This is a genomic window from Rhizobium sp. BR 315 (assembly GCF_050577975.1).
Taxonomy (GTDB): Bacteria; Pseudomonadota; Alphaproteobacteria; order Rhizobiales; family Rhizobiaceae; genus Rhizobium; species Rhizobium miluonense.
Window position 1 is genome coordinate 1 of the sequence record NZ_JARWKZ010000051.1, and the last position, 41,706, is coordinate 41,706.

Here is a 41,706-nt window from a genome sequence, read left to right on the forward strand (position 1 = left end):
GCTCAAAGCGATATCTCAATATCTCGCGGACACGCCGCATCTCCACTCTCTCCGCAGGCATCCCGTTCCTTCCTCGTCAACGTCCAAGGAAGAAACTTCACACCGGCAGACCACCCTTGCCAGATGCCCGCCAAAGGGGGCGCAATCATCTCGGAATAAGGGGGCGACTATTTCTCGGAATTGGGGGGCGACATCATTTCGGAATCAGGGGGCGGATTGCCTCGGAATTTGCAGGTCGGCGCGACGGTTCGCCATGGTGTGCGCTTTCTCGTCAGCCAGTTAGACGGCGAGGAACGCTCCGCATGCGCACACGACGGTTTCCAACTGCTTGCAGATGGCAAGGAGGCATTGGTTTCCTTGCTGGAGAAACTAACTCGGGACAGCTCAGCACGAAAGACCGGTGATATCGGCGGTCGAGCGATCTTTGGGCGTCTTTACGAGATGTTAGCCCACGAGAACGATGACCCTGCGTACGATCCCATTCGCGAAATAATGCGAGAAGTCGGCCTGAGCAATTTAGCTTTAGGGCCGGGCGATTACCTTTTCGGACCTGTCGAAACGCGACGCATTCACTCGGTGCATTCTGCCGCCAAAGAATTCGACATTCACCCGATCAGGCTAAAGAAGATGATCGTAAAAGCAGGCTTTGTCGAAGCCGAAGTGGCCAACCTCCCCTCCGATCGAATTCTCGTTGATGCGGGAACCATGGCCGCCTTTGTAGAGAAATCGAAGACCCTGGTTTCGGCGAACGACACAAGAGAGCGACTGGGCGCATCTCGGACCGAACTTCGGGCGCTCGTGACAGCGGGATATTTGCAAAAAAACGGCGGCTATCGGGGTCGAAAGGGCGAACACCTGCCGGTGATGCCCAAATATGCAATCGAGGAAATTGATGACCTCCTAGTCCGGCTTTCGAAAGCAGTGGCCTCGACAGTCCCAAAGCCGGACTGGGTCGATTTGCCCACTTCAAGGAAACGCGCCGAATGTAGCCTTGAAGAAATCTTTGCGCTGATCTTCTCGGGTAACTTGGAAGGCGTCGCACAGGCCCCTGGTTTTATTGGCTTCAGCTCAGTTCGTCTGGATGCTGCCGAACTCAAAGAGAAGACCGCCTTGGCTGACCACGGGTGCCTGTCGATCCAGCAGGCGCGGTCTGCGCTTCCGGCCCGCGATGCCGTGGTCAAGGCACTCATCAAAAATGGGCACCTCCTCGCAACGCAACGACGAAACCCGATAAAGCGTCATCTCCAGACCGTGGTCGAGCCTTCCGAACTGGATAAATTCAAAGCAAAGTTCGCCTCGCTTTATGAGATCGCTCGTTCGCGTGGAACGAACCCAGCAAGGGCGTTGAAGCTCCTTGCGGGAATCCCGCCCGCATTCGATCCTGTAGAGATCGGCGGAGGCCACTATTATAAGCGGACGGACGTAGGCCTCTAACCCGATCCGAAATCGACGTAATCTTTGAGCCGGGATCGATCCCGGCTTTTCTCTTGTGTCTTCGATTTGCGCAGTTCTGAGGGGTACTGCGCAAAACCAACGGAGCATTGCGCAGTTCCGCAGTGCTTTCAAAGAAGATGGCTGTTGAAATTGTTGCGTTTTCCTATCGATTTGCGCAATACCTTGGTTTGATCGACAACATGTCTGATGGGTTGTTCTTTGCTTTACTAGGGCTGGGGGGCGCTATTGTTAGCGCTCTCCTTACTGCTTTTATTCAGCCAATATTGGCTCAAAAAATTGGTCCAAAATCAAAATTAGCTGTGACAGTTGAATTCTTTGAATTCAGACTGCCAGAATATATGAGAAAATCGATCGATAGTTACAACTCCCTTCGATGGGAAGCAAAATCAAATGTAAAACCAACAAAAGACACTTTCGAGAAACTTAATTTTATCCAATCATGCAAAGGATATATTAAGATAACAATTAGGAACAATAGCAACAAATCTATAAATCGAATTAGAATTAACCTAAATAACAACGGGGATATTATTGCAGACGCATACCATGACGGAACAAAAGTCCCTTCAAAATTTGGAAAATTCTATGAAATAGAATCAATATTGGCGCGATCCCAACATCAAGTTGAACTATGGACTTTCTCAAGCATAAACTCATCATACTTTACAAATATCTCGGAGGTTGTGTTCGTTAGCGCCGACGAAATAGACCACATTAGTATTATTACACCAACACCAAATTTCGTTCAAAGAAAATACTTACTTTTAAGTCGAAAACTGATTTGGAAAGCATACTGGGTCGCAGTTTTTTTTATTTTCGTTTTTAGCATTTATATTACAGCAATAAAAATCCCACCTAATTGAATATTGAATTTACAAAACATTCCAACATCAGCCTTCCACCATCATCTCCAGTTGAGCCTTCTGTGCCGTGCGCAAGCTGAAACCGGGCCAGTGCCATCTCGACCTCGGAAATCGTCGTTTTCAAGCGTAACCATGCGGAGCACGCCAAGGAACTGGCCGAAGAGATCGCAGAGGAATCGGGAACCGGAACCGCCGACACCGCCCTCTTCACCAACCAGGCGGCACATCACGCGGCGCGAATTTGCGACAGATAGGCGAGCCTCTCTCGCATGAAGGTACCCGAATTTGTTGGCTCAAGTGCTCCGCGCGGAAATGCCCGATTTCGGCCACGAAATGATCCCTTTTCATTGGAATTGTTGCCGCGGTGACATTCGGTCCGCCGTGCCCTCCAAGCCGTTCTGCATGGGTGCTCGGCCTTTCGACGCATTCTATCGCTAAGCCCTGCCGGCCAGCTGTCGGCGATGGCAATCCAGTCGCGCGAGGCACCGTCATGAAAATCGGCAACGATATCACGAGCATTCAATATCTGCGGGCCATCGCCGCGATTTCCGTTCTTTGCTTCCATGTCAGCGAGGCATACGGACTGGAATTCAAGGTCGGAGCAGCGGGTGTCGACATATTCTTCGTCATCAGCGGCTTTATCATGTGGATTACGACCGAGGGGAAACCGATCGGTCCGCAGGAATTCATGCTGCGTCGGCTCATCAGAATAGTGCCGCTTTACTGGATTGCGACTGCAGCAACATTCGCCGTCGCCGTGTCGAAGCCGCAATTCTTCTTCAATACGAATTCAAGCATCGGGAACCTGATCGGCTCGCTGTTTTTCTTGCCGGCCGTGAAGGATGAAGCACTGCATCCGGTTGTCGAGCAGGGCTGGACCCTGTCCTACGAGATGTTCTTCTATCTCATCTTTTCCATTTCATTGTTTTTGCCGGAGTTCAGGCGGTTATGGTTCCTGGTGGTGGCTCTGGTGGCTGCGGTCATCGCGCATTATCTGCTGCCCCTCGGCTATGTCAGTGTTTTCACGCAGCCGGTCATTCTGGAATTTGCGGCAGGAATCATCGTCGGGCGCCTGTGGAAACAGGGCTTCCGGCTGCCGTTTGGCGCCGCCATCGGCCTGATGATCGTCGGATTTATACTGCTGCTGGCGAGTGATCTGCTGGCGCATGTCGACCGAGCCCTTCGCTGGGGCGTGCCCGCAGTGCTGTTGTTGTCAGGCGCTGTTTTCGCAGAACGGGAGCGGGGCGCACCCAAGCTGGCGTTCCTGAATTTCCTCGGGGACGCGTCCTATTCCATCTACGTCTGGCATGTGCTGACCGGTATTTTAGTCACGGCGCTGCTGCTGCGCTTCGGCGTGCCGCATGCCGCGCAGCCCGTATTGATCGCATTGGGTTCTCTGGCCTTTGCGATCGTCTGCTACCTGTATATAGAGCGGCCGATACTCCGGAGAATGCGACCGACACGGCGGCAGCCTGCTTATCGCGGCTGACGTCAGTTTGCCATTGACCACATCTTCCGGCCAAAAAGCTGCGACAGAGCGCCTGAGCCGTGGCATAAGGGCGCCGAAAACTTATCCGGGCCTCGCGTAAACATGATTCGTATCGAAAATATCAGCAAGCAAAACAGCCACTGCATCCTCTTCATCGAGGCATCCGCTGCGCTCAACAGGGGCGAGAGCATCGGGCTCGTCGGCCCCAATGGCGCTGGCAAGACGACGCTTTTCCGCATGATCACCGGACGGGAGCAGCCCGACGAGGGCCAGGTTTCCGTCGATAAGGGCGTCACCATCGGTTACTTCAATCAGGACGTCGGCGAGATGTCCGGGCGTAGCGCCGTTGCGGAAGTGATGGAGGGTGCCGGCCCCGTGAGCGCCGTTGCTGCGGAACTGCGCGAGCTGGAAGCCGCGATGATCGATCCGGATCAGGCCGACAGAATGGATGAAATCATCGAGCGTTACGGCGAAGTGCAGGCGCGCTACGAAGAGCTGGACGGCTACGCGCTCGAGGGCCGCGCCCGTGAGGTTCTGGCGGGCTTGAGCTTCAGCCAAGAGATGATGGACGGTGATGTCGGCGCGCTCTCCGGCGGTTGGAAGATGCGCGTGGCGCTTGCCCGCATCCTGCTGATGCGCCCTGATGTCATGCTGCTTGACGAGCCGAGCAACCATCTCGATCTCGAAAGCCTGATCTGGCTGGAAGCCTTCCTCAAAGGCTATGAGGGCGCGCTTCTGATGACCTCGCACGACCGCGAGTTCATGAACCGCATCGTCACCAAGATCATCGAAATCGACGGCGGCAACCTGACCAGCTATTCGGGCGACTATGAGTTCTACGAGCAGCAGCGCGCCCAGAACGAAAAGCAGCAGCAGGCACAATTCGAGCGCCAGCAGGCCATGCTTGCCAAGGAAATCAAGTTCATCGAGCGCTTCAAGGCGCGCGCCTCGCATGCATCGCAGGTGCAGAGTCGCGTGAAGAAGCTGGAAAAGATCGATCGCGTCGAGCCGCCGAAGCGTCGCCAGACCGTTGCGTTCGAGTTCCAGCCGGCACCGCGCTCCGGCGAAGACGTGGCCGTGCTGAAGAACGTTTACAAGAAGTACGGCAGCCGCAGCATCTACGAAGGACTGGATTTCATGGTACGCCGCCGCGAGCGCTGGTGCATCATGGGCATCAACGGTGCCGGCAAATCCACCCTGCTCAAGCTGGTCGCTGGCTCGACGGAGCCGGATGAAGGCAGTGTCGCGCTCGGCGCCAGCGTGAAGTTGGGGTACTTCGCCCAGCACGCCATGGATCTGCTGGACGGAGAGCGCACCGTGTTTCAGCAGCTCGAACACGATTTTCCGCAGGCAGGCCAGGGTTCTCTCCGCGCACTCGCCGGCTGCTTCGGCTTTTCCGGCGACGATGTCGAAAAGAAATGCCGGGTGCTGTCGGGCGGCGAGAAGGCGCGGCTGGTCATGGCTATCATGCTCTTCGACCCGCCGAACCTGCTGGTGCTGGACGAGCCGACGAACCATCTCGATCTCGACACCAAGGAAATGCTCATTCAAGCGCTGTCGCAATACGAGGGCACCATGCTCTTCGTCTCGCACGACCGGCATTTCCTGGCGGCGCTCTCCAATCGCGTTCTGGAGCTGACGCCCGAGGGTATCCACCAGTATACCGGCGGCTATACGGAGTACGTCGAGCGGACAGGCTACGAGGCGCCCGGTCTCAGAAGCTGATAGCTTCGCCGAGCGGCGCTATTGCGTATTGGCAGACGGTGCAGCGGCGGCGTTGATGACGGCAACGGGCGTCGTCCTGCCGCGCACGCGGATTTCGATGCGGCGTCGTGACTCGACGGCACCGCGCTGGCCCGACGTGATGGTGTCGCCCGGCAGGATCAGCTGGGCGGCGGACATCGGCAGGATCGTGGCATCCTTCAGCTTGGGATTGGCCTTGAGCACATTGGCGACCGCGATCGCGCGGGCGAGCCCAAGCCCGGCATTGTCAGCCGGCAGCAATGCCGAGACCGGCAGCTTGCCGGCCATCGCGTTGATCAGCGTATCGTCGAGATTGGATTTCTCGCGCGACACCGGCTGCTCGTCCGTATGGCCGATCACTTCGACGATGTTGGCACCGTAGAGGCTGAGATTGCTGGCAATTTCGTCCGTAATGGTGCCGTCGAGCAGTTGCGCAAAGGTGCCGGTGAGCTCGGCGCTTCCGGATTGGAAATAATTCTTCTTGGCGTCGTCGAGATTGATGATGGGCGGCCAGTCATGCATGCCCTTCCCGTCCCCACTGCCGGCCAATAGCTTGTTGACCTGGTCGGACGCGGCGGCCATCGAGACCCCATGTTCTTTCAGAACAGCCGCAACCTTGGCAAGCGATTGCAAATCGCCCGGTGTCGCACCCTCGTCTGCCATGCTGTCGAGCGTCTCTTTCGCCAGCACCAGTTCCCGCCATTGCTTGTCCACCGCAGCTTTATCGGCAGCGGATAGATCGCCCGAGACGACCTTGGACTGCAGCAAGACGATCTCGGTCGCCTGCTCGGCCCGTTTCTTCTCAAGCACGGCGACCTGCTGTTCGGCTTTCTCGAGCTTGCGTTCGACTTCATAGCGCTTGTTTCTCTCCGCCGAAATCAAGGCGGCGGCTACCAGCAGCAGGCAGAAAACCAGAAGCAACATGGATTCGGCCATCGTCAGGCCGAGGATCAGGCCGCGATTGTAGCCCTTATGCTCCAGTTTCGGCTGAGCGTCCGAGCCTCCGGCTACCATAGATGCCACCAGCGTTTTCGCGGCACCGTTTCGCTTGCCGGCACGGCATGGCGATCAGCGGCCGATCCCGGCGGCGCGTGCCCCATCACTTCCGCCATGCGACCGAGCGCCGCTTCGATGTTGCGCAAGGGTTGCAGCTGTGCCTCCGACATCTCCTTGATCGCCGTAATTGCCGGCGCAAGCTCGGCGCGCACGACATCCTCCGGCGAACGGATCTCTTCCAGCTTCTTGCCGACATTCTCGACGGCAGCACCGAACGTGCCGATGATCTCCGAAAGCTGCGATGTCGTCGTCGTCAGCTGGGCGGCTGCTTCGTTGATCGGAGTTACCGCCTGCTTTGCCAGCATTTCCAGGATCTTGTTGATCTCCTGGCCGTTCCGCTCGGCCTGGCGCGCGATCTCCTCGAACCCTTCCGACAGCATCTGGTTGCTGACACGCCGGTAGTGCGAGAATTCGCGCGACGAGGAATCAAGTTCGGTACGGACGCGCCGCGTCATTTCCGCAAGCTCGTGGCGCACGCTGCGCTCGATGTCGATCGGGTCGCGCCGCATCTGGTTGAAGAGGATGCGCAGCGTCACACCGGCGATGGTCGAGGTGACGGCAATGCCGAAATTGCGAACGATGGTCTCGATCGATGTTTCGCCTGCAAAGAGATAGAGCGATACACCGAGGCTCGATAGGGTGAAGAGAAAACCCATGTAGTAAAGGTTGTCGCCTGCCTGCTCGTTGTGCAGCCGGAAACCGGCAAAGGCCAGCGATACGACGAAGTAGATCGCCATCAGCACCAGCGGTACGCCCGTCACGATCGGCAGCGACCATTCCATGAGCTTGGACGACCAGATGAAGATCATGCCGCCAATGGTGATGGAGGCGAAAAGCACCATCGGCCCGTAATCCCGGATGACATATCTCGCTTCGGTTCCGGCCATCAGCGTATCCCCTCCAACCGCACGAATCCGTCGAAATAACCGCTGTTGCTCTTGATCCACTGCGCCCAGAAATTCGCGAGATCCTCCATGCTGAACTTCATGTTCGGCCTTTGAAAGGCGAGAATCTTGACCGTGACACCATCCAGTGACGTCCGAAAACGATCGTTTGCCGGGCTATGCTGGTATTTTTGATAGGAGGCGCCGTCACGGTAATTCGAAAAGGCGGCGGTGTGTTCGATCATGTCGGAGGCGATGTAGAGGCGCTTCGGCAGGCCATGAGGAGCGCTGGCAAAGACTTCCAGATTGATCTTCTGGATGGCCGCCATGATCGGCGACAGCCTGCCGGACTCGCCCTCGGTCAGCTTACCCGCGATATCGGCGAGCGGCTTCTGGAACCCCTTCTCCCAGCGCGCCTGGGCCAGGCGCGGATTGCTGGTCCATTCGTCGACGCTCGCGCCGCTTCCGGGGTTGCAGCCGTGGAAGGTCTGGATCAGCTCGCCTTCCTTCTCGGTGAGCGCATAAATATCGATGGCGCCGCCTATCGGCACATCAGTCACGATTTTCTGGAATTGGTTGCGCAGATCGAGCGCCGTCGTATCCGAGATCGGATCGGTGACATCGAGCAGAATGGCCGTTTCCGCCTTCGGGCCATCCACCGGGCAGAGCGAGGCCTGATCGACGGCGACATTGCCGTTCGCCTTGTAGCGCAGCCAGCCATAAGCGCCGACGATCCCGAGAGACAGGACGGCGAGACAAACCGTTGCGATGATGAGGCCGGCGGATCCGCCGCGCCGGCTACGCCGCTTGCGTCGAGCCAAGGATGCTCTCCGGGAAAAGATTATCGAGCTGATGATATTTCTCGATGGCGCGCTCGAATTCGTCGCCGATCCGCTTGATCTGCTCAGATAACTCCGCCTGGGCACCCTGGATGCGCGAGCCCAACACCTTGTCGTCCCATTCCTCTTCTGTGCGGATTACTGGCGTCAGGCGCTCCATCTTGTAAGCCGAGTTGAAGTAGGACGGTTCTTGCTCGGTTCGGGCAGCCCGATCAGCATCGCGATAGGACGTGAGCAGCACATTGGCAGCGCGCTCGAGATGGTTCTGGTGTTCGGCAAAAAGGCCCGCAGTCCTTGCACGATGGGCGATGATGGCGGCCGTTTCCTGCCGGCGCAGCGAGAGGTCGCGGATGATCTCCTCGATCTTGCCATTGTGCTCGTCGCGGATCTCGCGAAGGTCTTCGATCAGGTCCAGCTTGCGGTCGATATAGTTGTCTCTCGCCGCATCGAGACGCTTTTGCACACCGGCAAAGCCCGGATAGGGATCGGTGAGATAGCAGCCGTCGATGAAGGCGACGAGCGAGAACATCAGTCCGATGGCGAAGAGCATCCAGGAGTTCAGCTCCTGCAGCCCAAGCGGTGCTGCCTTCAAGCGCTGGATCACTTCGGCACCGGCCCCGCTCAAAATCGTCGCCGAGACCTCGCGATAGTGTGCGAGCGCGATGTTGATGCCCAGGGCGACGGCGACATAGGCGACGAGCCCGAGGAGGCCGAGCAGTTTCAGCGCATAGGACCGATGCACCAGGAAGCGGACGCAGAAGAAGGAAAATATCAGCGCCGTGCCGATATTCAGAAAGGCGAAGGCAGCCGCCTCGGTCACGCCGCCGACAAGGCCCTGCTCGCTTCCCTTGGCGAGGAAACTGCCGTTCATCACCATTTCGATGAGCACGAGAAAGACGATGAGCGAGACCTTGAAGCCCCAGGCCGCCTTGCTGGAGACCTTGGCGGCGCGCTGCAGCTTGTGTGTGGCCTTGAAAGCCACCATCTCGTCCTCGGCGGTTTTCAGCTTGCGGCGCAGGCCATGAAGCTCATCGACGCCGCTTGCCACTTCCGCCTTGAAGTCCGAGACGCTGGAGGCATTCGCCTGGCGGATCAGTCCGAACTGGCCTTCGAAATCGAGGTTGCGCAAGCGGCTGTCGAAGGTCTGGAACTGGTCTTCGAGGATCTGGTAGGAACTCTTCTTCTCCGCCTCGACCCAGGCGATGATACGCTGTTCCGTTTCGTCGAAGGATTGCGCGTCCGGTGCCGGTCGGTTCTGCCGCCCTGCTGCGGCACCCTTCTCTTTCAGATCGAGGGTAGAGCCCAGCTTCTCGATATCGACGACAGGAAAGACGTCCGTCGAGGCGCGGAAATCATGGCTGGTCTCCCGAACGCTGTCCCAGAGACGGTTTAGGGCTTCGAAACGCAATGATCTTCCCCGGTGAATTCATCAACTTAGAAAGGATGAGCGACAAACCGATACCGTACCGGTTGTCCCCGGTCCAGAGCGATATCGTCCAGGTTAGGATGCGATTGTGGTAAAGAGTAGCCCGAGCACGCGGCGATTGGAAAACAGATGCTTGAATGAGAGAGGCGGCCATGACGAGCGTCGCTGCGAAACGCCTATTTAGTTTAGGCCATCCTTCCAGAAACCTGCCCGGCACAGCCGAAGCCAATTTTTTCCCGCCTGGTTGATTTCACCGCCACCCAGACGAGCATGGTGAAATTTCCATGTGGTTGTACTGTGCAGGAAGGTCCGGCGATTTTCAATTCCGATTGCGGCCGGTTCAAGAAACCACTCGCCAAATCACCGGCATGACATAGTTTGCAGCGCATGCGATCTGACTCGGAGCACCACGCCATGACGTCTTCCCCCTTCAAGAACATCTGCATCTACGGCGCCGGCGCGCTCGGCGGTGCGATTGCGGCAAAGCTGGCCTCCTCGAGCGGGCAAGCTCAGATCTCCGTCGTCGCACGAGGGGCGCATTTGGAGGCCATTCGCTCGGGCGGCATACGCCTTTGGGAGGCAGACGCAGACCAGCCCCTCGTGGCACAGATGACAGCAACGGACGATGCGGGCGAGCTGCCGCCGCAGGATCTCATCATCACAGGGCTTAAAGGTCATCAGCTGGCCGCAGCCGTGCCCGGCATCGCCAAGCTCCTGCATGCCGGCACTCGCGTCGTGATGATCCTCAACGGCGTGCCGTGGTGGTACTTTCATCGGGACCGGCAGAGCGGCCACGCGGAACACCAGATGGAAGAGCTTGACCCGAATGGCGATCTCTGGCGGCTGATCGGCCCCGAACGCGTTATCGGCTGCGTTGCCTATCAGGGGGCGGAAGTGGTCGGTCCAGGGGAGGTTCGGCTTGCCAACAACGGCCATTTCATTCTGGGCGAGCCGTCCGGCGAGACGACCGCGGACATAGAAGCCATTGCAGCGGTGCTGCAAAGGGCCGGCGTCAAGATCTCCATTTCCGAACGCATACGCGACGATATCTGGAGCAAGCTGATGGGCAATGCCGCCTTCAACCCGATCAGCGCGCTCACACGGGCACTGATGTCCGATATTATGAACGATCCCGCTCTTTCGGCGATGGTCGGTCAGGTCATGAGCGAGGTGAAAGCGGTTGCCGAGGCTTTGGGTTCGCATTTGGCCCTCTCCGTCGAGGAGCGTCTCGACCGGTCGCGTCAGATCGGGTCTGTGCGCACTTCGATGCTGCAGGATCTGCTTGCCGGCAAGGCGCTGGAAATCACGCCTCTCGTCGGCGTCGTCGTTTCGCTTGGCAAGCTGACGGGTGTCGCGACGCCGGTCTCCGCGACGATCCTCGCGCTGGTCACACAGCTTGACCGGAACAACCTGTTGGCGGCCGGATAGCGGCTTGCCGCCGGGGCCGCACCTACCCGTTTTCGTCATCCACGACAGCGCTCTGCGCGGCCCATTTTGGCCTTAAGCGGCTCTTTATATCGCACTTACTTCTTCGCCTTCCGCCGCGAATGGATTTCCTATGCGACCAGGGATTACGCTTCTGTCGAAATATGGAGGTAGATGCCATGCTCGACACGCACGCACCCAATCTGACGGAATCCATCAGGGTCCTCGTTCACAACAGCGACGAGCGGCACCACCGCGCATCGGCTCCGGCGACAAAGACTCAGCCAAAGCGCCAATCTCATGAACGCCAGATTCGCGAGAAACGCACATTCTGGTCGATGCTCGCCTTCGGGCTGCTACTCGGCGGTCTGGAGCTGTTCATCGTGCTGCATTATCTTTGAGCCGCCGCCAACATGGGCAAACCAGGCTTGAAGAGGCGCATCGGCGGTGCAATTACCGCTCTTGTCACGCCATTTCGTGACGGCGCACTCGACGCCGTCGATCTGATGGTACATGCGGAACGGCAGTTGCTTTATGGCGTCGATGGGCTGCTGGCCTGTTCGCTGACCGGCGAAGGGCCGACGCTGACCGAGGCCGAACGAACGCGCATCATCGAAATCTGTGTCGAGCTTTCCGAAGGCAGGACGCCCGTCATCGTTGCGACAGGCACGAACGACACGGCGACAACAATCGAAGAAACGCTGCAAGCGCAGCGGCTCGGCGCGGATGCAGCGCTTGTGACGGTTCCCTATTATTCGAAGCCGACACAGAAGGGCGTTGTTCATCACTTCGAGCAGATGGCGGCGCGGACCGGCACGCCGCTCATCATCCATAACCAGCCATCGCATACCGCCATCGATCTCGCCCCGGCAACGATCGCGCGGCTGGCCGAAATTCCCGGCATTGTCGGGATCGTGGACGGCAGTGGCGACCTCCAGCGCATCGATCTTTGGCGCACCTTGCTGCCGGAATGGTTCGGTCTCTATACCTCGAGCGATACCGGCGCGCTCGCTTTCACGGCTGCCGGCGGCCATGGCTGCTTTTCCAATGCGGCCAATATCGTTCCCAGGCTTTTCCATTCGATGCACCACTCGGCCGCCTGTGGTCACCTGGGCGCCGCCCTTTCGATTGACGAGCGGTTGCTACCTCTATTCAAAGCGCTCGCTCGTGAAAGCGAGCCTGCTACAGTCAAGCACGCCCTGGCACTGATGAAGCATATGGAACCAGAAGTGCGTCTGCCGCTTTTCGGCGTCACGGCCGAAACCGCAGCGGAGATCGAGACTGCCATCGCGCCGTTCCAGTTCGACGGCAGCGGCCGCCCGAACTCACACCAATCCTTCCGGTTTGGTTTATAAATCCGATATATCCATATGATATTTTTATATTTTCTCCAGTTCAGACAAATGGAAATCCTAGCAACTCACCCATAGATTCAACAGTGTAGCACCGGAATGGGTCCTTTGGACTTGCGGTGCGGGTGACACTGGAAAGGAACTATGATGTCACGCTATACGCATGCCGGCTCATCCGCCGATCCCCTTCAACGTCCTCGTGCCGCGGCTCTTGCCAAGGGCGAGCGGCCTATCTCCTCAGATGTTGTGTTGCATGGCATCCGTTCCATCGCTCCTCGTCTCGGACTTGTCTTCCTCATTGCCGGCGCGTTGCAGCTGGCAATGCGTCTGGCCGGACATTGAGCGCAGCTGAAGAGATCCAAGAGGAAAAAAGATGGCAAATGCACTGCATATTCAACGCCGCTCGGCCCGCAATCACCTGTCAGCCGCCCCGGCCCGTTTCATTGTTGGCCGTGACCGTCGCGGCAGCTGGATCGTCCAGGACCGCGAGGGACTAGTGGGTGGCCTCTTCCGCAGCGAAGCCGCCGCCCTGCACTTTGCGGCTGAGGAATGCAACCATAMCCCCGCCGATATCTGCCATGCGCCCGAGGGCACCGTCCTCGATCTGGACGGCTTCGCATCCTCCTCATCCAATCTGCACTAGACCCCGCCCCACGCAGGCTTCGACAGCCGCCACCCGACCGAACGCTTCTTTAACCCGGATTCGGGTAGGTTTTCGCACCGGGTGTCCCAGAAAACAAAACCACGATGTCGAAGCCTGCCTTCCGCTACAGCCATTACGATCTCAAGGAGCAACGCGCCGGCACGGTGATCGAAATCACCCTCTCGGCCATCGCCAATGTCAGGCTGATGAACGGCTCGAATTTCGAACGTTTCACGGAAACCCTCAAGCATCAGTTCTTAGGCGGCGTCGCCAAGAAATCGCCGATCCGGCTCGCGATCCCGGAATTCGGTCACTGGCATGTCGTTGTCGACATGGAGGGCCATAACGGCCTGGCGGAATCGAGCGTGAAGATCGTCGACAAGACACCTGCGCCGCGCATGCAGAAAGCGCCGCAAGACGTCACCGGCAAGTGAATAAGGACTAGTGCTCGCCGCGCTCCTTGCGCAGCTTAGCCCACCAGTCCAGCCGCTTGCGGATATCGCGCTCGAAGCCGCGTTCCGGCGGATCGTAAAAAATCTGACGGCCCATCTTTTCCGGAAAATAGTTCTGGCCTGAAAAGGCGTCAGGCTCGTCGTGGTCGTAACGATAGCCGTCGCCATATCCCTCGGTGCGCATCAGCTTCGTCGGCGCATTGAGGATGTGTTTGGGCGGCAGCAAAGAGCCGTTCTGCTTGGCCGCCTGCGTCGCCGCCTTGAAAGCCGTATAAACCGCGTTCGATTTGGGCGCGGTTGCGAGATAGACGCAGGCCTGCGCCAGCGCCAGCTCGCCTTCCGGCGACCCCAGATAGTCATAGGCATCTTTGGCGGCGTTGCAGATCACCAGGGCTTGCGGATCGGCAAGGCCAATATCCTCGACCGCCATGCGCACCAGCCGGCGGCCGAGATAAAGCGGATCCTCGCCGGCGTCGAACATGCGGGCAAGATAATAGAGGGCGGCGTCCGGGTCGGAACCGCGAACGGACTTGTGCAGCGCCGATATCAGATTGTAGTGCCCATCCTGCGCCTTGTCGTAGACCGGTGCGCGGCGCTGAACGATCTTGACCAGCATATCGGGATCGAAGAGCTCGTCCTTGCGCGCAGCGCGCCAGACCTCTTCCGCCAGCGTCAGCACCGAGCGCCCGTCACCATCGGCCATGCGGATCAGGCTGGCACGGGCATCCTCCGTCAACGGCAGCGGCTTGCCTTCCACGGCTTCAGCCCGGCGCAGCAACTCCTCCAGGCTCTCCTCATCATGCGAGCGGAACGTCAGGACACGGGCACGGGAGAGAAGAGCGGCGTTGAGTTCGAAGGACGGGTTCTCCGTCGTCGCTCCCACAAGAATGACGGTGCCGTCTTCCATCACCGGCAGGAAGCTATCCTGCTGAGCGCGATTGAAGCGATGGATCTCGTCGACGAAGAGCAGGGTCTGGCGTCCGTCCATGCGGCGCAGCCTTGCCGCCTCGAATACTTTCTTCAAGTCGGCGACGCCGGAGAAGATCGCGGAGATCTGTTCGAAGGCGAGACCCGCCTCGCCCGAAAGCAACCGGGCAACGGTCGTCTTGCCGGTGCCCGGAGGGCCCCAGAAGATCATCGATCCGAGCGAACCCGACTCGATCATCCGGCGCAGAACGCCGTCCTCGCCGGTCAGATGCGACTGACCGGTGACATCAGCCAGCGTTTGCGGCCGCAGCCTATCGGCCAGAGGCCGCTTGTTGGCGACCTCCTCCGGTATCCGCGGTGCAAACAGATCATCGCTCATCGGAAGAACTGCCGGATACGCTGCCCGTCGCGTTCGATTTCCACGCGCCAGAAGCTCGGGTTGGAGGTGACGGTGTTCTGAAGAATCTCCGTGGTGTTGATCGCAACTCCATTGATCGAAATGACGATATCCCGCGCCGCAAATCCCAGACGGTCGGCTGGCGAGTTGGACTTCAGTCGTTCAATGACGACACCGGTCGAATCGGGTGGCAGGTGCAAATCATCGGCAACGCGCGGCGAGAGATTGGCGACGGTCGCACCGGAGAAGGGATTGTTGCCCTCGATCACCCGTTCGTCGCGCGGCGTGGATTCAGGCGCTCCGGCAAGCGTCATCGTGGTCTGATGTTCCTTGCCGCTGTCCAGTACCGTCAAAGATACAGTCGCGCCGAGGCCAGCCGTGGTCAGGCGATAGCCGAGCGCATCGGGATGCTCGACCGGAATATTGTTCAGCGCTGTGATCACTTCGCCCGGCTTGAGGCCGGCCTTTGCCGCCGGCCCGCCATCGACGACCTTGGTCACCAGCGCGCCGCGCACCTTGTCCAGGCCAAGCGCTTCGGCGACATCCGAGGTCACCGGCTCGAAAGAGGCGCCGATATAGGGACGCTCGAAAGACTTGTCGCCACGATCGGCAGCCGCAAGGAAGACCTTGACGAGATTTGCGGGAATGGCAAAGCCGATGCCGTTGGAGCCGCCGCCCTGCGAGAAGATGGCCGTGTTGAGCGCAATCAGCTCGCCATTCATATTCACCAGCGCGCCGCCGGAATTGCCGGGATTGATCGACGCATCGGTCTGGATGAAGAAGCCGACTTCGTTCTTCACCTGGTTGCGGGCAAGCGCCGAGACGATGCCGCTCGTGACAGTCTGTCCGACGCCGAACGGATTACCGATCGCCAGCACGAGATCACCGACCTCGACGGCATCGGAATTTGCGATCGGCAGGATCGGGAAGCTCTCGTTCTTCGACTGGATCTTCAGGACGGCGAGATCGACGCGATCGTCCTTCAGCACCACCTTGCAGGGAAATTCACGGCCGTCCGAAAGCGCGATCTTGATGTCGTCAGCGCCGTCGATGACGTGGTTGTTGGTAATAACGGTTCCATTCGCCTCTACGATGACGCCGGAGCCCAAAGACGATTGCTTCTCGGTGCGATTCGGCATGCGCTGGCCGAAGAACTTCTCGAAGAAGGGATCGCCGGCAAAGGGAGACTGACGCTGCACCATACGCTCGGCATAGACGTTCACCACCGCACCGGCGGTCTGCTTGACCAGCGGCGCAAAGGAAAGCTGCATCTGCACCTGGCTCTGCGGCACCGACTTCGCCGTCTGCGCCTCGGCGGAAAGCGGCATCGCCGTGATGAGGGCAATCATCGAAACGGCGGTGCCCCTCAGGAGGACTTGCATGGAAACTTCCTTCTTTAATGCTCTTGAAACAACGTTGTAGCGCCCGACGCTAGAAAGAAAAGAGGGCGGAAGCATGAAGCATAAATGGACGTTGGCGGCGATAAAAAACAGGCTCGATGAACAAAAACATGTTGTCATGCATTTCGCGTTGGGAATCGTCAAAGGGAGCCACACATGCGATCGATCCATCTTGCCGCAACCGCCTTCATCATCTCCTTCGGTATGGCCGGCACCTCCCATGCTGCCAGCTTCGATTGCGAGGCACAGAACCTGAAACCGGACGAGAAGGCGATATGCAGCGTCAGGGCGCTCAACGATGCGGACGTGAGAATGGTGACGACGTTCGACCTGCTCTCGGGCCTGCTCGCCATGGGTGCGCGCGGCGCGATGCAGGATCAACAGACGGAATGGCTAAAGAAGCGGCAGGCTTGCGGCGCCGAAGTCGCTTGCCTCACCTCTTCCTACCAGGAGCGTCAAAAGGAGCTGAACGAGGCCTATAAGCAGATCAATCGGCCGCTGTAAGGGCGTGTTTTGCAAAGGCTTGGAGGGCTTCGCCGGAGATATCCGCTCTCCCCGCCTTCAGGGAGAGGGAGAGGGTGAGGGGCAAGCGCGCGTAAGGCAAACTCTGCCGTCACGGCAAATCTCCAGGAAGCCCCTCATCCGTCCTCTCACGGCCGAGCTACGCTCGACCGTTGGAGTCCACCTTCTCCCCGCTTCGCGGGGCGAAGGGGCTTAGTTATTTCCCGCCGAGATCGCGAACGGCGCCGCGGTCAGCGCTCGTCGCGAAAGCGGCATAGGCCTTCAACGCGGTGGTGACGTTGCGCTTGCGCGGTTCGGCCGGATGCCAGCCCTTGGCATTCTGTGCTTCGCGGCGAGCGGCAAGTTCCTTGTCATCGACACGCAGGCTGATGGTACGGTTCGGGATGTCGATGTCGATCATGTCGCCTTCGCGCACCAGGCCGATCGTGCCGCCGTTTGCCGCTTCCGGCGAAGCGTGACCGATGGACAGGCCGGAGGTGCCGCCGGAGAAGCGGCCATCGGTGATGAGCGCGCAAGCCTTGCCGAGACCCTTCGACTTTAGATAGCTCGTTGGATAGAGCATTTCCTGCATGCCGGGGCCGCCCTTCGGGCCTTCGTAGCGGATGACGACGACGTCGCCGGCCTTGACCTCGTTGCTGAGGATGCCCTTGACGGCGGCGTCCTGGCTTTCGAAGACCTTGGCCGGACCGGAGAACTTCAGGATCGATTCATCGACGCCGGCCGTCTTCACGATGCAGCCATCGAGCGCCAGATTGCCCTTCAAGACGGCAAGACCGCCATCCTTGGAGAAGGGATGCTGGGCATCGCGGATAACGCCCTTTTCACGATCGAGATCAAGCTCTTCCCACCGTGCGCTCTGGCTGAAGGCAACCTGGGTGGGGACGCCGCCAGGGGCAGCACTGAAGAGTTCCAGGGCGGCCTTGTTGTCGGTGACGGCAATATCCCATTGAGCCAGGGCTTCGCCCAGCGTTGCGGCATGGACGGTCGGCAGATCGGCATTCAACAGCCCGGCCCGGTTCAGCTCACCGAGGATCGCCATGATGCCGCCGGCGCGATGCACATCTTCCATGTGAACGTCAGCCTTGGCCGGTGCCACTTTGGAAAGGCAGGGAACGCGCCGAGACAGGCGATCGATGTCATCCATGGTGAAATCGACTTCACCCTCATGCGCTGCCGCGAGAATATGCAGCACGGTATTGGTCGAGCCCCCCATGGCGATGTCGAGCGCCATGGCGTTCTCGAACGCGCCCTTGCTGGCGATCGTCCGCGGCAGAGCCGTCACATCGTCCTGCTCATAATAGCGTTTTGCCAGGGCGACGACCCGGCGGCCAGCCTCGAGGAAAAGTTCCTTGCGGTCCGAATGGGTTGCAAGCGTCGAGCCGTTGCCCGGCAGCGACAGGCCGAGCGCCTCGGTCAGGCAATTCATCGAATTGGCCGTGAACATGCCCGAGCAGGAACCGCAGGTCGGACAGGCGGAACGCTCGATGACCTGAACGTCCTCGTCGCTGATCTTATCGTCGGCGGCGGCAACCATGGCGTCGACCAGATCGAGCGCGACCTTCTTGCCTTGCAGGACGACCTTGCCGGCTTCCATCGGGCCGCCCGAAACGAAGACGGTCGGGATGTTCAGACGCAGCGAGGCCATCAGCATGCCGGGGGTGATCTTGTCGCAGTTGGAGATGCAGACCATCGCGTCGGCGCAATGGGCGTTGACCATGTATTCGACGCTGTCGGCGATGAGTTCGCGCGACGGCAGCGAATAGAGCATGCCGTCATGACCCATGGCGATACCGTCATCGACGGCAATGGTATTGAATTCCTTGGCAACGCCGCCGGCTGCCTCGATCTCGCGCGCGACGAGCTGGCCGAGATCTTTGAGATGAACGTGGCCGGGCACGAACTGGGTGAAGGAATTGACCACCGCAATAATGGGCTTGCCGAAATCGCTGTCTTTCATACCCGTCGCGCGCCAAAGGCCGCGTGCGCCGGCCATGTTGCGGCCGTGGGTCGTGGTTCTGGAACGATAAGCTGGCATGGTGTCTTCCTCGTCATCCTGGAATTTGTGCGGCGTCGGCAGGGCCAAAGGTTTCGGGCCGAAGATGACGCCGGCAACTCCGCTTTTTGGAATTGTCCTAATCCAATCGTGCAATACTGTCACTATCAACTCAAGCGAATCCGGTACGCTGCAGGGCGAGCGCCGCATCCGAGCAATCGCGCTGTAAGCTCAGAATTGGGAATGCGACGGCCCGATCACAAGCGCACACAAAAAGTTGCTTTCACTTCCAAAGAAATGCCAGCTTAAGAGTGTAACAAACCCTGCATCCGTTGCGTATGGCTGATATCGAAGCTGCTACCGCATAGAGGAATTGTTCCATGGCCTCCTACCGCCTGCCCAAGATTGCTTCTTCCGAGATTACGCCCCGCTCGATCTATCTGAAGCGCCGCGAGTTCCTGACGGCGGCCGCAGCCGGCATCGGCATGACGGCGCTTGGCGGCAAGGCCGCACTGGCCGAGGCACTGACGGCGACCAAGAGCAATTATACGGTCAACGAGAAGCTGACACCGATCAAGGATGTCACCACCTACAACAACTTCTATGAATTCGGCCTCGACAAGGCCGACCCCGCCAACCTCTCCGGCAAATTCAAACCGCGGCCATGGACCATCAAGGTCGACGGCATGGTCAACAAGCCCGGCACTTTCGACATCGATGCGCTGATCAAGGAGTTTCCGCCGGAAGAGCGCGTCTATCGCATGCGCTGCGTCGAAGCCTGGTCGATGGTCATCCCCTGGGACGGCTTCCAGCTGTCGGCCCTGCTCGATAAAGTGGAACCGCAGGGCAGCGCCAAGTTCGTCGCGTTCGAAACGGTCGTGCGACCGGCCGAAATGCCGGGACAGTCAGGCCTCCTGCAATCCCTCGATTGGCCCTATGTCGAGGGCCTTCGTCTGGATGAGGCACGCAACCCGCTGACGCTGCTCGCCGTCGGCCTCTACGGCGAAACCCTGCCGAACCAGAACGGCGCACCGATCCGCCTCGTCATACCGTGGAAATACGGCTTCAAGGGCATCAAGTCGATCGTGCGGATCACGCTTACCGACAAGCAGCCGCTGAATACCTGGCAGGCGACCAACAGCCAGGAATACGGCTTCTATGCCAATGTCAATCCGGCGGTCGATCATCCGCGCTGGAGCCAGGCGACGGAGCGGCGCATCGGCGAAGGCGGCTTCTTCGGCTCCAATCGTCATCCCACCCTGCCCTTCAACGGCTATGCCGACCAAGTGGCAAGCCTCTATAGCGGCATGGACCTCAGGGTGAATTTCTGATGGCTGTTTCCTTCGCTCTCCCCAAGCGCTGGCAATCAGCCTCCGTCTGGGCGCTCTATGTCGTCGGCCTTTTGCCGGCGGCCTGGGAATTTTATCTCGGCGCTACGGACCAGCTCGGCGCCGATGCAGTCAAGACCTTCGAGCTTTTCCTGGGACTATGGGCGATCCGTTTCCTGCTGCTGACGCTTGCAGTCACCCCGCTTCGCGATCTCTTCAACTGGAACTATCTGCGCTATCGCCGCGCGCTCGGCCTGCTCTGTTTCTACTACGTCCTGATGCATCTGACCGTCTACATGGTTCTCGACCAGGCGCTGAATGTGCAGGCTGTTGTCGATGACGTGCTGAAGCGGCCCTTCATCACGTTCGGCATGGCGGGGCTCGTCATGCTGCTGGCGCTTGCCGTGACTTCGAACAATTTCTCGATCCGGCGACTCGGCAAGAAATGGATCTGGCTGCATCGCCTAGTCTATATCATAGCCGCTTGCGGTGCCTTGCACTTCGCCCTGTCGACCAAGGTGCTGTCGCTCGAGCAGTTCATCTATATCGGCCTGCTGATCGCCATGATTCTCTATCGATCCTACCGGCCGATCATGATGGAGAGACGGCGGGCTGCGCGCAGGCCGGTTGCAGCTTCCAGTTCCAGAGCGGCCTGAACCCGGCCGCCCTGCCTTTTCAGGTTTTTTTGGTCAGTCCGCCGCTCTGGCGATTTTCGGTTGGCCCTTCTCCTGCACCTCGGCGGTTACCGTCAGGCCGGCGATCAGCTTCGTACCGTCGGGCACCTTGTCGAGCGCGATGCGCACCGGCACGCGCTGCGCCAGGCGCACCCAGCTGAAGGTCGGCGTGATGTTGGCGAGCAGGCTGCCGGAGGTGCGTTCACGGTCCTCGATGCCGTAAGCGATGCTTTCGACGTGGCCGGTCAGCTTTTCGGCCTGGCCCATCAGGTGAATGGCAACCTCATCGCCGACATGGATGCGTGGCAGCTTGGTTTCTTCAAAATAGCCTTCGACTCGGAGGGAATCGGTGTCGATCAGCGCGACCTTGGCGGTGCCGGCAGCGACGTAATCACCCGGACGCAGGCTGAGGTTCGAGATCGTGCCGTTGACGGTGGCGCGAACCTCTGAACGATCGAGGTTCAGTTGGGCGAGCTCGCGATTGGCAGTCGCCTGACGAAGAGAGGCTTCGGCCTGTTCCTCGGCCGTCTGCGCCTGCTCCTTCTTCTGCATGGAGGCAGCGTCGCCGAGACGCCCTTGCCGATCGTTCTCGCGGCGAGCCTGCTCGAGAGCGGCCTTGCTGCTTGCGAGTGCTGCATTCGCCTGCTCGAGAGCGATGGCAAAGCGATCGCGATCGACACGAAAGAGGACATCGCCTTTCTTGACGGTCTGGTTGTCTTTGACGAGGACGTCGCTTACGAGGCCGGAGACATCAGGCGCGATGCCGACGACATCGGCCCTGAGGCGCGCATCGCGCGTCCAGGGCTCCTCCATGTAATGGCCCCAGAGCTGGCGGCCGACATAGATAGCAGCGACGACGAAGATGAGAGTGACGGCAACACGGCCGATGAGTTTCAACGCGTTCATGTGAAGTACCAACGAGAGACAGAGGAGACGGCACCCAGCAGCAGGACGTAAAGCGCGAGATCGAAAAGACCGCGATGCCAGACCAGAGTGTAGGCTCCGATCCATGCGAGCAGGCGTCGAAGGATGATGACGGCAAACAGCGTCACGAGCATGAGAACGAGAAGGCGCGGAATATAGACGCCATAAAGATCGAATTCTGCGGGCATGATGTTACTCGGCGGCAATGGAAAGTGGTTGAGTGGTATCCGATACGGGCGGTCGCCAGCTCGCCGGCGGCTCGGCATGGGGGAAGAGCGCCCGGCGAAGACCGACAAGCGCATCGAGGCTCGCCCGGCCGGCTTGCCGCCTTTCCCGCGCCACAGCCTCGAGGCTGCGGTCGATCGACACGCGCAGGTCGTCGGAAGGATCGACAGCACGCTTGGCCTTCAGCCGCGAGCGATAGAAATCCGAAACACCGATCAGGACTTCGCTGACGGATGCGCTGGCCGCCGGCTTCAATTGGCCGCGCTCCTTCTGCAGCATCAGAACGTTGAAACCGAGACGGACATCGGCATAACCATCGACCTTCTTCAGCTCGCGGTCTTCGATACTTGCAAGGCGCGGCACGAGCTGGCCCAAGCGGTCCAGAATACGGCCGGACAGACGCTCATGATCGGCGCGGCGAATACCGGCAGCAGTTTCGGCGAGATCGGTCCAGCCGGCCCGCACCAACCGCCAGGCGGCGAACTCGGCGCCGAACGGACGGGTCAGCAGGGTCCAGACCAGAGCGAAGCCGACGCCCGCCAGAGCCGCGACCGCACTATTGGCGAAGGCGCCGAAATCAGCGGTATAGCGGTCCTGCAGCGCGATGAAGGTCGCGCCGTTCACCGCCAGCAGCATGGCGAGCATGTTGGTCTGCGGCCGCGGGATCAACAGGCCCATCACCAGGAAGGGCGGTGCGAAGACCAGCACCAGCATCTCGAAGCCGGAGATCGACGGCAATACGCCGAAGATATAGACGCTGGCGATAATCAGGCTCACGGCGCACCAGACGAACATCGAGGTGATGAAGGGTGCGGGCCGATCGAGCGCGGCGAAAAACGAACAGGCGACGGCGGCCATGGTGACAAAACCGGCTCCGTCCTGCCAACCGGAATAGATCCAGAAGAAGCAGGCAACGGCGATGCCGACGACGACTGCGCTGGCCGAGAAGGCCAACAGCGCATAGTCAAAGTGCCTGATGTGTCCAACGACGTTGCGATGGCGGAAAGCGGGGCGCCATGTGCCGACCTGCTGCCCGGAGACGATCTGGTCGCGCAGCGTCAGGCAATCCTGCCAGAGATCGACGATCTCCTTCAAGCGATCCAGCGCACTCGACCGGACGAGATCATCCCAGCCGAGATCAATGCCGTTCTGCTGCAGTTCCTCGATCTTCTTCGACAAGATATTGGCCGTATCATCGGCCTTGCCGCGACCACCCTGCCCCAACCAATCGGCAACATCGTTCAGGACTGCAACCAGCTCCTGCGGCAACGGCTTTTCGCCGGCCTTCAGCGCATGCAGGCGATCGGCAAGAGAGGAGAAGAGCGGCAGCAGCATCAACAAGCGGCCGCGCAGCTCGCGGGAATGCCTGACGATGTCACGGCTGCCCGCATCATATTTGAGCTGGCTGATGACGAGGTCGAGACCGGTCACATCCGAGGCAAGCTTCTGGCGCTTCAGCGGCGTAGCGGGAGAAGCGCCCTCGCCGCGCAGGATTTCATCGGCCCAGGTGCCTGCGTCATCCAGCCAGGAACCGATGCGCTGGCCGAGCGTGGTGCCGACGCTGCTCGGAAAGACGATGGCGCTGACGATGCTCGCGCAGACGATACCGATGATGATCTCCTCGGAACGGGAAAGCGCGACATCGAATACGGTTTCCGGCGCGCCGACGGTCGGAAGCGCGATCAGCGGCAGCGAATAGCCGGCGAGCATGAAGACATAGCTGCGCGAGGTGCGGTCGAGCATCGAGATGAACAGCAAGGTGCCGGTCCAGAGCGCGACGACGACGGAGAGTAGTTCCGGCGCATTGACGAAGAGCGGCACAAGGATCACCGATGCGGTGGCACCGATGAGCGTGCCGAGCGCGCGATAGAGCCCCTTCGAGCTGGTCGCGCCAGCGAGGGGATTGGCGACCACGTAGACGGCGGCCATCGCCCAGTAGGGACGCGGCAGGTCCAGCGACAGCGCGATGAACAGCGCCATGATCGCGGCAATGAAGGCTTTGACGGAAAACAGCCAGTCGCGCCAGGATGGAATGCTCATTAGACCTTCTCCGGCTCCTGCTCGGCAGCCACGGCCTTCCACGTCTCGAACTCTTCGAAGGCCTTCAGAACGCGGACGGCAGCTTCGAGATCGGCCGGGTCCACATTGGCGAGGATGTTTCCACGCAGTTCGTCGAGAGCATCTTCCATGCGCGCGGCCAGAACTTCGCCTTCCGGCGTCAGCCACAGGCCCTTCGCACGCCGATCCGTCGGATCATCCTTGCGGACGACAAGATCCATGCTTTCGAGCTGATCGAGCAACCGGACCAGCGACGGACCTTCGATGCCGACATAGGTGGCGAGAACCACTTGCCGCACACCTCCTCCCAGACGGCCAATCCAAAGCAGCGGCGCAGCCGCAGCTTCCGATATGCCATAGGAGCTCAGCGCGAGATCCACGACCCGTCGCCATTGGCGGCCGGTTGTGAGCAGATTGGCGGTGAATATGCGTTGTAGGGAGATTAACGGCTTCATGGAAATCTATTAGCACCAAATTAATTAGGATTCAAATTATTATAATCCAACTTTCCACCTGATATCGGAAATGCAGCCATGCATTCAGTGAATGGACACCGCCGCGCGGATCGTCTTTGGCTAGTCGACACCGCTTAGATAGGAGCAGATCATTCTAACCAGCTCCTGCTTCAGCTCCGGCGAGCCCAGCACACGCTTTCGCGCGCCGCTATGAATCACACCCTCCACCGCGCCGGATAGCAGCTGCGCGAGAACGCCGTCTGTGGGACCTTCGCGGCCGCTGCGATGCGCAGCCACAAAATCCGTGTAGTGATTTTGATACTCGGCCAAGAAAGCATCATGGGCCAATCTCGAACCATCATGCCCCGGCGCCTCATCCAGAAGCACTCTGTGCAGCTCGGGATTGATGTTGTGAGCATCGATCATGCCTTCAACGAGAGCTTCTGCGCGCTGCGGCAATGGCAGATCGCCGGCCATCGCCTTCCGCATGACGGCCAGAACGTCATCGAAGTGGCGGCGCCTGATGGCTTCGACCAAGGAAAGCTTGTCGGGAAAATATTGATAGAGAGAACCGATGCTGACGCCGGCAACTGTCGCGACGGCGTTTGTCGTAAATCCAGCCCATCCGCGATCTTCCAAAATGCGAGCACCCGACTCGATGATGGCATCCACCGTAGCGCGCGAACGCGCTTGGCTAGGCTCCTTTCGCATCGGAGTATCGGACTTTCTAATGCGAGTAGACATGCGCTCCCTGCTCCTCGAAAATATGAACACATTACTCGCATTTTCCGGGCTAACAAAAAGGGATTTCTCGTGAGCGAACTGTCGTTGCTGCATACTCTTTTCAGCTATCAGGCCTGGGCCAATGAGGAGCTGCTCGATAGCCTCGGCGATCTCGACCCCGTGCGGTATGGCAAGGCGCGCCACGCCTCCATCCGCCTGATGAACCACTCCCTGGTCGTCGGGCGAATATTTGCGGCCCATCTTACCGCACAGAACCATGGCTTCACCGCCGACAATACGCCCGACACGCCGTCCCTGTCAGAGCTTCGCGCCGCGGTGACCGCATCGGATCAGTGGTACCTGAAATATCTAGAAACGGTCACTCCCGACCTCTTGTCTGAAGCTCTGCCGTTTGTCTTCACCGACGGCGACAAGGGCTGCATGTCACGCCAGGAGATGCTCCTCCACGTCGTCACGCATGGAGGCTATCACCGGGGCGAGATCGGTAGGTTGCTGGCGCAGCTTTCCATTACGCCACCCTGGGATACGCTCGCGGTTCATCTTCACCGAACCGAGCCTTCGCGGCGGCAGGCGGTGGCTGCCGAATAGTGGAAGCTTGTAGTCCACTTGATTTCAAGAGGCCGGATGATCGCTCATTCGGCTTTTTCCAAGCAGCGCCTGGCCGCCAAATACGCCTCAACTATCAAGCTTGGCGCTTCGTCCTCGACAGGACGCAATCAAGCAGCAAAGCTCCTGCTATCCCTGCGGTATAAGCCACGATGTTCCAGAGCGAAAACACCCTTCCCAGCAACAGGGCTCCCGCAGTGGTCAATCGAAAGGTGTCCAGAGCGGGCGTATGCCAAAGCCTGAAGAATTCGACAGCCACGGCCACGATCAGCGCGATAGAGGCTATCCTGAAAGGCCTGCCAGTGACGAATATCGTGGCCAGAAGGCAATAGACCATCGCTCCCCACAATATCGAACCGCCATATTTGACGACTGCGAAAGGGAAACCGGCTGCGTATCCAAATTGCCGGAGCGCGAGGCCGCTGGCGATGGTCAGCAATAGCGCCAGAAACAGCGAAATCCTTCTGCGCATGAATTGTCGCTGCATGTTCAATCGCCATCCCTACAACCGAAGAGCACGAGCCGCCGAGCGACGCAGCCTTCGACAAACCTCCAAACGCCAAAAGGCCGGATGATCGCTCATCCGGCCCTGGATCTTTTACCCGAAGCTAGCCTTAAGCGGCTGCAGCTTCTTCCTCGGCAGCAACGCGAGCCTTGTCGGCTGCGCCCTTGGCAGAGGTGTCGCGATCAACGAATTCGACGACTGCGAGAGCGGCGTTGTCGCCCTGGCGGAAGCCAGCCTTCATGATACGCAGGTAGCCGCCGTTGCGGGTGGCGTAACGCGTTGCGATCGCATCGAACAGCTTGGCGACGACAACAGCGTCGCGGATCTGCGAGATGGCCTGACGACGAGCGTGCAGGTCGCCGCGCTTGCCGAGGGTTACCAGCTTCTCAACGATCGGGCGAATTTCCTTCGCCTTCGGGAGAGTAGTGACGATCTGCTCATGGGTGATGAGCGAAGCAGCCATGTTGGCGAACATCGCCTTACGGTGGCTAGCGGTTCTATTCAGCTTGCGGCCGGCTTTACCGTGGCGCATTGCTATTCTCCTTCACTTGCAGGCATCCGTCGCCTGCCGTTTGAAACGTTAGTATTGGTCTTCGTATCGCTTGGCGAGATCTTCGATGTTCTCGGGCGGCCATGCCGGCACTTCCATGCCGAGGTGCAGGCCCATGGAAGCGAGAACTTCCTTGATTTCGTTCAGCGACTTGCGACCAAAATTCGGCGTGCGGAGCATTTCTGCTTCGGTCTTCTGAATGAGGTCGCCGATGTAGACGATGTTGTCGTTCTTCAGGCAGTTTGCCGAACGAACGGACAGTTCGAGCTCGTCCACCTTCTTGAGGAGCGCCGGGTTGAAAGCGAGTTCGGTAACTGCTTCCTCTTCGGTTTCCTTCTGCGGCTCGTCGAAGTTGACGAACACGCCAAGCTGATCCTGCAGGATGCGCGCCGCGAAAGCGACAGCATCTTCACCGCTGATCGAACCATCGGTTTCGAGCGACATGCTCAGCTTGTCGTAGTCGAGAACCTGTCCTTCGCGGGTATTTTCAACCTTGTAGGACACCTTCTTGACCGGCGAATAGAGGCTGTCGACCGGGATGAGACCGATCGGCGCATCTTCCGCACGATTGCGTTCGGCCGGGACATAGCCCTTGCCGTTATTGACGGTGAATTCCATGCGGATTTCGGCGCCCTCGTCGAGCGTGCAGATGACATGCTCGGGGTTGAGGATTTCGATATCGCCGACCGTCTGGATGTCGCCAGCCGTTACAACGCCTGGGCCCTGCTTGCGCACGACCATGCGCTTGGCATCATCGCCATCCATCTTGATGGCGATTTCCTTGATGTTCAGCACGATGTCCGTCACGTCTTCCCGGACGCCCGGGATAGAGGAGAACTCATGCAGCACGCCGTCGATCTGCACGGCCGTTACAGCGGCACCGCGCAGAGAGGACAGCAGCACGCGACGCAGCGCGTTGCCGAGGGTGAGACCAAAGCCACGCTCCAGCGGTTCGGCCACGAGCGTCGCCTTGGTGCGGCCGCTCGAGGTGAACTCGACCTTGTTGGGCTTGATCAGTTCCTGCCAGTTTTTCTGAATCATGTTTTTGCCTTCCGTTCGTTGCCACCATCCAATCGTGGCAACCGAGCTTGAGTAACACCAAGCCGGGCGCATCTACCCCGGCCGGTGTCGTGAGTGGCGATGATCAGACGCGACGCTTCTTGCGCGGGCGGCAACCATTGTGCGGGATCGGGGTCACATCGCGGATCGACGTGATCATGAAACCAGCAGCCTGGAGGGCGCGCAGAGCGGATTCACGACCGGAGCCCGGACCGCAAACTTCAACTTCGAGCGACTTCATGCCGTGTTCCTGAGCCTTCTTGGCGCAGTCTTCGGCAGCGATCTGGGCAGCGAACGGGGTCGACTTGCGCGAACCCTTGAAGCCCTTGGCACCAGCGGACGACCAGGCAATGGCGTTGCCCTGTGCGTCGGTGATGGTGATCATCGTGTTGTTGAAGGTCGAGTTGACGTGTGCGACGCCCGACGTGATATTCTTGCGCTCGCGACGGCGAACGCGGACGGCTTCCTTGGCCATGTTAGTCCTTTCTTGGATCTCTGCACCGCCGTAATCCCAGCGGCTACACCGGAGTGACGCTCATGGAGCCCCACTCCAAACTCAAAAGAGGCCGGCGGACCGCCAGCCTCCCACTTCCGGTTTCCCGGAAATTACTTCTTCTTACCAGCGATCGCCTTTGCCGGACCCTTGCGGGTGCGGGCATTGGTGTGCGTGCGCTGGCCGCGAACCGGCAGGCCGCGACGATGACGCAGGCCACGGTAAGAACCAAGGTCCATCAGACGCTTGATGTTCATCGCGGTTTCGCGACGCAGATCACCTTCGACCTGATAGTCACGGTCGATGGTTTCGCGGATCTGCAGAACTTCAGCATCCGTCAACTGGTTGACGCGACGCTCGGCCGGAATACCGACCTTCTCGCAGATTTCCTGTGCAAACTTCGGTCCGATCCCGTGAATATAGCGAAGCGCAATAACTACGCGCTTTGCAGTCGGGATGTTGACGCCAGCGATACGAGCCACGCCTGTTCTCCTTGCATTCCTTTTGCCTTGGCAAAGGGTCTTGTTATGCAGCCCGGGAGCTGCTTGTTCGATGTGCATCCGCCACATGTCAAAACGACCGTGCTCGGACTTCCCGTTGGAAATCCGCGCCGATCGCATAGCATGTCGCGAGTTGGCGCGGTGTTTAGCGGAATCAGTGCAAAAAAGCAACCGCCCCCGGCTAGTTTATTTTAAGCTACTTAAAGCCTGGCCAGGATAGCTTCGATGCTATCGGTCACATGCTCGATATCGGCCATGCCGTCGATGCTCTGCAACTTGCCCTTGGCGTAGTAGTAACCGATCAGCGGCGAGGTCTCCTTGTAGTAGACCTGAAGGCGCGTCGCCATCGTTTCGGCATTGTCATCCGGCCGGCGCTTGAAATGCGTCGAGCCGCACTTGTCGCAGACACCCGCCGTTGCAGGAACCTTGTCAGTGTCATGATATACGCTGCCGCAGTTCGAGCAGGAATAGCGACCGGAAACGCGGCGAATCAGCTCCGCATCGTCGACCTTCAGCTCGATGACGACGGAAAGCTCCAGCCCCTTCGCCTTGAGCATCTGCTCGGTGGCATCTGCCTGTACCAAAGTACGCGGGAAGCCGTCGAGGATGAACCCATTGGCACAATCCGGCTGATCGATACGCTCCGAGACGATGGCATTGACGATCTCGTCGGAGACAAGCTTGCCCGCATCCATGACGGCCTTGGCGCGCTTGCCGACTTCCGTCCCCGCGCTTACCGCGGCTCGCAGCATATCGCCTGTGGAAAGCTGCGGAATGCCGTACTTGTCCACGATACGCTGGGCCTGGGTCCCCTTACCTGCACCCGGTGGCCCTAAAAGTATGAGTCTCATCGCCCCCTCTTTCCTCCACGCAACTTCGATTTCTTGATCAGGCCTTCATATTGCTGTGCGATCAGGTGACCCTGAATCTGCGCCACCGTATCCAGCGTTACGCTAACCACGATCAGAAGCGAAGTACCACCCAGAGACAAGGGAATACCGGTCTGGGACACGAGAATTTCGGGCAGGATGCAGACGAAGACGAGATAGATCGCGCCGATGACCGTAATGCGGGTCAGCACATAATCGATATATTCGGCGGTGCGCTCACCCGGACGGATGCCCGGAATGAAGCCGCCATGCTTCTTCAGATTGTCGGCCGTGTCCTTCGGATTGAAGACCAGCGCCGTGTAGAAGAAGGCGAAGAAAGCGATCAGAGCGCCGTAAAACACCATATAGACGGGCTGGCCGTGACCAAGCGCCGCAACGATCGAGGTAACCCAGGTCGGAAGCGCCGTGTTGTTGCCGAGACCGGCGACAGTTGCCGGCAGCAGAAGCAGCGACGATGCGAAGATTGCCGGAATGACGCCCGAGGTGTTGAGTTTCAGCGGCAGGTGCGACGTATCGCCCTGGAACATGCGGGTGCCGACCTGGCGCTTCGGATACTGGATCAGCAGACGACGCTGCGCGCGCTCGACGAACACGATGAGCGCAATGACCAGGACGGCAACGACGAGAACGGCGAGAATGAGGCCCGTCGAAAGCGCACCGGTACGGCCGAGTTCGAGCGTGCCGGCCAGAGCGGTCGGGAGACCGGCGGCAATGCCGGCAAAGATGATCAGCGAGATACCGTTGCCGATACCGCGCGACGTCACCTGCTCGCCGAGCCACATCAGGAACATCGTGCCGCCGAGCAGCGTTATGACGGTGGAAATGCGGAAGAACCAGCCCGGATCGACTACAACGCCATTGCCATGCTCAAGGCCAATCGCAATGCCATAGGCCTGCAATGCGCCAAGCAGCACGGTGCCGTAACGGGTGTACTGGTTGATGATCTTGCGGCCCTGCTCGCCTTCCTTCTTCAGGTTTTCGAGCGACGGGACGACTGACGTCATCAGCTGGACGATGATCGAGGCCGAAATATAAGGCATGATTCCGAGCGCGAAAATCGCCATGCGCTGTACAGCGCCGCCCGAGAACATGTTGAAGAGGCCGAGAATGCCGCCCGACTGGTTGTGGAAAGCCTGGGCATAAGCGGCCGGATTGAGGCCGGGGAGCGGAATATGAGTACCGAGCCGGTAAACGAGGAGAGCGCCGAGCGTAAACCACAGGCGCTTCTTGAGATCCTCGGCCTTGGCAAAGGTCGAAAAATTGAGATTGGACGCCAATTGTTCCGCTGCAGAAGCCATGCAAATCTCCGCATTACCAATTCCGGCATAATCGGCCGGGTCCGGAATCAGTAAATAAATTGTTTAAAAGCCGGGCTTCGGACGGATTGCGGTGCAATCGGACGCCTCACCCTTGGTTCCCGTTATCAACCGGAAGGACACTGCCGCATCGTTCAGGTTCGTGAGGCTCACATATGGGAGCAAAATCGCCCGAAGTGAAGCACCTCGGGCGATTATTGATCATATTATTCTGCGACAGAAGCGAGCAGCTTAACGGAGCCGCCGGCCTTCTCGATCTTTTCAACAGCCGACTTGGATGCGCCTGCAACTTCAAGCGTAACCTTTGCCTTCAGTTCGCCGTCCGAGAGAACCCGAACGCCGTCCTTGACGCGGCGAATCACGCCGGCGGCCTTGAGGGCAGCAGCATCGATGGTGTTCTTGGCATCGAGCTTGCCGGCATCGACGGCAGCCTGGATGCGCTCCAGCGATACGACAACGTAATCGGCAGCGAAGATGTTGGTGAAGCCGCGCTTCGGCAGACGACGATAGATGGGCATCTGACCACCTTCGAAGCCGTTGATCGCAACACCCGAACGGGACTTCTGACCCTTCACACCACGGCCACCGGTCTTACCGGAGCCGGAGCCGATGCCGCGGCCGAGGCGCTTGCGGCTGTGGGTCGAACCTTCGTTATCCTTGATCTCATTCAGTTTCATAGCGAATTACCTCCGGCTCACTTCTCGTCGACGATGCGAACGAGATGCTGGACAGCACGGATCATGCCACGAACAGCCGGGGTATCTTCCAGCGTGCGGCGACGGTGCATCTTGTTCAGTCCGAGACCGATCAGCGTCTTCTGCTGAACATCCGGACGGCGGATCGGGCTGCCAACCTGCTCGACCGTAACGGTCGCCTTGGCTTCAGCCTTCTTGGTCGTCTTGGCCATAGGTCAAACTCCCTTATTCTTCGGCGGCGTTGCCCGAAGCAGCGCGACGAGCCTGCAGAGTGGCATACTTGATGCCGCGCTGAGCTGCGATGTCCTTCGGGTGAACCTGGTGCTTCAGGGCGTCGAACGTGGCGCGAACCATGTTGTACGGGTTCGACGAACCGGTCGACTTGGCAACGACGTCATGAACGCCGAGCGTTTCGAAAACGGCGCGCATCGGGCCGCCGGCGATGATACCGGTACCGACCTTGGCCGAGCGCAGCAGAACCTTGCCGGCGCCATGGCGGCCATGGACGTCGTGATGCAGCGTACGGCCGTCACGCAGCGGTACAAAGATCATGTCGCGCTTGGCGCTTTCAGTGGCCTTGCGGATCGCTTCCGGCACTTCGCGTGCCTTGCCGTGACCGAAGCCAACGCGGCCCTTCTGGTCACCGACAACAACGAGAGCGGCGAAACCGAAACGGCGGCCACCCTTTACAACCTTGGCGACGCGGTTGATCGCGACCAGCTTGTCGACGAATTCGCTATCGCGCTCGTCACGGCTCTGACGGTCATCCCGCGAGCCCCTCTTTTCCTGTGCCATTGTCCTCTTCCTTTTTCTTTTCCGGGTGCAATCGGCAAACAATAAAGACCGCATGCCTTCCCCTTGAGGGGAAACTTGCGGTCCGGTGAATATCCGGCCGGCGCTTATAAGCTACCGGCCGGAAACGTGATCAGAAGGTCAGGCCGCCTTCACGGGCTGCATCGGCCAGAGCCTTGATGCGGCCGTGATAGATGAAGGCGCCGCGGTCAAACACGACTTCCTTGACGCCGGCCTTGGAGGCGCGCTCTGCAACGAGCTTGCCAACGAGGGCTGCGGCGGCGGTGTCGGCACCGGTCTTCAGAGAACCGCGCAGATCCTTATCGAGGGTGGAGGCGGACGCAAGCGTCTTGCCGGCCACATCATCGATGACCTGGGCGTAGATGTTCTTCGACGAGCGATGAACCGACAGGCGCGGACGGCCATTGGCCACCGACTTGATTTGACGGCGCACGCGGTTGGCACGACGTGCAAGTGCTTCTTTCCTGCTAGCCATTTCGCGTGATCCTTACTTCTTCTTGCCTTCTTTGCGGACGATCCGCTCGCCGGCATACTTAACACCCTTGCCCTTGTAGGGCTCAGGACCGCGATATTCGCGGATTTCAGCGGCAACCTGGCCGACCTGCTGCTTGTTGATGCCGGTGACGACGATTTCCGTCGGCTTCGGCACAGCGATCGTGATGCCTTCCGGCGGCACATAAATCACGTCGTGGCTGAAACCGAGCGCGAGCTGCAGGTTCTTGCCCTGCAGGGCGGCACGGTAGCCGACGCCGTTGATTTCGAGCTTCCGCTCGTAGCCGTCCTTAACACCCTTCAGGATGTTCTCGACCATCGTGCGGGACATGCCCCACTTTGAGCGAGCATCCTTGGAGTCGTTAAGCGGCGTTACGACGATTGCATTGTTTTCCAGCTTGAGACCGATTTCGTCGTTAGCGACGAAAAACAGCTCGCCCTTAGGGCCCTTGGCAGTCACTTTTTGGCCATCAACCGAGGCCGTGATCCCTGCAGGCACCTGAACGGGCTTCTTACCGATACGAGACATTTTTTCAAACCTGTCTGTTTCGAAGGAGATCCCTGTTCGATCTTAGAAGACCGAGCAGAGAACCTCACCACCAACATTCTGTTCACGAGCCTGGTGATCAGCCATCACACCCTTCGGAGTCGAAAGGATAGTGATGCCGAGACCGTTCGCGACCTGCGGAATGGACTTAACCGAGACATAAACTCGGCGGCCCGGCTTAGACACGCGGCCGATCTCACGGATCACCGATGTGCCTTCGTAGTACTTCAGCTCGATGCTGAGCTCAGACTTGCCGTTGCCGAAATCGACGACGGAGTAGCCACGGATATAGCCTTCAGCCTGGAGCACATCGAGAACGCGTGCACGGAGCTTGGAAGCAGGCGTCGAAACCGACGACTTGCGGCGCGAAGCGCCATTGCGGATGCGGGTGAGCATATCGCCCAAAGGATCAGTCATGGTCATCTAATCTGCTCCTTACCAGCTCGACTTGACGATGCCCGGCACCTTGCCGAGGTTGCCGAGTTCACGCAGCGCGATACGCGACATGCGCAGTTTGCGGTAGTACGCGCGCGGACGGCCCGAAACTTCGCAACGGTTGCGAATACGGGTCTTCGATCCATCGCGCGGGAGCGATGCCAGCTTCAGAGTGGCCTTGAACCGGTCTTCGATCGAGAGAGACTGGTTCATGATGATTGCCTTGAGAGCAGCCCGCTTCGCGGCCTGGTTGGCAACCGTATTGCGGCGGCGCTTGTTCTTTTCAACTGCGCTTGTCTTCGCCATATCAGGGTTCCTTTTCTACGCTCGTCGTTACGGTTATTGACGGAACGGGAAGTTGAACTCTTTCAGAAGAGCCCGCGCTTCGTCGTCGGTCGTCGCCGTCGTGCAAACGATGATGTCCATGCCCCACATCTGATCAACCTTGTCGTAGTTGATCTCAGGGAACACAATGTGTTCCTTGATGCCCATGGCGAAATTGCCACGACCGTCAAAGCTCTTCGGGTTCAGGCCGCGGAAGTCGCGAACGCGCGGAAGCGCGATGTTGACCAGGCGATCCAGGAACTCGTACATGCGGGCGCCGCGCAGGGTGACCTTTGCGCCGATCGGCATGTTTTCGCGGACCTTGAAGCCAGCGATGGAGTTGCGTGCGCGCGTGATGACCGGCTTCTGACCAGCGATCGCCGCGAGATCGGCAGCAGCAACAGTCGGCTTCTTCGAATCAGCCGTTGCTTCGCCGACGCCCATGTTGATCACGATCTTGTCCAGCTTCGGGATCTGCATCTCGTTGGCGTAGGAGAACTGCTCCTGCATGGCCGCACGGATGCGGGCGACGTATTCCTTCTTGAGCCGCGGCTCGTACTTTGCCTCAGCCATCGATCACTTCTCCAGAGGTCTTGGCCACACGGACCTTCTTGCCATCCACAACCTTGAAACCGACGCGGGTCGGCTTGCCGTCCTTGTCGACGATCGCGATGTTGGACAGGTGAAGCGGGGCTTCCTTGCTGATGATGCCGGCTTCCTGGGTCTGCGTCTGGCGCTGATGGCGCTTGATGACGTTGACGCCACGAACGACCGCGCGGTCTTCCTTCGGCAGCACTTGAACAACTTCTCCGGTGCGGCCCTTGTCCTTACCGGTCAATACGACGACCTTGTCGCCTTTACGGATCTTCTGCATCGCTCCGCTCCTTACAGTACTTCTGGAGCCAGCGAGATGATCTTCATGTGGTTCTTGGCGCGAAGTTCGCGCGGAACCGGTCCGAAGATACGGGTGCCGATCGGCTCTTTCTTGTTGTCGATGAGGACTGCTGCGTTGGTATCGAAGCGGATGACGCTGCCATCCGGACGACGGATGTCCTTGGCGGTACGAACGACCACCGCCTTCATCACGTCACCCTTCTTCACACGGCCGCGCGGGATAGCTTCCTTGATCGAAACGACGATAACGTCGCCGATCGAGGCATACTTGCGCTTCGAGCCGCCCAGCACCTTGATGCACATGACACGACGTGCGCCGGAATTATCCGCCACGTCGAGGTTTGTTTGCATCTGAATCATGTCAGGTCGCCTTCTTGTTGTTACCGGAATGGTTGGGTCAGCCGACCCCCTACCCCGGCTTATGAACTAGTCTCTTGTCTGATTTCGCGGCATCAGGGACCCATCAGGATCGCCATTGCCAGTCATCATTAAAGCAAAAGAACGCCCGTAATCGAGCGTCCTGCTTCCAAGCTCGTGCTTCATACAGATATTTCGCCCAAGCGCAAGGGCCTGAGCGAAATTCTGTTACTTGGACTGGGCGGAAACGACCGTCCAGGTCTTGTCCTTGGAAATCGGCGCGCATTCCTCGATGGAAACGACGTCGCCGACCTTGTACTGATTGTTCTCGTCGTGAGCCTTGTACTTCTTGGAACGACGAACAGTCTTCTGGAGCAGAGGGTGAGCGAAACGACGCTCAACGCGAACCACTACTGTCTTCTCGTTCTTGTCGCTGACCACGACGCCCTGCAGAATGCGCTTCGGCATGTTATTTTTCCTTTAGGCCTTTGCCTCTGCCGCCTTCTGGCGGGCAATGGTTTTTATGCGAGCGATGTCCTTGCGGACTTCGTTGATGCGCGAGGACTTTTCAAGCTGGCCGGTCGCCTTCTGAAAGCGCAGGTTGAACTGCTCCTTCTTCAGCTTGGCAAGCTCGTCCTTGAGTTGGTCGGCGCTCAGGGCGCGAACATCTGCGGCTTTCATGAGCTTCTTCCTTACTCTGCAATGCGCTGCACGAAGCGCGTCTTGACCGAGAGCTTGGCGGAGCCGAGGCGCAGAGCCTCACGAGCGATTTCTTCGCTCACACCATCGATCTCGAACATCATACGGCCGGGCTTGACCTTGCATGCCCAGTATTCGACGGAGCCCTTACCTTTACCCATGCGGACTTCGGTAGGCTTTTTGGTTACCGGAACATCCGGGAACACGCGGATCCATACACGGCCGGCACGCTTCATATAGCGCGTGATCGCGCGGCGAGCCGCTTCGATTTCGCGAGCGTTGACGCGGTTAGGTTCCTGCGCCTTCAGACCGAATTCACCGAACGCAAGGTCAGAGCCACCCTTGGCGATGCCCTTGATGCGACCCTTGAATTGCTTACGGTACTTCGTACGCTTTGGCTGCAACATTTTCTTATTCTCCGAACTTATCTGCCACGTACGCTATCAAGCGTTGTCGCGGCGACGGTCTCTATCGCGATCGCGGCTAGCCGGACCCTGGGCGTCGCCCTCGAGCGCACGGCGTTCGGAGGCCATCGGATCGTGCTCAAGGATTTCGCCCTTGAAGATCCAAACCTTGATGCCGCAGATGCCGAAAGCGGTTTCTGCTTCAGCCGTACCGTAGTCGATGTCGGCGCGCAGCGTATGCAGCGGCACACGGCCTTCGCGGTACCATTCCGTACGAGCGATTTCAGCGCCGCCGAGACGACCTGCGCAGGTGATCTTGATGCCTTCGGCGCCAAGACGCATCGCGGACTGAACGGCACGCTTCATGGCGCGACGGAACGCAACACGGCGCTCGAGCTGCTGAGCGATCGACTGGGCAACCAGCGTCGCGTCGATTTCCGGCTTGCGAACTTCAACGATGTTGAGGTGCGTTTCGGAATTCGTCATGTCCGACAGCTTCTTGCGGAGCTTGTCGATGTCAGCGCCCTTCTTGCCGATGATCAGGCCCGGACGAGCCGAGTGGATCGTGACGCGGCACTTCTTGTGCGGACGCTCGATAACCACCTTCGAGATACCAGCCTGCTTCAGTTCGTTCATGACGAACTTGCGCATCTTCAGGTCTTCGTGAAGAAGCTGACCGTACTCGGCATTGTCCGCAAACCAGCGGCTATCCCAGGTACGGTTGATGCCAAGACGAAAACCGATCGGATTGATTTTCTGACCCATTATGCGGCCTCCTCTTGAGCTTCAACTTCACGAACGACGATCGTCAGGTGCGCGAACGGACGTTCGATGCGAGACGCACGGCCACGGCCACGGGCGTGGAAACGCTTCATGACGATCGACTTGCCGACGTAAGCTTCCGCTACGACCAGCGAGTCAACGTCGAGATCGTGGTTGTTTTCTGCGTTGGCGATCGCGGATTCGAGCGTCTTCTTCACGGCGCCAGCGATGCGCTTGCGCGAGAATTCCAGCTCTGCGAGCGCGCGATCAACCTTCTTGCCGCGGATCGACGCCGCGACCAGGTTGAGCTTCTGCGGGCTGACACGGAGCGTGCGCGCAACTGCCTGCGCTTCATTGTCCTTCAGCCGGCGTTCGGTTTTTGCCTTGCCCATTGTTACTTCCTCTTCGCCTTCTTGTCCGCACCGTGACCATAGTAGGTACGGGTCGGGGCGAACTCGCCGAACTTGTGCCCGACCATGTCTTCATTGACGCTGACCGGAATATGCTTGCTGCCGTTGTAAACACCAAAGGTGAGACCAACGAACTGCGGCATGATGGTGGAGCGACGGCTCCACATCTTGATTACTTCGCTACGTCCGCCTTCGCGCACCTTCTCAGCTTTCTTGAGAAGATAGCCGTCAACAAACGGACCTTTCCATACTGAACGAGCCACTTGAGACTTCCTCTCTTACTTCTTGCGCTGATGGCGCGAGCGCATGATCATCTTGTCGGTCGACTTGTTCGACCGCGTACGCTTGCCCTTGGTCGGCTTGCCCCATGGGGTCACCGGATGGCGACCACCGGAGGTGCGGCCTTCACCACCGCCGTGCGGATGGTCAACCGGGTTCATGACAACGCCGCGGTTATGCGGCTTCTTGCCACGCCAACGCGAACGACCGGCCTTACCGTCGTTGATGTTGGCATGATCCGGGTTCGAAACCGCACCGATCGTTGCGAGGCAGGTGCCATGCACGAGGCGCTGTTCGCCGGAGTTCAGGCGAAGGATCGCCATACCCTGGTCACGACCAACGAGCTGCGCGTAGGAACCGGCGGAGCGAGCGATCTGACCGCCCTTGCCCGGCTTCATTTCCACGTTGTGGATGATGGAGCCGACCGGAATGAACTGCAGCGGCATGGTGTTGCCGGGCTTCACGTCAACAGCCTTTTCCGAAGCAATGACCTTGTCGCCGGAAGCGAGACGCTGTGGAGCGATGATGTAGGCCAGTTCGCCGTCCGTGTACTTCACCAGAGCGATGTAAGCGGTACGGTTCGGGTCGTATTCGATGCGCTCGACAGTTCCCTCAACGTCGAACTTGCGACGCTTGAAATCGACCAGACGATAGCTGCGCTTGTGACCGCCACCCTGGAACCGCACGGTGATGCGGCCGGTGTTGTTGCGGCCGCCCTTCGAAGTCAGACCTTCCGTCAGCGTCTTGACCGGCTTGCCCTTGTAGAGCGAGGAGCGATCGACGATGACCAGCTGACGCTGGCTCGGGGTCGTCGGATTGAATGTTTTCAATGCCATTTTCTTATTCCTCAGAGACCGGTGGAGACGTCGATCGACTGGCCTTCGGCGAGCGTCACGATAGCCTTCTTCACGTCCTTCTGCTTGCCGACGAGACCTTTGAACCGCTTGGTCTTGCCCAGGCGCAGCAGGGTGTTGACGGCCGTAACCTTGACGCCGAACAGCGCTTCGACGGCAGCCTTGATTTCAGGCTTCGTCGCGGTCTTGGCAACGTTGAAAACAACCTGGTTATTGTCCGAAAGCAGAGTGGACTTTTCGGTGATCGCAGGAGAAACGATCACATCGTAATGGCGAAGATCCGTCACTTGAATCGCTCCTCTAGAGCTTCAACTGCGGCCTTGGACAGGACGAGCTTGCCACGGCGCAGGATGTCGTAAACGTTGATGCCCTGAACCGGCAGAACATCGATGTTCGGGATGTTCTGGGCTGCGAGCTTGAAGTTGTTGTCGAGTTCGGCACCGCCGATGAACAACGCGTTGGTCAGGCCGAGCGTCTCGAAAGTGCTGGCCAGAGCCTTGGTCTTAGCGTCGGCTGCAATCAGGCTATCGATGACGATAACGTCTTCGGACTTCAGCTTGGCAGACAGAGCGTGACGCAGGCCGAGGGCGCGAACCTTCTTCGGCAGATCATGCTCGTGGCTGCGAGTGACCGGGCCGTGAGCCTTACCACCGCCGCGGAACTGCGGAGCGCGAGCCGAATGGTGACGAGCGCGGCCCGTACCCTTCTGCTTGTACATCTTGGCACCGGTGCGCCAAACGTCGGCGCGGCCCTTTGCCTGATGCGTGCCCTGCTGCTTCTTGGCAAGCTGCCAGCGAATGACGCGGGCGAGAATGTCTTCACGCGGCTCCAGGCCGAAAATCGCGTCAGAAAGGGAAACCTTCCCAGCGTCTTTGCCCTCGAGGGTCTTGACGTTCAATTCCATTGGTTTGGCTCCCTTACTTCGCTGCCGACTTGACGGCATCGCGCACGATGATCCAGGCACCCTTGGAGCCGGGAACCGCGCCCTTGACGAGGATCAGACCGCGATCTTCATCGGTCGATACCACTTCGAGGTTCTGCGTCGTCACGCGCGTCTGGCCCATGTGACCAGCCATCTTCTTGTTCTTGAACACCTTGCCCGGATCCTGGCGCGAGCCGGTCGAACCGTGCGAGCGGTGCGAAACCGACACACCGTGCGTAGCGCGCAGACCGCCGAAGCCGTGACGCTTCATAGCGCCGGCAAAGCCCTTACCGATCGTTGTGCCGGTCACGTCGACGAGCTGGCCTGCCGTAAAGTGAGCAGCCTTGATCTCGGTGCCGACGTCGAGCAGGTTGTCGTCCGTAACACGGAATTCAACGAGCTTGGCCTTGGGCTCAACACTTGCGACGGCGAAATGACCGCGCAGGGCCTTCGTCGTGTTCTTAACTTTAGCCTGGCCGGCACCCAGCTGGACTGCGGTGTAGCCATTCTTTTCAACTGTGCGCTGGGCTACGACCTGGCAGCCATCCAAACGCAGTACGGTTACCGGGACATGCTCGCCGGCGTCGTTATAGACGCGGGTCATTCCCACCTTCTGTGCAATCACACCTGAACGCATCGGTTCAATCCTTCTCACTCAGCTCGAGAACCAGGTCTCAGAGCTTGATCTCAACATCGACACCGGCGGCGAGATCGAGCTTCATCAGCGCGTCTACCGTCTGCGGGGTCGGGTCAACGATGTCGAGAAGGCGCTTATGCGTGCGCATCTCGAACTGCTCGCGGCTCTTCTTGTCGATGTGCGGGGACCGGTTGACCGTGAACTTCTCGATACGGGTCGGAAGCGGAACGGGGCCCCGGACGCTAGCACCGGTGCGCTTCGCCGTCGACACGATCTCGCGCGTGGAAGCATCGAGAATCCGGTGATCGAACGCCTTCAGGCGAATGCGGATATTTTGGCCGTTCATTCGACGTTATCCTTGTGTTTTGTTATCTCGCGTGCCGCTCAAAAAAGGGCACGGATTGTTCTTTTTCCTAAGGCGGACCACCGGTTTCAAAGATCGAGAGGGACGCCGGCTGCGGCATCCCCATCCACTCTTTAGGCCTTTGGGCCCACCTTATTGTTAATTTCATCAGCTGCTTCGTTACCCGAAGCAGAGTGCAAATCGCGCTCGCGCGCCATTTGCAACATTTCCATGTCATAAGCAAGCGGCTACCGCCGCTTGCATCATATTATTGTCATCGAATCGGCCACTCGGATGGAGTGGCCGCCTTCGAATTACTCGACGATGGAGGCAACGATGCCTGCGCCGACGGTACGGCCGCCTTCGCGGATCGCGAAGCGAAGCTTTTCTTCCATCGCAATCGGAACGATCAGCTCAACGGCAACCGTGACGTTGTCGCCCGGCATAACCATTTCCGTGCCTTCCGGAAGCGTCACGATGCCGGTCACGTCCGTCGTGCGGAAGTAGAACTGCGGACGGTAGTTCGTGAAGAACGGCGTATGACGGCCGCCTTCTTCCTTCGTCAGGATGTAGGCTTCGGCCATGAACTTCTTGTGCGGCTTGACGGAGCCCGGCTTGCACAGGATCTGACCACGCTCGACGCCGT

At 59.2% G+C, this 41,706-nt stretch carries 54 protein-coding genes and 2 pseudogenes; 15 read left to right on the plus strand and 41 right to left on the minus strand.

From position 1 onward, the window contains the following. The first annotated feature begins 216 nt into the window (after window positions 1-216). The 5 genes and pseudogenes from QD409_RS29265 to QD409_RS29285 all read left to right on the plus strand — a co-directional run bounded on the left by QD409_RS29265 (window position 217) and on the right by QD409_RS29285 (window position 5,532). On the plus strand, window positions 217-1,434 hold the full coding sequence (locus QD409_RS29265) for a hypothetical protein (RefSeq protein ID WP_430764381.1): 1,218 nt from the start codon (window positions 217-219) through the stop codon (window positions 1,432-1,434). A gap of 122 nt (window positions 1,435-1,556) precedes the next feature. Next, window positions 1,557-2,318, plus strand: a complete 762-nt coding sequence (locus tag QD409_RS29270) for a hypothetical protein (protein WP_430764382.1) — start codon at window positions 1,557-1,559, stop codon at window positions 2,316-2,318. Between the two features lie 55 nt (window positions 2,319-2,373). Beyond that, window positions 2,374-2,554: pseudogene (locus QD409_RS29275) on the plus strand (hypothetical protein); the annotation flags it as partial. Between the two features lie 254 nt (window positions 2,555-2,808). Further along, a complete protein-coding gene (locus tag QD409_RS29280; protein WP_430764383.1) occupies window positions 2,809-3,807 on the plus strand; it encodes an acyltransferase family protein in 999 nt (332 codons plus the stop codon). Window positions 3,808-3,909: 102 nt separating this feature from the next. Beyond that, entirely contained in the window at window positions 3,910-5,532 is a 1,623-nt protein-coding gene (locus QD409_RS29285) for an ABC-F family ATP-binding cassette domain-containing protein (protein ID WP_430764384.1), read from the plus strand. Between the two features lie 18 nt (window positions 5,533-5,550). Here the strand turns inward: QD409_RS29285 and QD409_RS29290 are convergent, their stop codons facing one another. From QD409_RS29290 to QD409_RS29305, 4 genes are read right to left on the minus strand one after another with little or no spacing between them, the layout of a single operon-like run. Beyond that, window positions 5,551-6,564: a hypothetical protein gene (locus tag QD409_RS29290; RefSeq protein ID WP_430764402.1), complete on the minus strand. Its 1,014-nt coding sequence runs from the start codon at window positions 6,562-6,564 to the stop codon at window positions 5,551-5,553. Next, the gene (locus QD409_RS29295) at window positions 6,558-7,493 is read right to left on the minus strand and encodes a hypothetical protein (protein WP_430764385.1); all 936 of its coding nucleotides are present in this window, start codon (window positions 7,491-7,493) and stop codon (window positions 6,558-6,560) included. The genes QD409_RS29290 and QD409_RS29295 overlap by 7 nt, the downstream gene beginning before the upstream one ends. Beyond that, the gene (locus QD409_RS29300) at window positions 7,493-8,311 is read right to left on the minus strand and encodes a hypothetical protein (protein WP_092844977.1); all 819 of its coding nucleotides are present in this window, start codon (window positions 8,309-8,311) and stop codon (window positions 7,493-7,495) included. The genes QD409_RS29295 and QD409_RS29300 overlap by 1 nt, the downstream gene beginning before the upstream one ends. Then, the gene (locus QD409_RS29305; protein WP_430764386.1) at window positions 8,289-9,737 is read right to left on the minus strand and encodes a hypothetical protein; all 1,449 of its coding nucleotides are present in this window, start codon (window positions 9,735-9,737) and stop codon (window positions 8,289-8,291) included. Before QD409_RS29305 ends, QD409_RS29300 begins: the two co-directional genes overlap by 23 nt. A 432-nt stretch (window positions 9,738-10,169) precedes the next feature. Between QD409_RS29305 and QD409_RS29310 the strand changes: the two genes are divergently transcribed. From QD409_RS29310 to QD409_RS29335, 6 genes are all read left to right on the plus strand, one after another. Then, the gene (locus QD409_RS29310) at window positions 10,170-11,183 is read left to right on the plus strand and encodes a ketopantoate reductase family protein (RefSeq protein WP_430764387.1); all 1,014 of its coding nucleotides are present in this window, start codon (window positions 10,170-10,172) and stop codon (window positions 11,181-11,183) included. A gap of 176 nt (window positions 11,184-11,359) precedes the next feature. After that, complete coding sequence (locus QD409_RS29315) at window positions 11,360-11,581, plus strand: hypothetical protein (protein WP_430764388.1); 222 nt, start codon at window positions 11,360-11,362, stop codon at window positions 11,579-11,581. A gap of 12 nt (window positions 11,582-11,593) precedes the next feature. Next, window positions 11,594-12,535, plus strand: a complete 942-nt coding sequence (gene dapA / locus QD409_RS29320) for a 4-hydroxy-tetrahydrodipicolinate synthase (RefSeq protein ID WP_430764389.1) — start codon at window positions 11,594-11,596, stop codon at window positions 12,533-12,535. Window positions 12,536-12,676: 141 nt separating this feature from the next. Then, the gene (locus QD409_RS29325) at window positions 12,677-12,874 is read left to right on the plus strand and encodes a hypothetical protein (protein ID WP_430764390.1); all 198 of its coding nucleotides are present in this window, start codon (window positions 12,677-12,679) and stop codon (window positions 12,872-12,874) included. 31 nt (window positions 12,875-12,905) lie between these two features. Then, window positions 12,906-13,175 (plus strand): hypothetical protein, encoded by a 270-nt coding sequence (locus QD409_RS29330; protein ID WP_430764391.1) that lies wholly within the window; start codon window positions 12,906-12,908, stop codon window positions 13,173-13,175. A gap of 104 nt (window positions 13,176-13,279) precedes the next feature. Further along, window positions 13,280-13,609 (plus strand): DUF1883 domain-containing protein, encoded by a 330-nt coding sequence (locus tag QD409_RS29335; RefSeq protein WP_092844963.1) that lies wholly within the window; start codon window positions 13,280-13,282, stop codon window positions 13,607-13,609. A gap of 7 nt (window positions 13,610-13,616) precedes the next feature. Here the strand turns inward: QD409_RS29335 and QD409_RS29340 are convergent, their stop codons facing one another. Together QD409_RS29340 and QD409_RS29345 are read right to left on the minus strand one after the other, a co-directional pair. Then, window positions 13,617-14,933, minus strand: coding sequence for a replication-associated recombination protein A (locus QD409_RS29340; RefSeq protein WP_430764392.1), 1,317 nt, complete (start codon window positions 14,931-14,933; stop codon window positions 13,617-13,619). Beyond that, window positions 14,930-16,333: a DegQ family serine endoprotease gene (locus QD409_RS29345; RefSeq protein ID WP_430764393.1), complete on the minus strand. Its 1,404-nt coding sequence runs from the start codon at window positions 16,331-16,333 to the stop codon at window positions 14,930-14,932. The genes QD409_RS29340 and QD409_RS29345 overlap by 4 nt, the downstream gene beginning before the upstream one ends. A 174-nt stretch (window positions 16,334-16,507) precedes the next feature. On the opposite strand from QD409_RS29345, the gene QD409_RS29350 reads away from it, so the two are divergent. Continuing rightward, entirely contained in the window at window positions 16,508-16,855 is a 348-nt protein-coding gene (locus tag QD409_RS29350) for a lysozyme inhibitor LprI family protein (RefSeq protein WP_430764394.1), read from the plus strand. A 214-nt stretch (window positions 16,856-17,069) separates the two neighbouring features. On the opposite strand, the gene ilvD is transcribed toward QD409_RS29350, so the two are convergent. Beyond that, window positions 17,070-18,908 (minus strand): dihydroxy-acid dehydratase, encoded by a 1,839-nt coding sequence (gene ilvD / locus QD409_RS29355; protein WP_430764403.1) that lies wholly within the window; start codon window positions 18,906-18,908, stop codon window positions 17,070-17,072. Window positions 18,909-19,246: 338 nt separating this feature from the next. Here ilvD and msrP point away from each other — a divergent pair, with 338 nt between their 5' ends. Both msrP and msrQ read left to right on the plus strand, forming a co-directional pair. Further along, entirely contained in the window at window positions 19,247-20,197 is a 951-nt protein-coding gene (gene msrP / locus QD409_RS29360; protein ID WP_092844955.1) for a protein-methionine-sulfoxide reductase catalytic subunit MsrP, read from the plus strand. After that, window positions 20,197-20,850 carry a protein-methionine-sulfoxide reductase heme-binding subunit MsrQ gene (msrQ, locus tag QD409_RS29365; RefSeq protein WP_430764395.1) on the plus strand — a complete coding sequence of 218 codons (654 nt, stop codon included), beginning with the start codon at window positions 20,197-20,199 and terminating at the stop codon, window positions 20,848-20,850. Before msrP ends, msrQ begins: the two co-directional genes overlap by 1 nt. A 33-nt stretch (window positions 20,851-20,883) precedes the next feature. On the opposite strand, the gene QD409_RS29370 is transcribed toward msrQ, so the two are convergent. The 5 genes from QD409_RS29370 to QD409_RS29390 form a co-directional block, all read right to left on the minus strand. Further along, window positions 20,884-21,774 carry an efflux RND transporter periplasmic adaptor subunit gene (locus tag QD409_RS29370; RefSeq protein WP_430764396.1) on the minus strand — a complete coding sequence of 297 codons (891 nt, stop codon included), beginning with the start codon at window positions 21,772-21,774 and terminating at the stop codon, window positions 20,884-20,886. Next, window positions 21,771-21,980, minus strand: coding sequence for a DUF1656 domain-containing protein (locus QD409_RS29375; protein ID WP_092844950.1), 210 nt, complete (start codon window positions 21,978-21,980; stop codon window positions 21,771-21,773). The genes QD409_RS29370 and QD409_RS29375 overlap by 4 nt, the downstream gene beginning before the upstream one ends. A 4-nt stretch (window positions 21,981-21,984) precedes the next feature. Beyond that, window positions 21,985-24,057, minus strand: a complete 2,073-nt coding sequence (locus tag QD409_RS29380) for an FUSC family protein (protein ID WP_430764397.1) — start codon at window positions 24,055-24,057, stop codon at window positions 21,985-21,987. Next, entirely contained in the window at window positions 24,057-24,530 is a 474-nt protein-coding gene (locus QD409_RS29385; RefSeq protein ID WP_092844946.1) for a MarR family winged helix-turn-helix transcriptional regulator, read from the minus strand. The genes QD409_RS29380 and QD409_RS29385 overlap by 1 nt, the downstream gene beginning before the upstream one ends. Before the next feature lie 120 nt (window positions 24,531-24,650). Then, complete coding sequence (locus tag QD409_RS29390; protein WP_430764398.1) at window positions 24,651-25,241, minus strand: TetR/AcrR family transcriptional regulator; 591 nt, start codon at window positions 25,239-25,241, stop codon at window positions 24,651-24,653. 102 nt (window positions 25,242-25,343) lie between these two features. Here QD409_RS29390 and QD409_RS29395 point away from each other — a divergent pair, with 102 nt between their 5' ends. Continuing rightward, window positions 25,344-25,862, plus strand: a complete 519-nt coding sequence (locus QD409_RS29395) for a DinB family protein (RefSeq protein WP_430764399.1) — start codon at window positions 25,344-25,346, stop codon at window positions 25,860-25,862. Window positions 25,863-25,956: 94 nt separating this feature from the next. On the opposite strand, the gene QD409_RS29400 is transcribed toward QD409_RS29395, so the two are convergent. The 29 genes and pseudogenes from QD409_RS29400 to tuf form a co-directional block, all read right to left on the minus strand. After that, window positions 25,957-26,367, minus strand: coding sequence for a DUF2809 domain-containing protein (locus tag QD409_RS29400; RefSeq protein WP_430764400.1), 411 nt, complete (start codon window positions 26,365-26,367; stop codon window positions 25,957-25,959). A gap of 127 nt (window positions 26,368-26,494) precedes the next feature. Then, window positions 26,495-26,917 carry a 50S ribosomal protein L17 gene (gene rplQ, locus QD409_RS29405; RefSeq protein ID WP_007690793.1) on the minus strand — a complete coding sequence of 141 codons (423 nt, stop codon included), beginning with the start codon at window positions 26,915-26,917 and terminating at the stop codon, window positions 26,495-26,497. Between the two features lie 48 nt (window positions 26,918-26,965). Beyond that, complete coding sequence (locus QD409_RS29410) at window positions 26,966-27,976, minus strand: DNA-directed RNA polymerase subunit alpha (RefSeq protein WP_034507362.1); 1,011 nt, start codon at window positions 27,974-27,976, stop codon at window positions 26,966-26,968. A gap of 103 nt (window positions 27,977-28,079) precedes the next feature. Then, window positions 28,080-28,469, minus strand: a complete 390-nt coding sequence (gene rpsK / locus QD409_RS29415; RefSeq protein ID WP_004118426.1) for a 30S ribosomal protein S11 — start codon at window positions 28,467-28,469, stop codon at window positions 28,080-28,082. Between the two features lie 131 nt (window positions 28,470-28,600). Next, window positions 28,601-28,969, minus strand: a complete 369-nt coding sequence (gene rpsM / locus QD409_RS29420) for a 30S ribosomal protein S13 (protein WP_004118424.1) — start codon at window positions 28,967-28,969, stop codon at window positions 28,601-28,603. Window positions 28,970-29,187: 218 nt separating this feature from the next. Next, window positions 29,188-29,838 carry an adenylate kinase gene (locus QD409_RS29425; RefSeq protein ID WP_092844945.1) on the minus strand — a complete coding sequence of 217 codons (651 nt, stop codon included), beginning with the start codon at window positions 29,836-29,838 and terminating at the stop codon, window positions 29,188-29,190. Beyond that, on the minus strand, window positions 29,835-31,175 hold the full coding sequence (secY, locus tag QD409_RS29430) for a preprotein translocase subunit SecY (protein WP_092844943.1): 1,341 nt from the start codon (window positions 31,173-31,175) through the stop codon (window positions 29,835-29,837). Before secY ends, QD409_RS29425 begins: the two co-directional genes overlap by 4 nt. A 224-nt stretch (window positions 31,176-31,399) precedes the next feature. Further along, window positions 31,400-31,870 carry a 50S ribosomal protein L15 gene (gene rplO, locus QD409_RS29435; RefSeq protein ID WP_092844941.1) on the minus strand — a complete coding sequence of 157 codons (471 nt, stop codon included), beginning with the start codon at window positions 31,868-31,870 and terminating at the stop codon, window positions 31,400-31,402. Window positions 31,871-31,887: 17 nt separating this feature from the next. Then, window positions 31,888-32,100: a 50S ribosomal protein L30 gene (rpmD, locus tag QD409_RS29440; RefSeq protein WP_004118415.1), complete on the minus strand. Its 213-nt coding sequence runs from the start codon at window positions 32,098-32,100 to the stop codon at window positions 31,888-31,890. 13 nt (window positions 32,101-32,113) lie between these two features. Next, on the minus strand, window positions 32,114-32,683 hold the full coding sequence (gene rpsE, locus QD409_RS29445) for a 30S ribosomal protein S5 (protein ID WP_430764401.1): 570 nt from the start codon (window positions 32,681-32,683) through the stop codon (window positions 32,114-32,116). A gap of 130 nt (window positions 32,684-32,813) precedes the next feature. Further along, window positions 32,814-33,176, minus strand: coding sequence for a 50S ribosomal protein L18 (gene rplR / locus QD409_RS29450; RefSeq protein WP_092844937.1), 363 nt, complete (start codon window positions 33,174-33,176; stop codon window positions 32,814-32,816). A 12-nt stretch (window positions 33,177-33,188) separates the two neighbouring features. Further along, window positions 33,189-33,722, minus strand: a complete 534-nt coding sequence (gene rplF / locus QD409_RS29455) for a 50S ribosomal protein L6 (RefSeq protein WP_092844935.1) — start codon at window positions 33,720-33,722, stop codon at window positions 33,189-33,191. A gap of 42 nt (window positions 33,723-33,764) precedes the next feature. Next, a complete protein-coding gene (gene rpsH / locus QD409_RS29460) occupies window positions 33,765-34,163 on the minus strand; it encodes a 30S ribosomal protein S8 (protein ID WP_034507380.1) in 399 nt (132 codons plus the stop codon). 12 nt (window positions 34,164-34,175) lie between these two features. Beyond that, entirely contained in the window at window positions 34,176-34,481 is a 306-nt protein-coding gene (rpsN, locus tag QD409_RS29465; RefSeq protein ID WP_004118406.1) for a 30S ribosomal protein S14, read from the minus strand. A 33-nt stretch (window positions 34,482-34,514) separates the two neighbouring features. After that, window positions 34,515-35,072, minus strand: coding sequence for a 50S ribosomal protein L5 (rplE, locus tag QD409_RS29470; RefSeq protein ID WP_069611901.1), 558 nt, complete (start codon window positions 35,070-35,072; stop codon window positions 34,515-34,517). Continuing rightward, window positions 35,065-35,373 carry a 50S ribosomal protein L24 gene (gene rplX / locus QD409_RS29475; RefSeq protein ID WP_402792135.1) on the minus strand — a complete coding sequence of 103 codons (309 nt, stop codon included), beginning with the start codon at window positions 35,371-35,373 and terminating at the stop codon, window positions 35,065-35,067. Before rplX ends, rplE begins: the two co-directional genes overlap by 8 nt. Window positions 35,374-35,384: 11 nt before the next feature. Continuing rightward, entirely contained in the window at window positions 35,385-35,753 is a 369-nt protein-coding gene (rplN, locus tag QD409_RS29480; protein WP_003573790.1) for a 50S ribosomal protein L14, read from the minus strand. A gap of 225 nt (window positions 35,754-35,978) precedes the next feature. Next, the gene (gene rpsQ / locus QD409_RS29485; protein ID WP_004118399.1) at window positions 35,979-36,218 is read right to left on the minus strand and encodes a 30S ribosomal protein S17; all 240 of its coding nucleotides are present in this window, start codon (window positions 36,216-36,218) and stop codon (window positions 35,979-35,981) included. A 12-nt stretch (window positions 36,219-36,230) separates the two neighbouring features. Beyond that, window positions 36,231-36,431: a 50S ribosomal protein L29 gene (gene rpmC / locus QD409_RS29490; RefSeq protein ID WP_004118398.1), complete on the minus strand. Its 201-nt coding sequence runs from the start codon at window positions 36,429-36,431 to the stop codon at window positions 36,231-36,233. Between the two features lie 11 nt (window positions 36,432-36,442). Further along, a complete protein-coding gene (gene rplP / locus QD409_RS29495) occupies window positions 36,443-36,856 on the minus strand; it encodes a 50S ribosomal protein L16 (RefSeq protein WP_092844931.1) in 414 nt (137 codons plus the stop codon). 36 nt (window positions 36,857-36,892) lie between these two features. Continuing rightward, window positions 36,893-37,618, minus strand: a complete 726-nt coding sequence (gene rpsC, locus QD409_RS29500; protein ID WP_004118393.1) for a 30S ribosomal protein S3 — start codon at window positions 37,616-37,618, stop codon at window positions 36,893-36,895. Next, the gene (gene rplV, locus QD409_RS29505) at window positions 37,618-38,007 is read right to left on the minus strand and encodes a 50S ribosomal protein L22 (RefSeq protein WP_015339603.1); all 390 of its coding nucleotides are present in this window, start codon (window positions 38,005-38,007) and stop codon (window positions 37,618-37,620) included. Before rplV ends, rpsC begins: the two co-directional genes overlap by 1 nt. A 2-nt stretch (window positions 38,008-38,009) precedes the next feature. Next, the gene (rpsS, locus tag QD409_RS29510; protein WP_004118389.1) at window positions 38,010-38,288 is read right to left on the minus strand and encodes a 30S ribosomal protein S19; all 279 of its coding nucleotides are present in this window, start codon (window positions 38,286-38,288) and stop codon (window positions 38,010-38,012) included. Window positions 38,289-38,303: 15 nt separating this feature from the next. After that, window positions 38,304-39,140 carry a 50S ribosomal protein L2 gene (rplB, locus tag QD409_RS29515; protein WP_092844929.1) on the minus strand — a complete coding sequence of 279 codons (837 nt, stop codon included), beginning with the start codon at window positions 39,138-39,140 and terminating at the stop codon, window positions 38,304-38,306. A gap of 11 nt (window positions 39,141-39,151) precedes the next feature. After that, window positions 39,152-39,445 carry a 50S ribosomal protein L23 gene (locus QD409_RS29520; RefSeq protein ID WP_007690755.1) on the minus strand — a complete coding sequence of 98 codons (294 nt, stop codon included), beginning with the start codon at window positions 39,443-39,445 and terminating at the stop codon, window positions 39,152-39,154. Further along, window positions 39,442-40,062: a 50S ribosomal protein L4 gene (gene rplD / locus QD409_RS29525; protein ID WP_092844927.1), complete on the minus strand. Its 621-nt coding sequence runs from the start codon at window positions 40,060-40,062 to the stop codon at window positions 39,442-39,444. Before rplD ends, QD409_RS29520 begins: the two co-directional genes overlap by 4 nt. A 13-nt stretch (window positions 40,063-40,075) precedes the next feature. Further along, a complete protein-coding gene (gene rplC / locus QD409_RS29530) occupies window positions 40,076-40,717 on the minus strand; it encodes a 50S ribosomal protein L3 (RefSeq protein WP_092844925.1) in 642 nt (213 codons plus the stop codon). Window positions 40,718-40,754: 37 nt separating this feature from the next. Next, a complete protein-coding gene (gene rpsJ, locus QD409_RS29535; RefSeq protein ID WP_003547547.1) occupies window positions 40,755-41,063 on the minus strand; it encodes a 30S ribosomal protein S10 in 309 nt (102 codons plus the stop codon). Between the two features lie 311 nt (window positions 41,064-41,374). After that, window positions 41,375-41,706 (minus strand): annotated as a pseudogene (tuf, locus tag QD409_RS29540) (elongation factor Tu); the annotation flags it as partial.

What these genes read in the sequence shown, in the direction of transcription:
- QD409_RS29280 (WP_430764383.1), top strand. Translation starts at nt 2,809, where the DNA reads ATGAAAATCGGCAACGATATCACGAGCATTCAATATCTGCGGGCCATC.
- QD409_RS29335 (WP_092844963.1), top strand. Translation starts at nt 13,280, where the DNA reads ATGTCGAAGCCTGCCTTCCGCTACAGCCATTACGATCTCAAGGAGCAA.
- QD409_RS29385 (WP_092844946.1), bottom strand. Translation starts at nt 24,530, where the DNA reads ATGAAGCCGTTAATCTCCCTACAACGCATATTCACCGCCAATCTGCTC.
- rpsH (WP_034507380.1), bottom strand. Translation starts at nt 34,163, where the DNA reads ATGACCATGACTGATCCTTTGGGCGATATGCTCACCCGCATCCGCAAT.
- rplQ (WP_007690793.1), bottom strand. Translation starts at nt 26,917, where the DNA reads ATGCGCCACGGTAAAGCCGGCCGCAAGCTGAATAGAACCGCTAGCCAC.
- QD409_RS29350 (WP_430764394.1), top strand. Translation starts at nt 16,508, where the DNA reads ATGCGATCGATCCATCTTGCCGCAACCGCCTTCATCATCTCCTTCGGT.
- rplF (WP_092844935.1), bottom strand. Translation starts at nt 33,722, where the DNA reads ATGTCTCGTATCGGTAAGAAGCCCGTTCAGGTGCCTGCAGGGATCACG.
- rplX (WP_402792135.1), bottom strand. Translation starts at nt 35,373, where the DNA reads ATGCAGAAGATCCGTAAAGGCGACAAGGTCGTCGTATTGACCGGTAAG.
- msrQ (WP_430764395.1), top strand. Translation starts at nt 20,197, where the DNA reads ATGGCTGTTTCCTTCGCTCTCCCCAAGCGCTGGCAATCAGCCTCCGTC.
- QD409_RS29380 (WP_430764397.1), bottom strand. Translation starts at nt 24,057, where the DNA reads ATGAGCATTCCATCCTGGCGCGACTGGCTGTTTTCCGTCAAAGCCTTC.
- QD409_RS29340 (WP_430764392.1), bottom strand. Translation starts at nt 14,933, where the DNA reads ATGAGCGATGATCTGTTTGCACCGCGGATACCGGAGGAGGTCGCCAAC.
- rplN (WP_003573790.1), bottom strand. Translation starts at nt 35,753, where the DNA reads ATGATTCAGATGCAAACAAACCTCGACGTGGCGGATAATTCCGGCGCA.
- QD409_RS29345 (WP_430764393.1), bottom strand. Translation starts at nt 16,333, where the DNA reads ATGCAAGTCCTCCTGAGGGGCACCGCCGTTTCGATGATTGCCCTCATC.
- QD409_RS29425 (WP_092844945.1), bottom strand. Translation starts at nt 29,838, where the DNA reads ATGAGACTCATACTTTTAGGGCCACCGGGTGCAGGTAAGGGGACCCAG.
- rplV (WP_015339603.1), bottom strand. Translation starts at nt 38,007, where the DNA reads ATGGGCAAGGCAAAAACCGAACGCCGGCTGAAGGACAATGAAGCGCAG.
- QD409_RS29290 (WP_430764402.1), bottom strand. Translation starts at nt 6,564, where the DNA reads ATGGTAGCCGGAGGCTCGGACGCTCAGCCGAAACTGGAGCATAAGGGC.
- rplR (WP_092844937.1), bottom strand. Translation starts at nt 33,176, where the DNA reads ATGGCTAGCAGGAAAGAAGCACTTGCACGTCGTGCCAACCGCGTGCGC.
- QD409_RS29370 (WP_430764396.1), bottom strand. Translation starts at nt 21,774, where the DNA reads ATGAACGCGTTGAAACTCATCGGCCGTGTTGCCGTCACTCTCATCTTC.
- rplO (WP_092844941.1), bottom strand. Translation starts at nt 31,870, where the DNA reads ATGAAACTGAATGAGATCAAGGATAACGAAGGTTCGACCCACAGCCGC.
- QD409_RS29310 (WP_430764387.1), top strand. Translation starts at nt 10,170, where the DNA reads ATGACGTCTTCCCCCTTCAAGAACATCTGCATCTACGGCGCCGGCGCG.
- rpsN (WP_004118406.1), bottom strand. Translation starts at nt 34,481, where the DNA reads ATGGCGAAGACAAGCGCAGTTGAAAAGAACAAGCGCCGCCGCAATACG.
- secY (WP_092844943.1), bottom strand. Translation starts at nt 31,175, where the DNA reads ATGGCTTCTGCAGCGGAACAATTGGCGTCCAATCTCAATTTTTCGACC.
- rplP (WP_092844931.1), bottom strand. Translation starts at nt 36,856, where the DNA reads ATGTTGCAGCCAAAGCGTACGAAGTACCGTAAGCAATTCAAGGGTCGC.
- rpmC (WP_004118398.1), bottom strand. Translation starts at nt 36,431, where the DNA reads ATGAAAGCCGCAGATGTTCGCGCCCTGAGCGCCGACCAACTCAAGGAC.
- rplC (WP_092844925.1), bottom strand. Translation starts at nt 40,717, where the DNA reads ATGCGTTCAGGTGTGATTGCACAGAAGGTGGGAATGACCCGCGTCTAT.
- rplD (WP_092844927.1), bottom strand. Translation starts at nt 40,062, where the DNA reads ATGGAATTGAACGTCAAGACCCTCGAGGGCAAAGACGCTGGGAAGGTT.
- QD409_RS29410 (WP_034507362.1), bottom strand. Translation starts at nt 27,976, where the DNA reads ATGATTCAGAAAAACTGGCAGGAACTGATCAAGCCCAACAAGGTCGAG.
- QD409_RS29325 (WP_430764390.1), top strand. Translation starts at nt 12,677, where the DNA reads ATGATGTCACGCTATACGCATGCCGGCTCATCCGCCGATCCCCTTCAA.
- QD409_RS29390 (WP_430764398.1), bottom strand. Translation starts at nt 25,241, where the DNA reads ATGCGAAAGGAGCCTAGCCAAGCGCGTTCGCGCGCTACGGTGGATGCC.
- rplE (WP_069611901.1), bottom strand. Translation starts at nt 35,072, where the DNA reads ATGGCTGAGGCAAAGTACGAGCCGCGGCTCAAGAAGGAATACGTCGCC.
- rpsK (WP_004118426.1), bottom strand. Translation starts at nt 28,469, where the DNA reads ATGGCCAAGGAAGCCGTCCGCGTTCGCCGTCGCGAGCGCAAGAATATC.
- rpsQ (WP_004118399.1), bottom strand. Translation starts at nt 36,218, where the DNA reads ATGCCGAAGCGCATTCTGCAGGGCGTCGTGGTCAGCGACAAGAACGAG.
- ilvD (WP_430764403.1), bottom strand. Translation starts at nt 18,908, where the DNA reads ATGCCAGCTTATCGTTCCAGAACCACGACCCACGGCCGCAACATGGCC.
- rpsC (WP_004118393.1), bottom strand. Translation starts at nt 37,618, where the DNA reads ATGGGTCAGAAAATCAATCCGATCGGTTTTCGTCTTGGCATCAACCGT.
- rpsE (WP_430764401.1), bottom strand. Translation starts at nt 32,683, where the DNA reads ATGGCACAGGAAAAGAGGGGCTCGCGGGATGACCGTCAGAGCCGTGAC.
- QD409_RS29400 (WP_430764400.1), bottom strand. Translation starts at nt 26,367, where the DNA reads ATGCAGCGACAATTCATGCGCAGAAGGATTTCGCTGTTTCTGGCGCTA.
- msrP (WP_092844955.1), top strand. Translation starts at nt 19,247, where the DNA reads ATGGCCTCCTACCGCCTGCCCAAGATTGCTTCTTCCGAGATTACGCCC.
- QD409_RS29315 (WP_430764388.1), top strand. Translation starts at nt 11,360, where the DNA reads ATGCTCGACACGCACGCACCCAATCTGACGGAATCCATCAGGGTCCTC.
- dapA (WP_430764389.1), top strand. Translation starts at nt 11,594, where the DNA reads ATGGGCAAACCAGGCTTGAAGAGGCGCATCGGCGGTGCAATTACCGCT.
- rplB (WP_092844929.1), bottom strand. Translation starts at nt 39,140, where the DNA reads ATGGCATTGAAAACATTCAATCCGACGACCCCGAGCCAGCGTCAGCTG.
- QD409_RS29295 (WP_430764385.1), bottom strand. Translation starts at nt 7,493, where the DNA reads ATGGCCGGAACCGAAGCGAGATATGTCATCCGGGATTACGGGCCGATG.
- QD409_RS29375 (WP_092844950.1), bottom strand. Translation starts at nt 21,980, where the DNA reads ATGCCCGCAGAATTCGATCTTTATGGCGTCTATATTCCGCGCCTTCTC.
- rpsJ (WP_003547547.1), bottom strand. Translation starts at nt 41,063, where the DNA reads ATGAACGGCCAAAATATCCGCATTCGCCTGAAGGCGTTCGATCACCGG.
- rpmD (WP_004118415.1), bottom strand. Translation starts at nt 32,100, where the DNA reads ATGGCCAAGACGACCAAGAAGGCTGAAGCCAAGGCGACCGTTACGGTC.
- QD409_RS29285 (WP_430764384.1), top strand. Translation starts at nt 3,910, where the DNA reads ATGATTCGTATCGAAAATATCAGCAAGCAAAACAGCCACTGCATCCTC.